Source organism: Mesorhizobium sp. M0340 (assembly GCF_040321535.1).
GTDB lineage: Bacteria > Pseudomonadota > Alphaproteobacteria > Rhizobiales > Rhizobiaceae > Mesorhizobium.
Map to the genome: position 1 here is coordinate 1 of NZ_JAMYRR010000004.1, position 56,599 is coordinate 56,599.

The following is a 56,599-nucleotide window of genomic DNA, read 5'->3' on the forward strand; positions in this document are numbered from 1 at the left end:
CTCGTATGCCGGCTATGAAGGCGAAGTGATGCGTGGCGCCTTCGCCGGGGTACCGCATGGCCAACTCGAAGCGGCCCGCGCTTTCGGCATGAGCCGTTGGAAAATCTTCAGGCGCATATGGCTCCCGCAGGCGATCAGCCGGGCACTGCCGACGCTGGCGGGTGAAACTGTTCTCCAGCTGAAAGCGACACCGCTGGTGGCAACGATAACTATGGTCGACATCTATGCCGTAGCCTCGCGGGTGCGCCAGGATCTATTCATCACCTACGAACCCTTGCTGCTTCTGGCGTTGGTCTATATGTCCATCACCGGTATCCTGGTGTTCGGTTTCCGCAGGCTCGAGGCGCGGATCCCGAGCAAACTAGGCTAAGACTGTTAAAGTCGCGAATTCAGGGCAGCTGCCATGCAACTCAGTCTCGACCAGGCGACAGGGCTGTGCCGGATGGCCGCACTCGGCGCCGGCGCCAACGAAGAGGCGGCGCAGTCGCTGGCTGCCTCGATCGTCGCGGCCGAGGCTGAAGGACTGTCGACCGTCGGACTGTCGCACTTCATCGATTATCTCGAAGCACTGGAAGCCGGCCGTATTGACGGCAACGCCGATCCGGTGATCACCAGGCCGGCGCTCGCGGTCTATCTTTCCGATGCGCGCGGCGGCTTAGCGCATACCGGTTTCGACCGCACGATCGATGACCTCGCCAAGGCGGCGCGGCTGTTCGGCGTCGCCATTTTTTCGCAGAAGAATGCTTATACTTGCGGCGCGCTCGGCTATTTCACGGGACGGCTGGCCGCGCAGGGATTGGTGTCGTTCGCCGCCACCAACGGCCCGGCCGTGCTTGCCGGCTCAGGCTCGGTCAAGCCGGTCTACTGCACCAACCCGATGTCCTTTGCCGCACCCACCACGGACGGGGCGCCGCTGGTCATCGACCAGTCGTCGAGCGCCACCGCCTTCGTCAACATCCGCAAGGCGGCCGAGGACGGCAAGAAGATCCCCGAAGGCTGGGCACTGGACGCCAGCGGCAATCCAACCACGGACCCGGCAGCCGCGATGAAAGGCGCCATGCTTGCCTTCGGCGGCCAGCGCGGCGCCAACATCGCGCTGATGGTCGAGGTGCTGGCTGCGGGCCTGTCGGGCGCCAACTGGTCGCTCGATGCGCCATGGTTCAGCGGCGGGCCGGACAGTCCGGGGACCGGCCTGTTCGTGCTCGCCGTCGAGCCCAAGCTGCTCGATCCGGATTTCGAGAAACGGATGAAGGACCAACTCGACAGGTTGCGGCGGCGCTATGGCGTGCATGTGCCGGGGCGTGCCCGGGCCGAGGCCGCGGAGAAGGCGGCGGCGCGCGGCATAAGCGCGCCGAAAGCCGTGGTGCAGCGCATTTCCGAATTCGCCGCCCGCTATTCGTCCTGAGGAAATTCGTTTGTCGGATGAGCGGCTGAGGAGGCCGGCCGATCCGGCAGCGCGAGCCTACTTCCCGCAATGATGATCGTTGATGACGTTCACCGCGTTCGCGTCCGGTCCTACCCTGTTGTAGGAGCAGGGTTCGGCGGCCGTCGTGAACAGGTGGTTGTCATAGTAGCGCGGGCCACCGAACAGAATGTCGATGATGTCGCCGTTGGCGGGAACGTAGCGTTCGGGTTGCGCTTGGTGGTGATGCCGGTTTGCCGCGAATGCCGGGGCACCAATGCTGCAGCCTGTTGCGAAAGCCAGAGCGAAGATCGCAACGCGTTTTGTCGTCATCGGCAATATCCTCCATTCGGAATCAAACCATACATCTAAAATCGCCTACCGAACAAAGGTTCCTGTTCCTAATGGAGTTGCCGTAAAGCCGGGCCTCGGCGGCGTTTCTGCCATTTCGAACGGATCCGGAAAATCATGCTTCAACAGTGCCGGGCGACCTATGGTCGCCCTTTGCCTTTGGTGCGAAACCGACTATGAAACGGCTTCCATCAAGCCATCTGGATAGCCCGCCGGAGCCAGCCATGACCGAAATCCTTCAGACCCCAAAGCTCGTCGTCGTTTTCGGCGGCTCCGGCTTTGTCGGTCGTCATGTCGTGCGGGCGCTGGCCAAGCGCGGCTACCGCATCCGGGTTGCCTGCCGCCGGCCCGATCTCGCCGGTCATTTGCAACCGCTTGGCAATGTCGGGCAGATCCAGCCGGTGCAGGCCAATGTCCGGGTGCGCTGGTCGGTCGACCGCGCCGTGCAAGGCGCCGACCATGTCGTCAATCTGGTGGCGATCGCACATGAGGCCGGCCGGCAGAAATTTACTGCCGTCCACGAGTTCGGCGCGCGCGCTATTGCCGAAGCGGCGCGCGCCGTCGGCGCCGGCCTCACCCACATCTCGGCTCTGGGAGCGGACCTCCACGCGCAATCGGACTACGCGCGTACCAAGGCGCTCGGCGAAAAGGCCGTTCTTGAGACGGTCCAAGACGCCGTGATCTTGCGGCCATCGATCAATTTCGGGCCGGAGGACGGTTTCTTCAACCGCTTTGCCAACATGGCCCGCTTTTCCCCAGTGCTGCCGCTGATCGGCGGCGGGCAGACGAAATTCCAGCCGGTCTATGTCGGCGACGTCGCCGAGGCGGTGGCGCACTCGGTCGACGGCAAGGTCCAGGGCGGCCGGATCTATGAACTCGGCGGGCCGCAGGTGCTTACCTTCAGGGAGTGCATGCAAGAGCTGCTTGTCATCATCGAACGCAAGCGTTTTTTGCTGCCCGTGCCATGGTGGCTGGCGAACCTCCAGGCATCAATTCTCGGGCTGCTGCCCAATCCATTGTTGACCAAGGACCAGGTCCTGCTGTTGCGCCAGCACAATGTCGTGTCGGATGACGCCGTCAAGGACAACAGGACGCTTGCCGGCCTCGGTATCCAGCCGCGTTCGATCGGAACCATCCTGCCAAGCTATCTCTGGCGCTACCGCGCCGCCGGCCAGTTCCAGCGCAAGTCCGCCGTGTAACACGAACGGACGTCCGGTTGCCTACGGCGCGCGCCTGGTGACCTGCATCGGCAGCCCGCCTTGCGGCTGCGTCGTCAGCTTCTGCACCGGCCAGGGTCGGGTTTGCGCGGTGGTATCGAAACGATAGCGCGAAAGCATGATCGCCAACGCGATGATTGCCTCCTGCATGGCGAAGCTGGCGCCGATGCAGACGCGAGGCCCGGCGCCGAACGGCAAATACTGGAAACGGTCGATCTTTTCGCGATTCCCCGGATGGAAGCGTTCCGGCATGAAAGCGTCCGGCCGGTCCCACAATTTCCGATGGCGGTGGACGACCCACGGCATCACCAGCACCGCGGCACGCCGCGGTATGTAGAGGCCGTTCCAGGTTTCGGGCTCGATCGGTTCGCGGTTGATCGACGGCGCCGGCGGATAGAGCCTGAGCGCCTCGTCGAAGGCGGCGCGTGTCAGCGGCATGGCGTCGAGCCATTTCGTCGGGTCGGGCTCACGCGCCAGCACCGCATCGATCTCGTGCTCGATCTTTTCGCGCTCCCACGGCGCTTCGGCAAGGCAGTAGAGCGTCCAGCCGAGGGCCCTGGCCGTAGTCTCGTGGCCAGCGCCGATGAAGGTGATGATGTTGTCCTCGACCTCGGACCGGGTTAGCCCGCCCGGTCCCTCCGCCCGCAACAGCAGCGTGAGAAAATCCTGCGGCACCGTGTCCGGAGCACGCCTCAACCGCGCCTCGCGCATCTGCACCGTGTCGGTGACGATCTTGCGGAAGTAGGCCATGGTCTTGCGGCCGCGGATGCGGGTCAGGCGCGGCAGCCAGTCGGGCGCACGCAAAAGGTCGAGCGGATCGACCCGACCCATGGTCTCGAACAGGCGGTCGATCTCCTTGGCAAAGCTGCCCGGCTCGCCTGAAATCTCACCGGAAAACAGCGTCTCGGCCAGGATGTCAAAGGTAAGCAGCGTCATGTCGTGAGCGATGTCGAACGTACCGCCGCCCTCGTAGCGCATGACGAACTCCCGCGTGCGCCTCAGCATCGGCTCGGCAAAACCGAAGATATGGCGCGGCGTGAACACCGGCGCCATCGCCTTGCGTGAACGCCTCCACACCTCGCCCTCGGCGGTCAGCAAGCCGTCGCGCAGGATCGGCCGCAGGATCAGCTGGCGAACCGTCGCCATCTTGTAGTTCTTGGCGTTATCGACCAGCACGTGGCGAATGAGACCGGGATCGTTGGCGATGACCAGCGGCCCACCGATACCGGTCACCGAAATCCAGGGCTCGTTATAGGTCGGCTCGCCCCACAGCTCGAGCGGATTGCGGTAGACGATGCGGATCATCTCCAGCGTCGAGGGCGGCGCTGTGCGCGGCTTCGGCGCCGGCGGGACGAAGGGGACGGGCTGACTGTCCATGGCTTACTCCGCTGACACCTCAATGTAGTGGCGGGCAAGGCAGGCGTCCATGTGACTGGACGACAAGGCGAAGCATCCGCTCTCTGGAATGTGACCAGGGCACCGGAAAGTGCCTGCTTGCTGTGTCCGGCTGCGTGTCTTAGGTGGCAGCACCACAGATGTCAGAAACCGGCGGGAGCCTGCCTTGAAGCACCAGTTGAACGTCATCATCGGCAGCACGCGGCCGGGCCGCGCCGGACCGGTTTTCGCAAAGTGGCTGGAGAGCTTTGCGCGCGAACACGGGAAATTCGAGCCGGTGCTCACCGATATCGCCGCCTTCAACCTGCCGGTGTTGGACGAGCCGCATCATCCGAGACTCGGCAAATACGAAAACAGCCACACGAAAGCCTGGTCGAAAGCAATCGACGCCGCCGACGCATTCGTCTTCGTAGCGCCGGAATACAATTATTTCGCCGCTCCGGCGATCGTCAACGCGGTCGACTACCTGCTCAGGGAATGGCGATACAAGCCGGCCGCCATCCTCAGCTATGGCGGTGTCTCCGGCGGCTTGCGAGCGGCGCAGGCGGTCAAACCGTTGCTGACCGCGGTCGGCGTCATGCCGATCCCGGAGGGCGTAGCGCTGCCGATGTACCAGAAGCTGCTCGACGAGACCGGCGCCTTCCTGCCCAGCGAGCAGGTGCTCGGCGGGGCCAGGACCATGCTGGACGAGTTGTTCCGCTGGAGCGAAGCGCTGAAGCCGATGCGGGTCGGCTGACAACGCGAACGGCCGAGCTTGCCGATGCCATAACTTGCTCATGCCATAAAGAGATGGAATGCTCCGGCAAACGACCGGGCCGGGGCGGTTCGATTTGCGTCTTCTGTTTGCCTTGCTGCTGATCCTCTCGACGGCCTCCGCTGCCATGGCGGAGCGGCGCGTTGCGCTGGTCATCGCCGAGAACGACTACCGGCTGATCCGGCCGCTCGCCAATCCCGTCAACGACGGCGAGGTGATGGAAACGGTGCTGAGGAAACTCGGCTTCGAGGTCTTCCTCGAAACCAACCGCGACCTGCGGCGCATGCGCCGGGCGCTCGACGATTTCCGCGAGGATGCCAAAGGCGCCGACGTGGTAGTAGTGTTCTTTTCCGGCCATGGCGTCGAGATCGCCGGCGAGAATCGGCTCCTGCCGGTCGATGCAGACGCGTCGTCGCTCGATGCGCTGGAAAAGACCAGCCTGCCGCTGGAGGAGATCCGCACGACCGTCGCCGCCACCAGCAAGGTCGGACTGATCGTGCTTGATGCCTGCCGCAGCGATCCGTTTGCGGCTACGGGCGGCGAAGGCCGCGGCGCAACGGCGCTGGCAAAAGAGGTCGGCGTCAAGGTCCGGCCGGGTCTTGGCCGCGTCGGGCGGGCAGAAAACATTCTGTTTGCCTTCTCGGCGGCACCCGGCGAGACGGCCGCGGATGGGACCGGCCAGAATTCGCCGTTCACCGCAGCATTGACGAAATATCTCGGCACCGATGGACTCGAGATCCGCTCCGTGCTGACGCTCGTGCAGCAGGAGGTCTACGACCTCTCGCGCGGCAAGCAATTGCCCTATGTCGAGAGCGGCCTGCCGCAGCTGTTCTTTGCCACGACAGCCAAGGAGAAACTGCCCGAGCGCGAACGCTTGTTGCTCGCCATGGCCGAGGTGACGCCTCAGATGCGCGGCGAGGTGGAGAAGATCGCCAGCGACGCCGACATGCCGCTGGCACCGCTCTATGGCGCGTTGATCAGTTCCGATTCCGGCCACCTTTCCGCTGACAGTCTGAACGCCAGGCTGCGTGAGGCAGCCGACGCCTTCGTCAAGGTGCGACGCGAAATGCAGACGCTTGGATCCGACGATCTGCGGGTGGCAGCGTTGCGCCGGCAGGCCGAAGAGCAGCTTTCGCTGGGAGCGTTCGATGCGGCGCGCAAAAAGCTCGCCGAGGCAGCCGAGATCGATAATGTCTCGCGCAACGCTTTGAAGGCCAATTTCGTCAGCCGCACGCTCTCCGAGGCCGCAACGCGCTATCTGTCCGGCGGGGCGGCGCGCGCCGACCTCGACTACGCCACAGCCATCAGGGACTATGAGTCGGTGCTCGCGCTTTATGGCGAAGCCGGACAGGTGGTGCTGTCGCTCGACGATGCCGACCGCTTGATCCGCACGCTGGACGAACTCGGCAAGCTCTATACCACGGTCGGCAATATCGATGCGGCCGGCCGCGCCTTCGAAGCGCTGCAAGCCGATCTCGAACGGCGGTTGCATCATGAAACCGATCTCAACGTGAAGCGCGACTTCGCCGTCAGCCACGTCAAGCTCGGCAATGTGCGGATGGCGCAAGGCAATCTGCCGACAGCGCTGCAGAATTATGAGACCGCCAAGACCATTCTGCAGGGCCTGACCGAGGCAGAACCGGACAATCTGGAGTGGTTCGGCGACCTCGCTATGGCCGACGACAAGATCGGCAACGTACTGGCGACGCAAGGCGATCTGGCCGGCGCCGCAGAGGTCTACCAGGAAAGCCTGTCGATCAAGAAACAGCTCGCCGCCGGAGAGCCCGACCGTGCCGAACTGCAGCGCGACCTGACCATCACCTACGATGAGATCGGTCACCTTGCCCATGTCGCAGGCCAACTGGACAACGCACAGGCGGCCTATGAAGAGAGCCTGAAGGTGCGGCTGGCGCTGGCGGCGGACAAACCGGGAGACGCCGACCGGCAGCGTGACGTCTCGGTCAGCCACGATACGATAGGCGACCTGCTGCGCGAACGCGGCGACGCCGCCGGGGCGCTGGCGGCTTACAGGGAAGGCCTCGCGATCGTCAAGCAACTGGCGAAACGCGATCCGGACGACACCGAGCTGAAACGCGACCTGTCGGTCGGCAACGCCAAGATCGGCAATGCGCTGAGCGACCAGCAGAATTGGCCGGCGGCACTTTCGGCTTATCGTGAGGCACTTTCGCAGGCCAGCGCGCTCGCCGTCGGCGACCCGAACAACACCGAATGGCAGCGCGACCTATCCGTCTGCCTCGAGAAGGTCGCCGGCGTCCTGGCGATACAGCGCGACCACAAAGGCGCGCTGAAAGCCTATCTGGACAGCTACGCGATTGCGCAGCGGCTGGCCAGGCTCGATCCCGCCAATTCCGACTGGCAGCGTGACTTGTCGATAACGCTGTCCGAAGTCGCCACCCTGCGCCTAAAGCAGCGCGACGTCAGCGGAGCCCGGCAAGCCTATCAGGACAGCCTGGCCATTCGCGAGAAACTTGCCCGGTCCGATCCGGACAACGCCACCTGGCAGCGCGACCTGGTGGTCGCCTATATCGACTACGCGCAAGTCGCTAAGGATCCGAAAGCCGTGCTTTCCAAGGCGCTCGACATGACGCTCGAGCTCGACCGAAGCGGACGGTTGGCGCCGCGATACAAATTCATGATCAAGTTCCTGCGTGAGCGGCTGGCCAGGATCGAAGCCAAGCGCCAGTAGCCGGCCGACGCGACCGTCATTCCGTCCGGAAATGCCTGCAAACCTTGGAAAAACCGCCTTTTGCGCCTATATCTACGACATTAGAAATGCGCGATTCGAAGCCGATTTTTCGCGCTCTGCACACGGCATCAATCAGACAGGTTTTCATGAGCGAACAGACCGACATCGCCAACGGCGTTGAAGCCGAATACGGCGCCGATTCCATCAAGGTTTTGAAGGGCTTGGATGCCGTTCGCAAGCGGCCGGGCATGTATATTGGCGATACCGACGACGGCTCGGGCCTGCACCACATGGTCTATGAAGTCGTCGACAACGCCATCGACGAAGCCCTGGCCGGCCATGCCGACCTGGTGACGGTGACGCTCAATCCGGACGGATCGGTGACGGTCATCGACAATGGCCGCGGCATTCCGACCGATATCCACACCGGCGAAGGCATTTCGGCGGCCGAAGTGATCATGACGCAGCTGCATGCAGGCGGCAAATTCGACCAGAACTCCTACAAGGTGTCGGGCGGCCTGCACGGTGTCGGCGTGTCGGTCGTCAACGCACTGTCGGCCTGGCTGAAACTGAAGATCCGCCGCAACGGCCAGATCTACGAGATGAGCTTCACGCATGGCAATGCCGACGCGCCGCTGCGCGTCACCGGCAGTTATGAACAAGACAAGGTCCCCGGCACCTATGAAGGCCGCAGCGGCAGCGAAATCACGTTTTTGCCGTCGTCCGAAACCTTCACCATGGTCGAATTCGACTACGGTACGCTGGAGCATCGGCTGCGCGAACTCGCCTTCCTGAACTCCGGTGTGCGCATCGTTTTGACCGATGCCCGCCATGCCGACATCGTGCGCCATGAATTGCACTACGATGGCGGCCTCGAAGAGTTCGTCCGATATCTCGACCGGACGAAAAAGCCGTTGCTCGACAAGCCGATATCGATCCGCGCCGAGCGCGACGGCATCACGGTCGAAGTCGCCATGTGGTGGAACGACAGCTACCACGAGAACGTGCTGGCCTTCACCAATAACATCCCGCAACGCGACGGCGGCACGCATCTGGCAGGCTTTCGCGGTGCGCTGACACGCCAGATAACCGGCTATGGCGACTCTTCGGGCCTGACCAAGAAGGAAAAGGTGGCGCTGATCGGCGACGATTGCCGTGAAGGGCTGACGGCGGTGCTGTCAGTCAAGGTTCCCGACCCGAAATTCTCCTCGCAGACCAAGGACAAGCTGGTGTCGTCCGAGGTCCGTCCGGTGGTCGAAGGGCTGGTCAACGAAGCGCTCGGCACCTGGCTGGAGGAGCACCCGACCGAGGGCAAGGCGGTCATCGAGAAGGTCATCCAGGCCGCTGCCGCGCGTGAAGCCGCGCGCAAGGCACGCGACATCACCCGCAAGAGTTCGCTCGGCGTCACCTCGTTGCCCGGCAAGCTGGCCGATTGCCAGGAGCGCGATCCGGAAAAATCCGAGATCTTCATCGTCGAGGGCGACAGCGCCGGCGGGTCGGCCAAGGGCGGCCGTTCGCGCCAGAACCAGGCCATTCTTCCGCTGCGCGGCAAGATCCTCAATGTCGAGCGCGCGCGCTTCGACCGCATGCTCGGCTCCGACATGATCGGCACGCTGATCACTGCGCTCGGCACCTCGATCGGCAAGGACGAGTTCAATGCCGACAAGCTGCGCTACCACAAGATCATCCTGATGACCGACGCCGATGTCGACGGCGCCCACATCCGCACCTTGCTGCTGACCTTCTTCTTCCGCCAGATGCCGGAACTGATCGAACGTGGTCATCTCTACATCGCGCAGCCGCCGCTCTACAAGGTGACGCGCGGGAAGAGCTCGCAATACATCAAGGACGAAGCCGCCTTCGAGGAATTCCTGATCGGCTCCGGGCTGGAAGAAGCGTCGCTTGCGCTCAGCACGGGCGAGGTGCGGGCTGGGCAGGACCTGCGCAGTGCCATCGACGACGCCCTAGCTGTCCGCCAGCTCATCAACGGATTGCACACGCGCTATAACAGAGGCGTGGTCGAGCAGGCAGCGATTGCCGGCGCGCTCAACCCGGAGATCTTCACCGACCTCCGCCGCGCCAATGAGACGGCCGAGCGTGTTGCCCGCCGTCTCGACATTATCGCCGAGGATACCGAGCGCGGCTGGATCGGCCGCATGTCGACCTCGAACGAGGGCATTGGCGGCTATGTCTTCGAGCGAACGGTGCGCAGCGTCAAGGAGTTCGCACATCTCGACCTGGCGCTGATCAATTCCGCCGACGCACGCCAGCTCGACCGCTATGCGCCGCGTCTGGCGGAGATCTATGGCGAGCCGCCGGTGCTGCGCCGCAAGGATGTCTCGGAAACCATTTCGGGGCCGCTGGCACTGCTCAGTGCCGTGTTTGCCACCGGCCGCAAGGGCCTGACCATGCAGCGCTACAAGGGCCTTGGCGAAATGAACGCCGAGCAGCTCTGGGAAACGACGCTTGACCCGAATGTGCGCTCGCTCTTGCAGGTCAAGGTCAATGACGCAACGGATGCGGACAGCTTGTTTTCGCGGCTGATGGGCGACGAGGTCGAGCCCAGGCGCGAATTCATCCAGGAAAACGCGCTGTCGGTCGCCAATCTGGACATCTGAGCCACGATCTCAGATACCCAGCCAGAAGGCAATGAAGTGCATTGGTGCGCCTTGGCGCACCGATGCCGATTGTTGCAAGCAACAGAGATCACCAGGACCGCCGGAACGGAAAGGCTTTCAAGGCATTGTAGTTGATCACAATCGCCGCAGGAGGCATCCATGGGACGTGGCATTTTGCTCTGGCTTCTCGGAGTCCCGATTCCGATCATTATTCTGATCATGCTGTTTGCAAGATAGGGGGCTTCGATGCCGTCCACCCTAACGACTGCCGACGTTTCCGCACCGACGGAATCCGCTACCCCCGCTGTCAGCTGGGGGCCAATCGTCGCCGGCGCCTTTGCTGCGTCGACGCTTACCTTCATCTTGATGCTGCTCGGCTCCGGGCTTGGGCTGAGCATGGTGTCGCCATGGTCCGGCTCGGGTGCGTCAGTCACCACTTTCGCAGTTTCCACTGCCGTCTGGCTGATCGTCGTGCAGTGGCTGTCGTCGGCCCTGGGCGGCTACCTCGCCGGACGCCTGCGCACCAAATGGGTCGGCATCCACACCGATGAAGTCTTCTTCCGCGATACCGCTCACGGTTTCCTGGCTTGGGCGCTGGCGACGCTGCTGGTCGCCGGCGTGCTCGGCACGGCGCTTTCGGCCGCGATAGGTAGCGGTGTACAGGCTGCTTCGACTGTGGCATCGGGCGCGGCAATGGGCGCTTCGGCAGGTGCTGCTGCAAACGCTGGTGGCGCCTCGACTAACGACGCGACATCGTATTTCGTCGATACGCTGTTCCGCCCGGCCGATCCGGCAAGGCTCGCTGCCGCCAATCCGGAGAGCGACGCCGCGGCAACGGCGCAGGCATCGCGCATTCTGATCGCGAGTGCCGCAGCAGGCGAAATATCGGCCGACGACAAGACCTATCTGTCGCGGCTCGTGGCCGCCCGCACAGGCCTGTCCGAAGCGGATGCCACCGCTCGCGTCGATGCAGTAATCGCCAGAGCGCAGGAGGCCAAGGTCAAGGCCCAGCAGGCGGCCGACACCGCCAGAAAGGCAGGCGCCACCTTCTCGCTGATTGGCGCGCTGTCGCTGGTCATCGGGGCCTTCATTGCCAGCGCGGCCGCAGCACTTGGCGGCAGGCAGCGCGACGACGAGGAAGCGATTTTCCTGACCAATCGTTGATCGGTGACTAGGCGAACTCGGTCCGCTTCGGGAAGATTACGCCCGAAGGGGACCTTGCTTTGAAGTGCCGCCGCGGCATTGTCGTGCTCACCGCCTACAGCTCAGCTTCCAGTTTGCGGCCGAGATCGACCGCATCGCGCAGCACGGCAAGGTGCGAGCGCGGCCGTGCGCCGACCGGCGCATTGACTTCGACGCCGCTCGCCGTCAGCGACCAATAGAGCCTGTGCGTGAAGACGCGGCCAAGCGAGCCGCGCAGCTCGATCTGGATGTTTTCCACGCCGGGACCGAAGTTTTCCGTCATCCGCCCTGAGATCGGGTCGCCGGTCAGCCAGCCATTGCCCCTGTCAAAAATATTGGTCCAGCGCGTTGCGGCAAACACCGCGCCATGATGCACCGCCCGCTGCGGCTTGCCGGAATGGCTGCGCCCTTCCTGGTAGAGCATGGTCCCGCCCGCCGCCCTGTCGGCGATCGGCGGGCATGCCGAAAACAGGCGCTCGGCGATGCCGCGCCTGAATTCGGCGAGGTTGTAGGTCACCAGGAACTCGCTGTGGGTTAGCGGACTGCCGAGCGTGACGAAATCGCTGATCTTCCACGGCAGCGGATGATCGGCGTCGCCGACGCGAAGCTGCCGGTAGAGCTCCCATTGGCTGCGCCGGAATGCGGGGAGGTCATCGAGGCTGTCGGGCCAGGCGGAGGCATCGGCGGCCAGCGTCGCTTTGTCGACGGCGTGGATCGCCTTCAGCCGCGCTTTGTCGCGAATGGCTTCCAGCTTTCTAGGCCTGAAATCAGCCCACAAGATCTGCAACAGATCATAGGCGATGATCGACCCGAGGCTGTGCGAGACCAGCACGATGCGATCATAGGCATCGTCCATCATGAGACGCTTCAGCAGCTTGAGGCCACGCTCGCGGACCAGCGCCCGTTTCTCGACCGTTGCCGCTTCGACCCGCACATAGGCGGCGACGTCGCCGAAATAAGGCAAGCCAAACTGGTCCACCGACCAGATGACGAACGACGCCAGAACCGTGACAAGCACACCGGTCGTCCAGGAGATGTAGCCTTGCCAGGTCGACGTTGCGAGCGCCAGCGCCGCGCCGAGGACGACGATGGTGGCCAAAAGCGTGACGACGTAGAGTTTGCGCACATCGCGCGGAATATCGACGGGCTTGCGCCAGAGCAGGGTCGTCACCCAGGCAGCAAGGCGGCTTCGGGTCGTGCCCTGGGTGATGTCGGCCCAGTAAAGCTCGTAGAAATCGGTGCGGCGGCCATCGACATCATAGGGCGTGGTGATCCGGCGGAGTTCGTGCGAATTGGTCCGGCTGTCGGGCGTGATCCAGCTCTGGTTGATCTTCGCACCCATCGGGTCGGCCGGATCGGCGACATGGGCATAGAACGGTGCACGGGCCGGATCGTGGCTCCATACGGCCTGGACAAACTCCCTCAACGTGTCCATGGGCCGCTGCTCGCCCATGCCGTGCACGACCACTACCGCCTGGCTGCGCTTGCGTGGCGCCTTCTCTGCTGCGGTCAGATCGGCGGCCGGCGATGCAGCAGAACCAGGGTCGGGCACCAGCACCTCCACGATGACGCCGTTTGCAAGACGACGGGTCGGCATCGTAGCTTCAGAACCGGTAACAGCCAAGAAAAAGCCCGGCGCGGAGCCGAGCTGTATTCGACGATCGGCAGTGAATTGGCAACGAGGCCTTTTCAGTGATCCATGGCCTTGACGATCTCCTCGGTCATCTTCTTGGCGTCGCCGAGCAGCATCATGGTGCCGTCCTTGTAGAACAGCGTGTTGTCGATGCCGGCATAGCCGGAGCCAAGCGAGCGCTTGACGAACAGGCAAGTGCGCGCCTTGTCGACGTCGAGGATCGGCATGCCGTAGATCGGTGAGGACTTGTCGTCACGAGCCGAGGGATTGGTGACGTCGTTGGCGCCGATGACATAGGCGACGTCGGCCTGCGCGAACTCAGAGTTGATGTCCTCCAACTCGAACACTTCGTCATAAGGCACGTTGGCTTCGGCCAAGAGCACGTTCATGTGGCCGGGCATGCGGCCGGCGACGGGGTGGATGGCGTATTTGACGTCGACGCCGTTGGCCTTGAGCTTGTCGGCCATCTCGCGCAGCGCGTGCTGAGCCTGGGCGACGGCCATGCCGTAGCCCGGCACGATGATGACCTTTTGCGCATTCATCATCAGATAGGCGGCATCCTCGGCCGAGCCCTGCTTGACCGTGCGCTCGATGCCGTCGTTGGCAATGGCTGATGTCTCGCCGCCGAAGCCACCGAGGATGACCGAGATGAAGCTCCGGTTCATGCCTTTGCACATGATGTAGGACAGGATGGCGCCCGATGAACCGACCAGAGCGCCGGTGATGATCAGCGCCAGATTGCCGAGCGTGAAACCGAGTGCGGCGGCGGCCCAGCCGGAATAGGAATTCAGCATCGACACCACCACCGGCATATCGGCGCCGCCGATCGGGATGATGAGAAGGACGCCCAGCACCAGCGAGCCGGCAACGATCAGCCAGAACACCAGCTTGGATTCGGTGGTGACGAGCAGCACGATCAGCACGATCAGCGCAATGCCCAGGGCCGCGTTGATGAAGTGGCGGCCACCGATCATGATCGGCTTGCCCGACATGCGGCCGTCGAGCTTCAAGAAAGCGATGACCGAGCCGGTGAAAGTGATGGCGCCGATGGCAACGCCGAGGCTCATCTCGATCAGCGCCTGGGCATGAATATCGGCGACGGTGCCGATGCCGAAGCTTTCCGGTGCATAGATGGCGGCGGCCGCCACCATGACCGCAGCAAGACCGACCAGCGAGTGAAAGGCGGCGACCAGCTGCGGCATCGAGGTCATGGCGATGCGCCGTGCCGTGACCGCACCGACCGAGCCGCCGATCAGCAGCCCGAGCACGATCAGCGCGAAGCGGCCGGCGGAAGGGGTGGCCAGAGCCAGCGTCGTGGCGATGGCAATGCCCATGCCGACCATGCCGTACATGTTGCCCTGGCGGCTGGTGGTCGGATGCGACAGGCCGCGCAATGCCAGGATGAACAGGATGCCGGAGACCAGATAGAGGAAGGAAGCGAAGTTGGCGTTCATAGCGGCCTACTTTTCCTTCTTCTTGTACATAGCCAGCATGCGCTGGGTGACGAGGAAGCCGCCGAAGATGTTGACCGATACCAGCATCAGAGCAACGAAGCCGAAGCCGGTGGCGATGCCCGAGGCCGAGATGCCTACGGCCAGCAACGCGCCGACTACGATGACGGAGGAAATGGCGTTGGTGACGGCCATCAATGGCGTGTGCAGCGCCGGCGTCACCGACCAGACGACGTAGTAGCCGACGAAGATCGCCAGCACGAAGATGGCGAAGCGGAAGACGAAGGGATCGATGGCACCGCCGGACAGCGCGTGAGCGGCGTCACCCGCCGCTTCGGTGCCGGGCGCGGCGGCCAGGTTCTGAATCGCGAGCCGCACGGCAGCTGTCGCCTGGTCGAGCTGGTCGAGGGCTTTCTGCAGAGTCTGATCCATCACGCGATCCCTCCGGTGGTCTTGGGCTTCCTCGAAGCGGCTGGTCTCTTCGCAGCCGGCTTCGCCGAAGCCTCGGCAACCATCGTCCTCGCAGGAATGGCCGGTGGTTCGACATGTTGGCCCTTTGGTGGCTCCTGTTCAGCCCTGACGAACGCGGGATGCACGACCTTGCCGGCATCGGTCAGCATGGTTGCCTTGACCAGCTCGTCGTCGCGGTTGATGGCAAGCGTCTTCGTCGCCTTATCGACCAGCGTCTCAAGGAAGGCATAGAGGTTCCTGGCATAGAGAAGCGAGGCCGAGGCGGCGACGCGACCGGGAACGTTGAGATGGCCGACGATCTTTACCCCGTTGGCGGTGGTCACCACCTTCCCGGGCACGGCGCCCTCGACATTGCCGCCGCGCTCGACCGCGAGGTCGACGATCACGGAGCCGGGTTTCATCGAGGCGACCATCGCCGCCGAAACCAGCTTCGGCGCTGGCCGGCCGGGGATGAGCGCCGTGGTGATGACGATGTCCTGCTTGGCGATGTGCTCGGCGGTCAGCGCCGCCTGCTTGGCCTGGTACTCCTTCGACATTTCCTTGGCGTAGCCGCCAGCCGTCTCAGCCGCCTTGAACTCCTCGTCCTCGACGGCCAGGAATTTTGCGCCGAGCGAGGCGACCTGCTCCTTGGCGGCCGGGCGCACGTCGGTGGCGGTGACCACGGCGCCGAGGCGGCGCGCGGTGGCGATGGCCTGCAGACCGGCGACGCCGACGCCCATGACGAACGCCTTCGCAGCCGGCACCGTGCCAGCCGCCGTCATCATCATCGGCAGCGCCCGGTCATATTCGGCAGCCGCATCGATCACCGCCTGGTAGCCGGCGAGGTTGGCCTGGCTGGATAGGACGTCCATCGATTGCGCCCGGGTGATGCGCGGCATGAACTCCATGGAGAAGGCAGTAACACCGGCCCTGGCGAGGGCTGCGACGGCAGCATCGTTGCCGTAGGGATCCATGATCGCGATGACAGCGGCGCCGGACTTGTAGCCCTTCAGCTCGACGTCCATGGGGCGGCGCACCTTTAGCACCACGTCGGCCTTGGCAGCATCGCCGGCTTTGCCGATCGCGGCGCCCGCCTTGGCAAACTCCTCGTCGGGAATGCGCGACGCTGTGCCGGCGCCGGTTTCCACGATTACGTCGAAACCCAGCGCTGCCAGCCGCTTCACCGTATCGGGCGAGGCCGCGACGCGAGGCTCGTTTGCATCGAGCTCACGAGGGATGAAAACCGTCTGTCCCACCGCACGATCCTTTCGGCCGGAACCCTGTTACCGCAAGACACCGACCGTCCGCGGCGGCGCCTTCGACAAAGGTTGGAGGAGTTATCGGAGAATAAAAGCGCCGATGGCCAGGATCAGCACGAACAGGATAGTCGCCGAGAAGAAGCCGCCCACAAAGAAGCCGAACGCCATGGCAAGAAGCACGGCGGCGCAAAATAGCGACCCATATTTGGCCAGCATCACAAAGCCGGCATAGGTGCGGTCGTGCTCGGCATAGTCCATCTTCGCGCCCAGTTCGACAGGACCGGTCGGCGTGTGTTCAGCCATTGGAATACCCCTTCGAAGACATCTTTCAGGCACATAGCGAAAAGCCGCGTTAAGGGCAATGGCGCTATTGCCGCATCGCCGCAGCCAACAATCTCAAGCAAAACTTGAAATCGCTGCGCGGAGCGCGGCGATACCAATCACAATGAATGGCAGGTCCGCTATTGCCGATGTCGTTAGCCGGCGAGATGCGGGAACAGACCGAGCAGGCCGACAACGATCAGATAAAGGGCGACGATATAATTGAGCAGCCGCGGCATCACCAGGATCAGCACGCCTGCAATCAGCGAGATAAGCGGGGTAAGGGCGAGCGTGGAAATGGTCATATCGGTTCCTTTGATCGGATCGCTATCGAAGCGGTGCGTGATGGATGTCGGCCATGCCGACCTACCACCAGCACCTTTGCCCAGAACGCCAAAGCGATCGGAAGGCTCCATGGGCTCGTTCAGGCGGCTTCGCGAAAATACTTGGCGGTGGGCAGGATGGTCAGCGGCGCGAGTTCGCCGGCGCCGGGCTTATCGAACAACATGCGTTGCTCCATCGGCGTCGAACGGAAGAACGGAAAGCGCGATAGCGACCGCTCGCGGATGGCGCCGACGTCGGCGCGGTAGAGCACGACCTTGTTATAGACGCCAGGGTAGGCACGAGGCTCACTGATCTTCTCGGCATAGTAGATCCGCTTGTAGAAGCCGGCGTGATCTTCGCGAATGGTCGAAAGACAATAGGGCGCGTTGAAGTGAAAACATGCCATGCCGGCTAGCCGCAGCGTGAGATAAGGTATCTGCGGATAGACGCGCGACCATTCCGGGTCGGAGGCGAACCGACTGGGGCAGATGAAGCTCATGCCCTCCCCCAGCATCGGCATTACGATGTCACCAAAAGCCTTGGTGGAAGGCGACCTTGGCGTCGACAGCGTGACGTGATGAATACGCAGCGTGCTGACGAGTTCCTGGTCGATGTAGACACCGAACCGGAAGACGTTAGGCACCTCGTCGAGTTCGTCGTGAATGGTGTGGTTCTCGTTGTCGGGAACCATATCGTTGGAACGGTACGACTTGTAGCGTAGGCGATAGATGTCTTCGAGATCCTCGCCCTTGTCGCAACGGCGGTATTCCGTCCGCTCCAGCATCGCCGAAATATTCCTGGCGAAGCTGGACATGGTCTCGGACGCATCTTTCCCACCAGCGCCCGCCGCATGGCCGAGCGAACTCAACTGGGCACACATGAACTCTATTCCCCGCGATTACCGCCACCAGCCGACACTACGGACGGGTCAGGAGATGTAAAGCTGAAAATAAGCAGGAGGTCGTTTACCGTTCGTTAAGGTTAATAATTAATAGAATTATACTAAAATATGCAGTTTTTCAGCGTGAAGTCAGCGTCGCGTCGCCTTTCTTGCCGTCTTAATATCCTTGGCGAAAGGCCAAACCGTGCTCGACATGGTCTCGATGCCGGACGCGCTGAGCGCAGATCCGAACAGAAAGCCCTGGACCAGGTCCGGCTTGACCTGCAATGCCAGGATCTTGAGCTGTTCGAAGGTCTCGACACCTTCGACGGTGACTGAAAGTCCCAGCGGTCGCGACAGGTTGACGATGCCCTTGAGCAATTCGAGCGACCGGCTGTTCTGGGTGACGTCGATCAGGAACGAGCGATCGATCTTGATTTTGTCGAGTGGTAGTTTGTGGAGATAGCTGAGGCTCGAATAGCCGGTACCGAAATCGTCGAGCGCAATGCGCACGCCGAGCCGCTTCAACTCCTCGATATATTGGCGTGTCAGCGACTTGTCGTCGAGCAGCGCCGTCTCGGTGACCTCGATCTCGAGGCGGCCGGCCGGCAGACCGGAACCGGCAAGCGCCTCGCGAACCTTCTGGATGACGTCGCGGTTGCGAAAATCCTTGGCCGAGAGATTGACCGAGACGCTGGTCTGGGCCGGCCATTTGGCGCATTCCGTGCAGGCCGCATGCAGGACGAAGGTGCTGATGTCGGAAATAATCCCCATTTCCTCCGCCAGCGGAATAAAGATACCGGGGGAAATCGGCCCGAGATCGGGATGATCCCAGCGGCACAGCGCTTCGCAACTGGCGATACGCATCGTGCTCATCGCCACGATCGGCTGATAGACCACCCGCAATTCGTTGTTTTCCACGGCGCTGCGCAGGTCCGCCTTCATCAGCTGACGGCTGCGGAAGGCAGCATCCATCGAAGCCTCGAACAGCCGCCAACCGTTCTTGCCAAGCTCCTTGGCCTTGTAGAGTGCAAGGTCGGCCTTGACGATCATGGCGTCGACGTCGGTATCCTTGACCCGCGACAGCACCGCGCCGCCGCTGGCCTGGATGCGTAATCCGTGGCCGGCGACATCGACCTCGCCCTGCAGGTCGACGAAGATCTCGTCGATCTGGCCGGTGAGGTGGCTCTCATCCTCGATGCGCTCGAAGAAGATCATGAACTCGTCGCCGCCAAAGCGGCTGACGGTGATGCCTGGCCCGGCGACCGCGGCCAGCCGCTCAGCAACGGCGTAGATCAAACCGTCGCCGACCGGATGGCCGAGCGTATCATTGACGCTCTTGAAATCGTCGAGGTCAAGCACGGCAAGCCCGCAGAGACGGTCTGGATCGCCCGAGGCCATGGCTTCCACCACCAACTCATGGAAATAGGCGCGGTTGGGCAGACCGGTGAGACTGTCGTAACGCGCCATGAAGCGGATCTTGTCTTCCGCCTCGACGCGGGCGGTCACATCCTCGAAAGTGACGACGCCCAGTTCCTGGCTGCCCTCGCGCGCCGAAAATTCATAGTGCTGGCCGTTGGCGAGCGAGACCAGGACCTTTCGGTCGCGGCCCTCGCGCAACGCACGCGTCAGCTGGGCTTCGATGTAGCGGCAATCCTTCGGCGCCAGCATGCCGCCGGCAACCCCACGCATCAGCAGACCGTGGATAGAGCGGCCGAGCAGCGCATCGGCCGATTTGAGCGACATCAGGTTCGCGGCTTCGGCATTTGCCACCGCCACCCGGCCGTCGGGACCGAGCATGACAAGGCCATGCGACATGGTGTTGAGCGCACGGTTGAAACGTTGCGCAATGCGATTCGCCTTTTTTTCTTCCGAGACAGCGGCGAAAAGTACATCGCGGACAGTGTTGGCGAATTTGCGGATCGCAAACAGGAACGGCGCGGACAGGAGTCCGAGAAGGATGTGGTAAATGTCGCCACGCAGAAGGAACCCCAACGAGATTGGCCACGTCAAGGCAAGCGTCAGGATGGTGACCATGCGCGGGGAGCCATAGTTGCGCCCGGCAATCGAGGTGGCCGTGGCCAGCGTCAGGCAGACGGAGGCGATCTCAGCGAAATTGTCGCGCGCAAAATAGATGCCAAGCAGGCAGAACGCGCCAAGCGTGAGCCCGTGCAAGGACCCGTAGAGGATATAGTCGTTCTCGCGCTTGTGCGCCTCTTCCCAGGTCGTCGGCGGGGGCAAACTGTTGTATTTCCGGAAGTTTCTCATCCGGAAGATGCCTACAAGAACCATCATGATAGCGACAAGCAGATAAAGCGGGTCGCCGCTTTTCCACCAGACAAGGCCAATCAGGAAGCTCTGCGCGACAATGCCGATCGAAAGCGTCACGCCGTCGCGAAACAGCGTTTCCACGAACGGAATGTAAACGTCGACCGGAATCTCGTTTTTTCGTCTCAGATTCACGCCTGGATCCCAACCCTGGGGAACCCAGCAGTGTCACATTGGCCTTAAGAAAGGTTTAGAGCGGCGTTTCGAGCCCTGCCGGCATCCATTGGTGACGCCGCGGAAGCAGGGAAACTACAGTTCAGGTAAACAAGGGGTGTCAGAGCGCGGAATCATTCGGCGGCTTGAAGTTGCGGCCGCAGCGGCGCCCTCGAGAGGCGGTCGAGCAGGCGCTGGCGTTCGCCGGCGGCTTTTTCGGCACTGGCCTGCTTGACGTGGCCAAAGCCGCGGATGAGCGCCGGTACCGAAACAAGCGCGGCAGCGGCCTCGATCTTGCCCGGCGCCAGCGCGCCGGCGACAAGCTCCAGGTCGGCTTCATAGAGGGCAAGAAGCTGCCGCTCCATACGCCTCTCGGCGCTGTAGCCGAACAGGTCGAAAGCGGTGCCGCGCAGCCCCCTCATCGCCGCCAGCAGGCGGAACCCGTTCATCATCCACGGGCCAAAGCTCGATTTCTTCGGCTTCCCGTCACTGCCGCGCCTGCCCATGATCGGCGGTGCGAGATGGAATTCAAGCTTGCCATAGCTCTGGAACTGCTTTGCGAGCTCTGCGGCAAAGGAGCCGTCCGTATAAAGCCGCGCCACCTCGTATTCGTCCTTGATCGCCATCAGCTTGAACAGGTTCTTCGCGGCAGCTTCGGTCACCACGGTCGAGCCGGGCACAGCATCGGTTTCGGCCTTGCGCAGCGCCGCCAGTCTGTCGGCATAGCGCCTGCCATAGGCGGCGTTCTGATAGGCGGTCAGGAAGGCGACGCGGCGGGCAATGATCTCGTCCAGCGTCTCGGCAATGGCGGCAGGCTGCGTGGCCTTGCCCGGCTGGGCGAGAGGGCCGCGCACGAAATCCGGCTGGTGGGCAGCGCGGCGGCCCCAGCGAAATGCCGCGACATTCATCGCCACCGCCTCGCCGTTGAGTTCGATCGCCTTCTCGACCGCCTCCGCCGACAGCGGCAGGCCGCCATGCTGGAAGGCGAAGCCGAGCATGAACATGTTCGCGCCAAGCGAGCTGCCGAACAGCGCGGTGGCGGTGCGGGTGGCGTCGAAGAAATGCGTCTTGTCGTCGCCTGCGGCCGTTCTTATCGCTTTCTTCAGCCGCTCGACGGGCAGCGAGAAATCGGCCGAACGGGCGAACTCGCCCGGCATGATCTCGGCGGTGTTGGCGAGGAAGATGGTATGGCCTTCGCGCACCGCGGCCAGCACCTTCTTGGCACCCGAAACGACGAGATCGCAGCCAAGCACGAGGTCGGCTTTGCCGGCCGATACCCGAATGGCGTGGATGTCGTCCGGCGTGCGGGCGATGCGGACATGGGTGAACACGGAGCCGCCCTTCTGGGCGAGGCCGGCCATGTCGATCATGCCGCAGCCCTTGCCTTCCAGATGTGCGGCCATGCCTAGCACCGCGCCTATGGTGACGACGCCAGTGCCGCCGACACCGTCGATGATCGCCGCCCAGCCTTGTTCACCGAGCGCAAATTGCGCCGGCGCCGGCACACCCGCGAGCGGGTCGGCCGCGCCGGCTATGCCTTCGGCTTTCCTGATTTTGGCGCCGTGGACGGTGACGAAGGACGGGCAGAAACCGTTGACGCAAGAGAAGTCCTTGTTGCAGCTCGACTGGTCGATCTTGCGCTTGCGGCCGAATTCCGTCTCGACCGGCTGGATCGAGACGCAATTCGACTGCACGCCGCAATCGCCGCAGCCTTCGCAGACCAGCTCGTTGATGAAGATACGCTTGTCGGGATCGGGGAAGGTGCCGCGCTTGCGCCGACGACGCTTCTCGGCAGCGCAAGTCTGGTCGTAGAGCAGCACCGAGACGCCTTTGACCGAGCGCAACTCGCGCTGGATGAGATCGAGGTCGTCGCGGTGATGGATAGTGGCGCCGGCGGGAAATTCCACCTTGCCGGTATATTTGTCCGGCTCGTCGGTAACGATGGCGATGCGCTGGACGCCCTCGGCGCGCACCTGCCTGGCGATCATGTCCACCGTCAGGCCGCCTTCGTGCGGCTGCCCGCCGGTCATCGCGACGGCGTCATTGTAGAGGATCTTGTAGGTGATGTTGGCGTCGGTCGACAGCGCGAAGCGGATCGCCAGCACGCCCGAGTGGTTGTAGGTACCATCGCCCAGATTCTGGAAGATGTGCTCGCGCTTCGAGAACGGCGCCTGGCCGACCCACTGCGCGCCCTCGCCGCCCATGGCAGTGAAGCCTACCGTATTGCGGTCCATCCATAACGCCATGAAATGACAGCCGATTCCGGCGGCGGCGAGCGAGCCGTCCGGCACCTTGGTCGAGGAATTGTGTGGGCAGCCGGAGCAGAAGAACGGCGTGCGCGAGGCGATGTCTGACGTGTCGGCCAGCATCGCCTGGAACTGTCGCAACTTCGCCACCCGCGCGGCGATTTCCTCCGACGGGCCGATCGTTCGCAAAATCCTCTCGCCGAGCGCGATGGCAATGTCGTTGGGGTCGAGCGCGCCCTTGGCCGGGAACAGCCAGTCGCCACGCTCGTCCTTCTTGCCGATGATGACCGGCTGCGTCGCGGTGCCGTAAAGGTTCTCGCGCAGTTGCACCTCGATGAGCGAGCGTTTCTCCTCGACGACGACGATGGTATCGAGGCCGCGAGCAAAGTCGGCGATGTGCTGCAGGTCGAGCGGCCACGGGCAGCCGACCTTGAACAGCCTGATGCCGATACGATTGGCGGCCGCTTCGTCGATGCCGATATCCTCCAGCGCCTGGCGAACGTCGAGATAACTCTTGCCGATGGTGACGATGCCAAGCCTGGCGCTGCTGCCGCCCGAATAGACGATCCGGTTCAGCCCATTGGCGTGGATGAAGGCGGAAGCTGCGGCGCGCTTGTATTCATGCAACCGCTCCTCCTGGCCGAGCATGTCGATCTCGTTACGGATGTTGAGGCCGCCGGGCGGCATGTCGAAGTCCGGGACGACGATATCTAGCCGGTCGAGCGCAGCATCGACCGAGGCCGTCGATTCGATGTTGTCCTTGACGCATTTGATCGCCGCCCAGGTGCCGGCAAAACGCGACATGGCAAAGCCGTAGAGGCCGTAGTCGATGATCTCCTGGACGCCGGCAGGATTGAGGATCGGCACCATGGTGTCGACGAACAGGAACTCGGTGGCGTGCGCGTTGGTCGAGGATTCGGCCATGTGGTCGTCACCCATCAGGGCTAACACGCCGCCATGTTTCGACGACCCGGCGAGATTGGCGTGGCGGAACACGTCGCCGGAGCGGTCGACACCCGGACCCTTGCCGTACCAGACCGAAAAAACGCCGTCATGGGTACCCTCGCCCAGCAATTCCGCCTGCTGCGAGCCCCAGCACGCGGTGGCGGCGAGCTCCTCGTTGAGACCGGGCTGGAAGACGATGTCCGACTGCGCGAGCTGGTTTCTGGCCTTCCACAGCTGCATGTCGAGGCCGCCGAGCGGCGAGCCACGATAGCCGGAGACGAAACCGGCGGTGTTCAGGCCAGCCCGGCGGTCGCGCTCGCGCTGCATCAGAAGCATGCGGATGACTGCCTGGGCGCCCGACAGGAAGATGCGCTCCTTTGCCAGGTCGAACTTGTCGTCGAGCGCGACGTTGTGCAGCGTCATCAGGCGTTTCCTGTGCGGAGACCGTGCCAGGAGGTGCACGGCCAACGTCGGAGTCGAGTGCCTACAGTCTTTCTTCCCTTGCCGGGGAGGTCAAACAAAATCGAAGGTGCCAGGCGGTCCGCAACAAACGATCGGTGCGCGGCGGTGTGGCGCCACGAAACGCCTGCCGGGGAGGATGGCCGAGCACGAAAACTCCGGCGGCGGTCGGTGCCGCTGGTGATGCATCATGCAGCCTTTGGGCAACTGGGCTTCGGTTCACCGGGCAGCTTGCCGTCGACATGGCCGGCCAAGTCCTTGTTGAGCTCGTAGACTGGCCCGACCACCAGGGGCCGGTCGGGCAGGACCGACTGGTCGAGCGAGGACGTCAGAGTGGTCTCGAAACTCTGCAGCAACTGGCCGCTGGAATCCTCGATTCGGATCGACACCGCATAGGGCTTGTCCTTGACAACGCAGGTGAGCGGCGGGCTGGTGAGCGTCACATGCGGCAGCTTCGGCCATATTTTCTGGGTGACGATGATCGGATCACCACCGGCCGGGTTCTGGAAGGAGACCACGGCGACCTGCCCCTCACCCACCGGCCGCAGCGGATTGAGGGTGATGACATAGGTGGCGATACCCAGCCGGTAGTTGAACTCGAACAGCTTCCCGGAAATGGCGAACAGCTGGTCCTTGCCGGAATCACGGCAGGCGCCGAGCGCGACCGCCGCGAACAACGCCGCGACGACAATCATCGCGCGCGAATATTTCTTAGACATTGGTGACCTCCCTGGCCGCGGTCCGGCGTCGATAGTATCGGTTTGCCTTCTGGCGGTTGCCGCACACCGCCATGTCGCACCAGAGGCGGCTGGAATTGCGGCTTTTGTCGACAAACAGCCAGCTGCAGTTCGGACATATCCTCAGCCTGGCGATGGTGTCGCTGCGCAGCAGCGACAGCGCCGAGACCGCAAGCGCCACCTCGAAGGCGATCGGCGTTGCCGGATCGCCGAACGGTTTTCCGGGCGTGCCGATTTCGGTGTGGCCATGGGCGAGGCCATCGGCGCAGGCTTCCAGGAATTCAGGCATGTCGGCGGTGTCGATCGCACCTTTCGATACCGCGCCGCGAAACAGCCGATCGGTCGTCTCGCGAATCGACAGCACCACCGGTGCGATCTTTTCAGGCGCCGGCGCTATGAGCCGCCTGCCGCCGAGCTCGGCGGCGCGAAAGCCACTCGCGGCTTCGGCAAAGCGGGCGATCTCGGCCCGATCGTCGAAACGGTCGAAAGTTTCCTCCGGATCGTTCCGCAAAACGACGGTGTTCGCCGTGTCGAGCGCCAGCATGCCACCGGTGAAGCGGTGCGGAGTCCAGGATACTGTCATATCGTGAATCTAACCGATAAATCGCGTTTGACAAGTTAGATTCCGGGTGCAACCCTCGTCAGTGGCGCGATCGCCGTATCCAGAATGTCGTTCGTCCCAAGCCCCGCCCCGATGTGGGGCATGCATCGAGGGTCTTGCATGCTCTATTTCTTCCAGCAGGTTCTGAACGGGCTGCATTCGGGCGCGCTCTACGCATTGCTTGCCTTCGGCTACGTGCTGACCAACGGCATCCTGCACCGCACCAATCTTGCCTATGGCGCGCTGTTCGCCTTTTGCGGGCATACGATGATCCTCACCGCGGCGTTCGGCTATCAGGCGCTGTGGCTGACGCTGTTTGCATCGGTCGCGCTCGGCGTAGCGGCGGCATTCCTTTATGCGGCGCTGCTCAGCCATGTCCTGTCGCGAAGCATCTTCGAACCGCTGGCCGCCCGCTCGCCCAACGCCATCGTGGTGACCACGCTCGGCATATTGCTGGTCTTGTCGGAAGCCAGCCGCATCGCCGCCGATACCCATGACCTATGGTTGCCGCCAATGCTGGCCCAGACCATCGTCTTCGCGCAGAATGCCAGCTTCAAGGCGACGTTGACACTGATTCAGTTGCTCGATTGCGCCGCCGTGCTGGCGGCTATTTCGCTGGCTGCGTGGGGGTTCACACATTCCAGCTTCGGCCGAAGCTGGCGTGCCGTATCCGACGATCCAAAGGCCGCTGCGATGTGCGGCGTCGATGTCCGCGCGGTGTTTCGGCGGGCGGTGCTTTTCGGCGGCCTTTGCGCGGCAATGGCTGGCGTGCTCGCCGCCTTCTACTACGGCAACATCAGCTTCGGCACAGGGTTGGTCTACGGGTTGAAAATCCTGTTCGTGACCGCAGTGGGCGGCTATCTCTCGCCTTTGCGGGCGGCACTGGGCGCCGCCGCTTTCGGCATGGCCGAATCGCTATGGGCCGGCTATTTCCCGCTCGAATGGCGGGACGGGTGGATGTACCTGTTCCTCGTCGCCATGCTTGTGCTGATCGGCTCCGGCCGCGACCAACAGAAGATTGCCTGAGCCGCATCCGACTTTGGTTGGATGAATGAACCACATGTCCCCTTGGACATGCAAAGGACGCGGCAGCATTTTGCCGGCGGCCACCTCACAACTGTGTTTATGCGGGCTGTCCGATGTTGACCCGCCGAACCACGCACTGCATACCGTTGGTCCACAGCGACGCGACGGACAGGGAACCGGCGCGCTTCGACACAAGGGAGGAATGCATGGCAGGGCTTCTCGCTCTTTCCAGAGCCATTGACCGTTTGAACGAATTCATCGGCAAATGGGTTTCGTGGCTGATCCTGCTGGCGATCCTGGTAAGCGCCGCCAACGCCGTGATCCGCAAGGTGTTCGACATGTCCTCGAACGCCTGGCTGGAATTGCAATGGTATCTGTTCGGCGCCGCCTTCATGCTGGCCGCCGCCTACACTCTGAAACAGAACGACCATATCCGCATCGATATCGTCTACGGCATGTTCTCGCGCCGTGTGCAGCACTGGATCGACCTTTTCGGTCACGTCTTCTTCCTGATGCCGTTCGTGACGTTGATGGTCGTCTATTTCGTTCCCTATGTGTCGCTGTCGTATCGCAGCGGCGAGATGTCGAACAATTCCGGCGGGCTGATCATCTGGCCAGCGAAGGCGATTCTGCTGGCCGGCTTTTTTCTGCTCGCGCTGCAGGGCATTTCCGAGATCATCAAGAAGATCGCCATCATGCGCGGTCAGATGGACGATCCCACTCCGTTCATATCGGTGCATGAGCAGGCCGAGCTAGAAGCCAAGGCGCTCGTCGAAGAGGTGCGCTCGTGATCGAGTTCATCGCCCAGAACATGGCGCCGATCATGTTCGCCTCGCTGGTCGTCTTCCTGCTGATCGGCTACCCCGTCGCCTTCTCGCTCGCCGCCAACGGCCTGATGTTCTTCTTCATCGGCGTGCTGCTGTCGCCCTATTCGGGCGGCTCCATCAATCTCGCCTGGCCGTTGCTGCACGCGTTGCCGGATAATTTCTATGGCAGCCGGGTGATGTCGAACGACACGCTGCTGGCGATCCCGTTCTTCACCTTCATGGGCATCGTGCTCGAACGATCCGGCATGGCCGAAGACCTGCTCGACACGATCGGCCAGCTGTTCGGACCGGTCCGTGGTGGCCTTGCCTATGCCGTGATTTTCGTTGGCGCGCTGCTCGCCGCGACGACCGGCGTGGTGGCGGCCTCCGTCATTGCCATGGGTCTGATTTCGCTGCCGATCATGCTGCGCTACGGCTACGACCGGCGGCTGGCATCCGGCGTCATTGCCGCGTCCGGGACCCTCGCCCAGATCATCCCGCCGTCGCTGGTGCTGATCGTCCTGGCCGACCAGCTCGGCCGCTCGGTCGGCGATATGTACAAGGGGGCGCTGATCCCCGGGCTCATTTTGACCGGCATCTACATGCTCTACATCCTGCTCATGTCGATCTTCCGGCCGAAGTCGATGCCGGCCCTGCCGCTGGAGGCCCGCACGCTCGGCCACGGCGTGCTGTCGCTGCTGGCGGCGGTGCTGGCGGCGGTGGTGGTTTCCTATGCGGCGTATCGCTACCTTGCGCCGAACCATGGCGGCAACGCCGATATCCTCGGCGCCACTATTGGCGTCATCTTCATCTATGTCGTGGCGATCGTCGACCAGCGCCTGAAGATCAACCTGATGTCGAGGCTGGCGCAGCAGGTGATCATCGTCCTGATCCCGCCGCTGGCGCTGATCTTCCTGGTGCTGGGCACCATCTTCCTCGGCATCGCCACGCCGACGGAAGGCGGCGCCATGGGCGCCGTCGGCGCGCTGGCAATGGCCGCGATGAAGGGGCGGCTGTCGCTCGACGTGGTCAAGCAGGCGCTGGCCTCGACGACCAGGCTGTCGTCCTTCGTTCTGTTCATCCTGATCGGCGCGCGGGTGTTCTCGCTGACCTTTTACGGGGTCAATGGCCACATCTGGGTCGAGCACCTGTTGACCTCGCTGCCGGGCGGTGAAGTCGGTTTCCTGATTGGCGTCAACATCCTCGTCTTCGTGCTCGCCTTCTTCCTCGACTTTTTCGAGCTTGCCTTCATCATCGTTCCGCTTTTGGCACCGGCGGCCGACAAGCTCGGCATCGACCTGATCTGGTTCGGCGTGCTTTTAGGCGTCAACATGCAGACCTCCTTCATGCATCCGCCCTTCGGCTTCGCGCTGTTTTATCTGCGCTCGGTCGCCGCGCGCGTGCCTTATATCGACCGGCTCACCGGCAAGCAGATCGCGCCGGTCACCACAGGGCAGATCTATTGGGGCGCAGTGCCCTTCGTCTGTATCCAGGTGATCATGATCGGCCTGACCATCGCCTTCCCGCAGATGGTGATGCACTACAAAGGCACCGTCGTCGATCCGGGCACCATAAACTACCAGGTGCCGGAAACGCCTGGCATCGGCTTGTCGCCGCTTGGCACGCCGCCGGCCAACGGCGGCACTGCCCCGGCCTCACCTTCCACACCGGATTTGTCGCAGCCGCCGAGCTTCGACGAAAAGCCGCCCGCGAAGCCGGCGGCACCGGCAATCGATCTGTCGCAACCCCCGAGTTTCAACTGAGGCGAGTTTCAACTGAGGAAGGCCCTGCAGCTATGAAGGCGGTTCGGTTGGAGCGAGTGGGCGGCCTCGCCGTGTGCGAGGTCGAGAAACCGACCGCCGGGCCAGACGAGCTGCTGGTGCGGATCGAGGCGTGCGGCGTCTGCGGCACCGACAGGCATCTTTTCCACGGTGAATTCCCGTGCACGCCGCCGGTGACGCTCGGGCATGAATTCTCCGGCATCGTCGAGGCGATCGGACCTGAGGTATCTGGCTTTTCGGTCGGCGACCGCGTCACCGGCGATCCCAATATTGCCTGCGGGCGCTGTGCGCATTGTCAGGCGGGCCGAGTCAATCTCTGCAGCAATCTGCGTGCCATCGGCATCCATCGCGACGGCGGCTTTGCCGAATATCTTCCCTTGCCGCAGAAACAGGCCTTCGCCTTGCCAGGCGATCTGAAGCCTACGCATGGTGCTTTCTGCGAGCCGCTCGGTTGCTGCCTGCATGGCGTGGACCTTGCCGCGATCAAACCAGGCTCGTCGGTCGCGGTGCTCGGCGGCGGCGTGATCGGCCTGCTCACCGTTCAGCTGGCAAAGCTCGCCGGTGCGACGACCATCATCCTGTCGACGCGTCAGGCCTCGCGGCGGGCTCTTGCTGAGCAACTTGGCGCAACGGCGACGCTCGATCCCAGCGCCTTCGATGTCACCGATGCGATCGTCGGCCGGTCGGGTTTGATGCCGGGCGGCGTCGACGTGGTGTTCGAATGCGCCGGCGTGAAAGACACTGTTGAGCAGGCGATGCGGCTGGCCAAAGCGGGCGGCACAATCGTCGTCGTTGGCGTTATGCCGCAAGGCATGAAAGCGGCCTTCGAACCGTTCGACCTGCTGTTCCGCGAGTTGAAGGTCCTGGGCTCCTTCCTCAATCCCTTTACCCATCGCCGGGCCGCCGATCTTATCGCTTCGGGGGCAATCGAGGTAGACCGGCTGATATCGCGGCAGGTCACGCTTGAAGAGTCAGCTGCAGTGATCGCCAATCCGCCTGCGCCAGGCGAGGTCAAGGTTCTGGTGGTGCCCGGCTGATCGCAAACGGAATGCGCTGCGGCGCCAGCGTCCCGAAGGAACGCCGGCGCCGCAGAGCAGCAAGGTTCAGAGCTTGCTGTTGCGCTGTTGGACCATCATGAAGGTGTCGTAGTTGTACTCGGCCACCTGCGCCCAGAGATAATGCTCCTTGCGGAACGCCTTGATCGAGTCCCAGATCTTTTTGAACGGCGCGTTCGAGGCTTCCATCTCGGCATAAACTTCGTTGGCCTTTTCGAAGCAGGCGGCCATGATCTCCTGGCTGAACGGGCTCAACTTGGCGCCGCCGGCAACCAGCCGCTTCACCGCCGCCGGGTTGAGGTAGTCGTATTTCTGCAGCATGTTGGCATCGGCCGCTTGGGCGGCAGTGTGCACCAGCGACTTGTAAGCCGGCGAAAGTTCGTCGTATTTCGCCTTGTTGAACATCAGATGGACAGTCGGTCCACCTTCCCACCAGCCGGGATAGTAGTAATAGGGCGCAACCTTGTAGAAGCCGAGCTTCTCGTCATCATAAGGGCCAACCCATTCGGCGGCATCGATCGTGCCCTTTTCCAGCGCCGGATAAATGTCGCCACCGGCGATCTGCTGCGGAACCACGCCGAGCCTTTGCACCACTTTGCCGGCAAAACCGCCGATACGCATCTTGAGGCCGGAAAGGTCGGCAACCGTTTTGATCTCTTTGCGGAACCAGCCGCCCATCTGCACGCCGGTATTGCCGCCCGGCAGCCCGAACAGACCCTGCGTCGCCAGGAACTCGTTGAACAGATCGATGCCCCCGCCATGATAGTGCCAGGCGTTGATGCCGCGCGCGTTGAGCGAAAACGGAACCGCCGCTCCCAGCGCCCAGGTCGGGTCCTTGCCCCAGTAATAGTATGCCACAGTATGGCAGGCCTCGACCGTGCCGGCTGTGGTGGCATCGGCGGCCTGCAGGCCGGGAACGAGTTCGCCGGAAGCGAAGACCTGGACCTGGAAGTTGCCGTCGGTCGCCTCCGAAAGCATCTTGGAAAACACTTCGGCACCGCCGTAGATCGTATCGAGCGACTTCGGGAAGGACGACGCCAGCCGCCAGGTTACTTTCGGATTGGACTGGGCGATGGCCGGCGCAGCAAGTGTCGCGGCAGCGGCCGCAGCGCCGAAACCGGTGGTGCCGGCCTTGCGGATGAACGAACGACGATCCATGAAGTTCCTCCCGTTTGGATCAACTGACCGACGTTCGGGACGCTTCGGCGCCCGCATCGGCTTCGAGCCGACAATACACAGGCAAGGAGTCGAGTCCAGCGCGGCAGCCCGGTTTGAGTGGCGCATTTCGGGGAAATTCACGGCGTTGGGCCAGATCTTGCAACTATAGTCTAAGGTCGATTAACTGGCCTACGCGACACGCCGAAACTTGCCATGGAAATGCGCCTTCGGATCGCCTATTTTGCAGGCAGATAATTCGTTGCACCCGATGGGATCCGGACCAAAATGCACCAGCCGCTCGTCGCCATATCGACCGACGTCCGCCAGTTCGACAATTACACCTGGCATGCCGCGCCGCAGCAATATCTTGAAGCGGCGCTTTCAGGGGCAGGCGTGTTCCCGCTGCTGGTACCGTCCTTCGGCGACCGGCTCGACTTCGACGAACTGCTTTCCGCCGTCGACGGCGTCATGATCACCGGTTCGAAGTCCAACGTTCATCCCTCGCTCTACGGCGGTGACGCCAGTGAAGCCAATGGTCCCTACGACCCCGCCCGCGACGCCACCACGCTGCCGCTGATCCGCAGGGCGGTGGAGCGCGGAGTACCGCTGCTCGCGATCTGCCGCGGCATCCAGGAGATGAATGTGGCGCTGGGTGGCACGCTGGCCACTGAAATCCAGGAACGCGCCGGTTCGCTCGATCATCGTGCGCCGGCAAGCGACAATCAGGACGAACGCTTCGCCATCCGCCAGAGCGTGTCGATAAAACCCGGCAGTTGCCTGGCCGGGGTCTTCGGCGCCGGCGACATCATGGTCAATTCGGTGCATCGCCAGGCTGTTGACCGGCTTGGCCCAAAGCTGCAGGTCGAAGCGGTCGCCGCCGACGGCACTGTCGAGGCGGTCTCGGTGCGCGATGCACGGGCTTTCGCCGTCGGCGTCCAGTGGCATCCCGAATACTGGGTCAAATCGGACAGCATCTCGGTAAAGATATTTCGCGCTTTCGGCGATGCGGTGCGGTTGCATGCTGCCGCAAAATCCGCGTCGCGCGCGGCGGCAGAATAGCGCTCGTCAGTTGCCGGCCGACGCCAGGGTCAGCAGCGGCAGCGCCGGCGCGTAGGATTCGTAACCGTCGCCATCGGCGACCGAGAACATGACGATCGGATCGCTGCCGTTGGCGCTGAATGTGACCGTGCCGTCATTCTTCTCTCGCCAGAACTTCGCCTGCTCGACACCGGGCAACACCTGGCGGCAATTCGCGGCGACCGTCAACAGCGACAGACCTTGCGAAATCTCGGCGCCACGGGTGACCGCACAAGACGCCTCGTCACCATGGGCTACCAGCCTGTAGGTGCTGGACGAAGGTGCTGGCTCACTGGCTGCGCGGCTTTGACCGCTACCGGCGTAAAACAGCTGGACGCTGCCTAACAGCGCAGCAATCGCCATCAATGCGGGAAGCGTTTTCATCCTGGTTTCTCCGCGCATTTCAAGCGCGCCGTGTTCGATGTCATCAGGAGGCGCGCTTCATCTTGCTGCCATGTGCTGTCAAGGGGACATACACTAGCCAAGGAGGCAGAATGATTCCGAAGGGTTAAGCTGAAGTTAACAATAGGGCGGTCACGGCCTCGGCTTGACGTTTGCCGTCTCCGGCACCGGCGTCAGCGCCTTGCGCTGCGAAAACCACGAGACCAGATTGTCGACGCACAGGTCCGCCATCGCGCGGCGGGTGTGCTGCGAGGCCGACCCGACATGAGGCAAAAGCGAGGTGTTGGGCGCGGCAAGCAACGCCGCAGGCACGTTCGGCTCGTCGGCAAAAACGTCCAGCCCGGCAGCGGCGATGCTGCCGCTGGCAAGTGCGGCGGCAAGAGCTGGTTCGTCGACCGTGCTGCCCCGGCCGATATTGACGAAGACGCCGTTCGGCCCCAGAGCCGAGAGGATTTCGACATTGACGGCCTTGTCCGTCGAGGCCCCGCCGGGCGCCACCGAGATCAGCGTGTCGACCGCCTCGGCGAGACCTTTCAGCGTCGGGTGATAGTCATAGGACAGGCCTTCGACGCGGCGCCGGTTGTGATAGGCGATGGGCAGTCCGAAAGCATCGAGCCGGCGGGCAATGGCGAGGCCGATGCGGCCCATGCCGAAGATGCCGACATGGCGACCGCGCAAAGTCAGCCGGCTCAGCGGATAGTTGCCGTTGCGCAGCCAACTTCCGTCGCGCAGCCAGGCCTCGGCGCGCGGCAGTTCGCGGATGGTATTGATCAACAGGCCGAGCGCCGTGTCGGCGACCTCTTCGGTCAGCACATCCGGTGTGTTGGTGACCATGATGCCGCGCCGTGCGGCGTGGTGGACATCTACCGAATCATAGCCGACGCCGAAATTGGCGATAATCTCGAGCTTTGGCAGCGCGTCCATCAACGCGGCGCTTATGCCGCCAAAGGCGGCTATGCCGCGCACCGTAAGGCGCATCTCGTCGGTGACCAGGGACGGATCGGCGCGTTCGATCCGGACGCGGCTGAACGCCCCGTCGATGCGGCCGACCGCATGGTCGTTGAACTGGCCCGGCACCAGAATGGTGACAGCTTGCTGGTCGGTTTTTGTCATGCACGTTCCACCGGTTTGCCGGTCGACTGGCGCACATGCAGTTCCGGCTTGATCAGTTCCTGCGACGGCCGCACCGTCTGTCCGTTGAGTTTGTCGAGCAGCGCGCTGGCAGCGCGGCGGCCAACCTCACGCTGGCCGTTCCAGACCGTGGTTAGCGCCGGCGTCGCGATCGCCGCCTCCTCGAGGTCGTCATAACCAGTGACCGAAATGTCGATGCCCGGCACCAGACCAGCGCGGGCAATGCCGTTCATCAGGCCGATGGCGACGAGGTCATTCCAGCAGCAGGCGGCGGTCGGTCTGTCCTTTAGCGCCAGGAACTGCCCGGCAGCCTCGAAGCCGGCCTGCTTGGTGCGCGGGCCGGCGATGCGCCAGGACGGCCTGACCTCAAGCCCCGCCGCCTCCATGGCGTTGACATATCCCTGATAGCGGTCGCGGCCGGTCGACGTCTGATCGGTACCGCCGATCATTGCGATGCGCTTGTGGCCAAGCGAGATCAGATGGTTGGTGGCAAGCCCGGTGCCATAGGCATCGTCGCCGCGAAACACCGGCACGTCGGCACCTTCGACGGTGCGTGCAATCAGCACTGCCGGAAGACCGTTCTCCTCGGCCATGAATATGTCTTCGGGCGGCGTGCCGATGGCCGGCGACATGATGACCCCGTCAGCGCCGAGCTGCAGAAGCGTGTCGATGAAAGTGCGTTGTTTCTCGAGCTGGTCGTAGTGGTTCGACAGGATGAAGGTTTGCCGGCTGCGGTCGAGCTCGCTCTCTATCGAACGCAATATCTCGGCAAAGAACGGGTTCATGATGTCGTGGACGACGACGCCGACTATGCCCGAGCGCGAGGTGCGCAGGCTGGCGGCGCGGCGGTTGTAAATATAGCCGATGGCGCGGGCATGTTCCTTGATGCGGTCGCGGGTGCCGCCGGCGACCAGCGGGCTGTCGCGCAAGGCCAGCGAGACCGTGGCCGTGGACACGCCGAGCGCATCCGCGATGGTCGAAAGCTTGATCTTCTGTGCCAGCGCCCTGCGCTCCCGAAGCAATTTAAACTGTTTAAAGGCCGGCTCTTATGCCATCGATTCCGAGCAAATCAAAGTTTTTTTGCCAGCGCTTCCGCCTCCGCGTCCAGCGTCGCGCGGTTGCGCAAACGAAGCCGGTGCTCACGGTGAACGATGTAGAGGCCGCTGGCGACGATGACTGTGGCACCGACCAGCGTCCAGCGATCGGGAAACTGGTTGAAGACGATCAGGCCGGAGATGATCATCCAGATCATCTGCGAATAGGGATAGGGAGCCAGGGCCGTGGTGGTGGCAAGGCGATAGGCCTGCACAAGAAGCCAATGACCGATGGCGCCGAAGACGCCAAGCATCAGCAATATGAACCAGTGCCAGCCATCCTGCGGCAGCGAAGGCGAAAACGGCAGTGTCGGCAAAAGCAGCACGGCTGGCGCCAGCGCCGAAAACAGGATGAGGCTTTCCGAGGTTTCCGTAGCCGACATGCGGCGCGTCATGATGACGTAGAAACTGTTCGACAGCATCGAGCCGAGCGCAAAGAGATGGCCGACGCCAAAAACGCCGACGCCCGGCCGGGTGATGATGAGGACGCCGACAAAGCCGCTCATGATCGCCAGCCAGCGCCGCCAGCCGGCCCATTCGCCGAGCAACGGACCGGCAAGCGCGGTGATCACCATAGGGCCGAAGAAGTAGATCGAGGTGGTTTCCGCCAGTTGTAGCGTCCGCAGCGCCAGAATGTTGAACATCGTCGATCCGAACAGGAGCAGACCGCGCGTGATGTGCGCCGGCAGGTTGGCGGGACGAAAGCGCAGCGGCTCACGCCATCCGCGCAGAAAAACGCCGACGATCAGCACATGGACCGCGAAGCGGGTCCACGCGACGATCAGCGCCGAGACGCCGGCCAGGACAAGGTACTTGCTGCTGGTGTCGAGGAAGGTGAAAAACACATAGACGGAAAGCATGCACAGGATCGCCGCCGGCGATGTCGCGCTTTCGTCATGTCTTGGGGAAGCATTCAATTTCAGGCCGGACGGGAAGCAAGGCAGTCCTTCACCCATGCGGGAATTGTCGCCTGCGGGCAAGCCAAAAGAGGCTGGCACAACGACAGGCTAAGGTTTTGTTGCTGGTGGCCGACGAGTCAAGCGTGCATGCGGGCACCCTTGGTGATCCTGTCGACGAGTTTCTTTTCGGCGCGAAGCGCGATGCCGACCACCTTGGCATCTTCCGGTGCAAATTCGGCAAAGACGGCACGGTTGGCCAGATCATAACCAGTCGAAAACATTTCCTCGACATAGAGCGATACCGTCACACCACGCTCCAGCGCCCGCCGCTGGATCGCGCCGAGCATCTGGCCGTCCGCCGAAAGCACGATGACCGGCTGGATCGACAGCGGGTTGTAGATATTGCCGGCGCGATCACGGTAGGGGTCACCGATAATGTCGGGAAACTGCGCGACGATGCCGCTGGTCAGAAAGGCGGTGACATTGAGCTTTTGCCAGACGGGAAGATCATCCTTGAGCACGATTGCAAATTTCGTATCGAACATGCGACAGTTTCCAATCTGAAAGGGGGCCAATCCGAGGCTGCGAGAAAAGCGATGCCGCACGGTCTAGACGGGGAAGCCTTTCAGGGTCTTGGACGTTTGTGCGTGGATGCAGCCGAAAACTGCATCGTACCGGCACCCCGTGCTGTCGGCATGGAACGCATCGAGGCCCGGTTCCACGGCAACGCCTTCGATCTCCATCGCCACGACACCTATGCGATCGGGGTGACGCTTTATGGCGTGCAGCGCTTCCGCTATCGCGGCCAAATGCATCGGAGCCTGCCTGGCCAGATCATTATCCTTCATCCCGACGAACTCCACGATGGCGGTGCCGGCACCGAAGACGGCTTGCGATACAGAATGCTCTATTTGGAGCCGTCGCTGATGCTCGATTGTCTCGGCGGCGGATCACTGCCATTCGTCGGGAATGCCGTGGTGACAGACCGCGATCTCCGCGCGACGCTGCTTTCGGCGCTCGGGCCGCTGGATCAGCAACTGGACGAGCTGTTTGTCGTCGATTTCATGACGCAGCTTATGCAAAGCCTGGCCCGGCACGCCGGTCAGCCGGCGAAACCGGTAGCGAAAACGGCGTGGCGCGCCGCCAGCCTGGCGCGCGACTACCTGGAGGAAAATGTCGCGCGGATTGTACGTTCAGACGAATTGGAGGCGATAACCGGATTGGACCGTTATGCCCTGTCGCGGCATTTTCGCGCGACCTTCTCGACCAGCCCGCACCGGTTCCTGTTGATGCGCCGGCTTCAGCGAGCCCGTCGGATGATCGAAGCCGACGAGCCGCTGGCGCAAATCGCAATCGCCGCCGGCTTCAGTGATCAAAGCCATTTCAATCGGCATTTCAAGAAGGCGTTCGGCGTCACACCGGGACGCTGGTCGGCACTGACGCGGCGGCCGTCAGCGGCGAACGCGTGAGCTATTCAAGCATCTTGTCTTCGATATCCAGTTCGTCATCCGGGAGCACCATTTCGCCGTTCGACAGGTTCGCCTCGACGCGGGCAAGCAGCTTGAACAGCGCTTTCTGATCCTTCTTGTCGAGACCCTTCAATGCCTGCTTTTCGGTCTTCTTCACCGACTTCTCGATGGCGTGGATGATTTCGCGGCCGGTGTCGGTGAGGAAAATATGCGCCTGGCGGGCATCGGCGGACGAGGCGCGCTTCTCCAGAAAACCCTGCGCCTGCAGCCGGTTGATGGTCTTGGTGATGGTCGGCGGACGCACGCCGAGGCGGCCGGCAAGGTTGCCGGGCGTCTGCCCATCCTCGCGGTCGAGCGCCAGCATGATCTGGTCCTGGCCGGCATAGAAACCATGCGCCAGAAGCCGGGCGGCGAGCGCCGTGCGCGCCAGCCGCGCCGCCGAATGCAGCCGGCTCATTGTTGCAGTCTTGTCCGCCTTGGCCATGCTCATCCCTCCTCGGCCGAACCGGAGCGGACAGCATAGAAGCAGGCCGCCGGTTGGCAATGACCATCGAAAACATTCCGGCTCGGAAAATAGCTTTGCCGGCAAGCATCGCGGTGTTCGCCGTGGCTAATGCCAGATGTTTATTTCAGTTAGATGACAAACGACTTTCTGGAAGGGCTGGATGGGACATGACGAGGCGTTCTCAACCGGCCTTCACCGCGACCACCATCAAGGCCTGAAAGGCGTCCGCCATTTCCCGCAGCGCTGCCTGCGACAGCAGCCCGGCCTGCCGCGCAATGCCGTCCCGCGCGTTCGATGTATCGCGTTTGCCCGGGCGATCTTTATAGGGCGCGACGGTGGCGAATATCTGCTCGCTGAGGCTGTCGGGGAAGAACATCTGGCCGGTCATTACGGAGCGGTCGTCAGGGAAAATCTTGAAATGGATGTGGGTGGTGCGGCCGCGATACCAGCCGGGATAGATGGTGGCGAAAGAAGCGATGCCGCTTTCATCGGTTCTCTGCCAGCCCCGCAGAAAACTCTGGCCGGACGTGTCGATATCCTGCCCGTCGCCCTGTCCGGGATAACCGGAATAGGCGCCCTGGGCGTCGCAATGCCAGATGTCGACGCGTGCGCCGGGAAGCGGCCGGCAGGCGGCGTCGACGATTTGCAGCCGCACATTGAGGGCGATGCCCTTCTTGCCCTCGGTGATATCGGCGCGTTCGAGCTTCGGGTCGAAATAGAACGGCCCTTCGGTGACCTCGGGCGTGATGGCGCAGACGCCGGCACCGGCTTCGAACAAAGCAAGCCCGGCATAGGGCGAAACCTTCCCGGCCCTTGCACCGGCGGGCAGGAATATGCCGCCAGCGGTAACCGCAACGAGACGGAGCGCCTGCCGACGGCTTAGTGGCAAGGACTTGTCGGACATCTGGCGTGTCTTCAATGCGAACAGCCCTCGTGAATGACCTTTGCCTGTCTAAGCCCACCGCCAACCCGCGCCAATGAAAGTTCGGCAATGTGAGGAAAGTTCGGCAATACCAGCCTCTCTTTGGTCCACCGGTTTGGCTCGTGCAAAAGCCGAGCACACATCCTATATGGAGCCGACAATCCCTATTCGAGGCACAATATGAGCGACGCACAGACGCAGATCCCCGTAACCGTCCTCACCGGCTATCTTGGCGCCGGCAAGACGACACTGCTGAACCGCATCCTTTCGGAAAACCATGGCAAGCGCTACGCGGTCATCGTCAATGAATTCGGCGAGATCGGCATCGACAACGAGCTGATCGTGGAATCCGACGAGGAAATCTACGAGATGAACAATGGCTGCGTCTGCTGCACCGTGCGCGGCGACCTGATCCGCGTCGTCGAAGGCCTGATGCGCCGGCCCGGCCGCTTCGACGCCATCGTCGTCGAGACCACAGGCCTCGCCGATCCCGTGCCGGTAGCACAAACCTTCTTCATGGACGACGACGTGCGTTCCAAGACCAGGCTCGATGCGGTGGTGGCGCTGGTCGACGCCAAGCACCTGCCGCTGCGCCTCAAGGATTCCCGCGAGGCCGAGGACCAGATCGCCTTTGCCGATGTCGTCGTGCTCAACAAGACCGATCTCGTCACCCCCGAAGAGCTGAGCAAGGTTGAGGCAACGATCCGCGCCATCAACCCGGCGGCACGCATCCATCGCACCACGCGCGCCAGCGTGGCGCTGTCCGAGGTGCTGGATCGCGGTGCGTTCGACCTGTCCCGAGCGCTGGAGAACGATCCGCACTTCCTCGAGGCGCATGACGATCACGACCATCATGATCATGATCATGATCATGACCACCACCACCATGATCACGACGGCCATGATCACCACGATCATGACGGCCATCATCATGCGCACCCTTCCGACATCCATGACGTGACCGTGCAGTCGGTGTCGCTGCGCGGTGGCGAGATGGACCCGAAAAAGTTCTTCCCGTGGATCGAGAAGGTCACCCAGATGGAAGGCCCGAACATCCTGCGGCTGAAAGGGATCATCGCGCTGAAAGGCGATGACGAGCGCTATGTCATCCAGGGCGTGCACATGATCATCGAGGGCGACCACCAGCGCGCCTGGAAGGACGGCGAGAAACACGAGAGCCGGCTGGTGTTCATCGGACGCGAACTCGATGCCGAGCGGCTGAAGACAAGCTTCGAGGCCTGCCAGGCCGCTTGATTTAGCTACCTTCTTCCTTTTCCCCCTTGTGGGAGGAGGGGCAGCCGCAACGCTGGCGCTCTCTACTCACGACGATCCGAAGCACGGGTTGAGACGGGCAGCTCAACCCCTTAAGGGTGAGGTAGCAGAAACCTCGGACGGAACTATCTCTCATGCCCACAGTCGCCCCGCTCGATCTCGAAGGCCACTGCCTCGCCGCCGTGTTCCTCGGCGACGTGCCGCACTTTGCGCTGGCTGACGGCACAATCCATCGGCTCGACCACGGCCACAAGACGGTGCAGGCCAATGACGGGATGCTCGCCGCCTTCCATGATGCGGCGAACGACCGGCTGATCACCGGTGGTGAGGACGGCAGGATCTTTGGCGTGACCGCTGGCGGCAATACCGCGGAATTGGCGACCGCAGGCAAAAAATGGATCACCAGCGTCGCCGCCGGGCCGCAAGGCGCTGTTGCCTATGCTTCGGGCAAGATTGCCTATGTGCGCTTTGCCGACGGCAAAACCAGGGAATTCTCGCATCCGCGCTCGGTCGAGGGGCTGGCCTTCTCGCCCAAGGGCATGCGCTTCGGCGTTGCCCGCTACAATGGCGCGACGCTGCATTTCCCGGCCGCCGACGGCAAGCCGGTCGAACTCGAATGGGCCGGTGCCCACACCGGCATCACCTTCTCGCCGGACGGCGGCTTCGTCGTCACCACCATGCAGGAAAACGCGCTGCATGGCTGGAAGCTTGCCGACGGCAAGCACATGCGGATGTCCGGCTACCCCGGCAAGGTCAAAAGCCTGTCGTGGAGCGCCAAGGGCAAATGGCTGGCGAGTTCCGGCGCGCCGGCGGCGATCGTCTGGCCGTTTTCGGGCAAGGACGGGCCGATGGGCAAGGCGCCGCTGGAACTCGGCACGCGCGGCAATGCGATGGTCACCTCCGTCGCCTGTCACCCGAGCCAGGACGTCGTTGCTGTCGGCTATGATGACGGCATGGTGATGGCGGTGCGCTTCGCCGACGCCAGGGAAGTGCTGTTGCGCCGGCCGGGCAAGGGCGCCGTCACCTCGATAATGTGGGACAGGCAAGAGCGCCGCGTCGCCTTTGGCAGCGCCGCGGGTGACTGCGGCGTCATCGATATTTCGGCGTAGCCTGTTACTTACTCGGCTCCGCAAGATACTTTGCCGGTCAATTCATCCGGTTTGCCGTCCTTTTCGGCATCAGCCGTAACATCATAGATTGAGAGCAAGTAGCGGCCGTCATAGACGCCTTCGTCGCTGGCCTTGGTCAGGATCGCCAGTTCGACATAGCCATAGGCGTTTTCGACCTGCCGTTCGTGGTAGACAAGCAGCCGCAGTTCCTTGTTGTCGAGCCAATATTGCGTGAGGTTCTGATCCCCGAACACCGTCTTGCGCAGACTGTCGGCAGCCGGCCTGCCCAGAATTTCGAGCTCGCCGCTAAAATTGAAGGTCGGCCCGCCCATGCCTCTGGTGACCCCGGCACCGACCTGAAATTTGACGGCTGCATCCTCGGCGGAACACCAGATGCCGCCCGACGCCAGAGCCGCACCAACCGACGACAGCAGCGTTGCTGCGCAGACGATCGCCCGCACCATCTTGTCCCCTCCGGCCGAAGTACCATTGGCGCCCGAAGGCGGCTCGCGGTCAAGCGCCTGTTTCCATTTAAATGACCGCTGACCCAACACAGGGCAGCCGCCCGGCCAATTGCGGTGGCGGATGCCGATTGTCTAAACTGCGACTGAGAGGGGCCGCCATGAACGTCATCGACCATGCAAAGACTTCCATCGGCGGCATCGGCCCGGCCCGGATCGCCGAGTTGTACGAGATCGAGGCAGAAGTCTTCCGCCAGGCGCGGCCGAAATCGATGGCCATAATCGGCAATGGCTTGCCCGGCTTCTTCGGCGGCGTGCCGATGCACTGGATGAATGACTGGCCGACGCCTTTCCCGATTCTGGTCGACAGCGCCAGGGGCGCCACGATCACCGACATCGACGGCAACCGACTGGACGATTTCTGTCTTGGCGACACCGGCTCGATGTTCGGCCATTCGCCGCCGCCGGTCGCCCGCGCCATCCGCCGGCAGGCCGGAAGCGGCCTGACCTATATGCTGCCCAGCGAAGACGCACTGGCCATCGGGCCGCTGCTGAAACAGCGGTTCGGCCTGCCTTTCTGGCAGATCGCAACGACGGCGACCGACGCCAACCGCTTTGCGTTACGCGTTGCCCGCGCCGTCACCAGCCGCGAGAAGATTCTGGTCTTCAACGGCTGCTATCACGGCTCGGTCGACGAGACTATGGTGCGGCTCATCGACGGCAGACCGGTCAACCGGCCGGGATTGGCCGGCGAGTTCCGCGACCTGACACGGGCAACTGATGTCGTCGAGTTCAACGATCTGCCGGCGCTCGACGCGGCACTCCGGGGCAACGATGTCGCCTGCGTCATCACCGAGCCGGTGCTGACCAACTCCTGCATGGTGCTGCCCGAAGCCGGCTTTCATGATGGGTTGCGGCGTCTTACTCGTGCGACCAGCACGCTGCTGCTAATCGACGAGACGCATACCATCTCGACCGGTCCCGGCGGCTATACGAGAAAATTCGGGCTGGAGCCTGATCTGTTCGTGCTCGGCAAGCCGATCGCCGGCGGCGTGCCGGCCAGTGTGTGGGGGATAAGCGAGGACGTCGCGACCCGCTATGCCGCCTATAACAGGGTGAAGGAGCCGGGCTATTCGGGCATGGGCACGACACTGTCGGGCAATCCGCTGCAATTCGCGGCGATGCGCGCCACATTGGAAGAGGTGATGACCGACGAGGCCTACGGCCAGATGGATCGTCTGGCGCGGCGGCTCGACGCCGGACTGACCGCCGTCATCGACCGCTACCGGCTGCCCTGGCATGTCTCACGTGTCGGCGCCCGCGTCGAGTTCATCTGCGCGCCGGGCCCGCTGAGGAATGGCGGCGAGGCGGAAGCTGCGCATGCACCGGAGCTCGAAGCGGCAATCCATGTCGCGCTGGTCAATCGCGGCGTGCTGATCGCACCCTTCCACAACATGATGCTGATCTCTCCTGCGACCAGCGCCGCCCAGGTGAACCGGCTGATCACTGCCTTCGGCGCAGTTGCGGCAAAGCTTACGGCGTGAGACAAGCTTGCGGCATGAAACAAGCACCTAAGCAAAGTTTGAACCTGGTCACGACATCCCCTTCGGGATCGACGCCCGCCGAGGCGCAGGCCTTTCTCGACGCCCATCCCGAGATCGAAGCCTTCGATATCGTGCTGACCGACGCCAACGGTGTCGGGCGCGGCAAGATCGTGCGCCGGCACGAACTGATGAGCATCTTCGAGAACGGCCGGCACATGCCGATCTCGATCCTCGGCCTCGATATCACCGGCGAGGATGTGCACGAGACCGGGCTGATCTGGACGACTGGCGACGGCGATCTCCGGGCATGGCCGATCCCTGGCACGCTGGTGCCGCTGTTCGGCACGCAGCCGCCGCGCGGCCAGGTGCTGATGGCGATGTACCATCTCGACGGCCAGCCAATGTCGTCCGACCCGCGGTTGGCGCTCGCCCGCCAGGTAGATATCCTTGCGGCCAAGGGCCTGCATCCGGCCGGCGCCTTCGAGCTCGAATTCTTCCTGCTCGCCAACGAGCGCGATGCCGAAGGCAAGGTGCAGCCGGCGCACGCGGTGCTCGACGGACGCCGCTCGGCCAAGACGGAGGTCTATTCCGTCGATCATCTGCACGGCATGGAGCCGCTGTTTTCCGACATCTATGCTGCAGCCAAGGTGCAAGGCATCCCGGCCGAGACGGTCATTTCCGAATATGCGCCGGGCCAGTACGAATTGACGCTCAACTACCGCAAGGATGTGATGCGGGCGGCTGACGATCTCGTCATGCTCAAGCGTCTGGTGCGGGCGCAGGCGCGCCGTCATGGTGTCACCGCTTGCTTCATGGCCAAGCCGATCGAGAAATATGCCGGCTCGGGCATGCATTTTCATGTCTCGCTGCTGGACGATGCCGGCAAGAATGTCTTTGCCGAAACCGGCGGTGAAAGCTGGTCGCTGCCTCTGCTGCGCGGCCTCGGCGGACTGATCCAGACGATGGCGGAATCGATGCTGGTCTTTGCGCCGCACGCCAACTCGTGGCGGCGCTTCGTCTCGCAATCCTATGCGCCGGTGGCGCCGACCTGGGGCGTCAACAACCGTTCGGTGGCACTGCGTGTGCCGGCCGGCAACGCAAAAAATCGGCGCATCGAGCACCGGCCGTCGGGCGTCGACGCGAATCCTTACCTGGTGGCAGCCACGGTGCTGGCAGGCATCGTCAAAGGCCTTGACGAAGGCCTCGATCCCGGTCCCGAAACCACCGGCAATGGGTACGAATCGGCTGTCACGCGCACGACGATGCCGGTCGACTGGCGTGCCGCGATCGAGGCGGCAAGGGCGTCGAGTTTCCTCAAGGGCGCATTGGGCGAAGATCTGCACCGGACGTTCGTGGCGATCAAGCAATCGGAATATCTGCGCGTCGCGCGCACGGTCAGCGAACTGGATTATCACCTCTATCTGCACGAGGTGTAGGGCATCACATCGTCGGCCATCCGCCGTCGAAGGCCCATGCGGAATAATTTCAGCGGAACCTTCGGCGGGCTTTGCTCATTGCGTGTCTGATTGCAGGAGCGAACAAGGCCGCCTTAGTCATGATCGCCAGGATGCAGACAACCCCGACGCCGGACCATGCCAAGGTGCAGGCAAGAAGCTTGCCTGCAAGCAAGTCTCCGGAAACGACAGAAATCGACGCCAGAACGATTCCTGAACTGCGCGAAACGGCCAAGATCTGCCGCCGCTGTCCGCTATGGCACGACGCCACGCAGACGGTGTTCGGTGAAGGCCCTGATAAAGCCAAGGTGATCTTCGTCGGCGAACAGCCGGGCGACCAGGAGGATCTGGCGGGCAAGCCTTTCGTCGGCCCGGCCGGCAAGGTGTTCGACGCGATCCTGGACGATGCGGGCGTCGATCGGCTGAAAGTCTACGTCACCAACGCCGTCAAGCATTTCAAGTTCGAGCCGCGCGGCAAGCGGCGCATCCACTCGAAGCCCAACGCCGGCGAGGTGCAGGCTTGCCGCTGGTGGCTCGACAAGGAGATCGATCTGATCAAGCCCAATTTGGCGGTAGCGCTCGGCGCAACGGCGGCGCAGGCGCTGCTCGGCAAGGTGGTGCCGATCATGAAGATGCGCGGGGCGGTGGTGAAGCGCGACGATGGCTTGCGTGTCTTCGTCACCATCCACCCGTCCTTCATCCTGCGCATTCGCGAGCCGGCGGATAAGCAGGCAGAACGCGACCGGTTCCTGCAGGATATGAGAGCGGTGAAAAAGCTGATGGCCGCCTGAGCTATTTGATCAATATCGCCCGGAAATCGTTGACGTTTGTGCCGGTCGGACCGGATACGAAAAGGTCATCTACGACATTGAATGCCGTCCAGGCGTTGTTGCCGGCAAGCATGGCCTTGGCATCGACGCCCGCCTTACGCATCCGCGACACCGTCGAGCCGTCGGCGAAGGCGCCGGCATTGTCTTCCGAACCGTCTATGCCGTCGGTGTCGGCGGCCAGTGCGTGCACGCCGACCATGCCGCTGATGCCAATGGCGAAGGCGAGCAGGAATTCCGAGTTGCGGCCGCCTTTGCCTTTTGCGCGCAAGGTCACAGTCGTCTCGCCGCCGGACAGGATCAGAACCGGCTTTGCAAACGGCCGGTTGCGCGTCGCCACTTCGCGCGCGATCGCGGCGTGGACGCCGCCGACCTCACGCGCTTCGCCCTCGATGGAATCGGAGAGAATGACCGCCTGAATGCCTTGGCGCTTCGCTTCGGCCGCTGCGGCTTCCAGCGAGACGCCGGCGGAAGCGATCAGATGCACCTCGTTGCGGATAAAACGCGGGTCGTCCGGTCGTGGCGCATCGGCCGCCGGCGAATTGATATGCGCCATGACCGAAACCGGCAGGTTCATGCCATAGGCAGCGATCGACGCCAATGCGTCCTTACGACTGCCTATATCCGGTACGGTCGGACCAGAAGCGACCAGAGCCGGATCGTCGCCCGGAATGTCAGAAACAACCAGCGAGACCACCTTGGCTGGATATGCGGCGGCCGCCAGCCTGCCGCCCTTGATCGTGGAAAGATGTTTGCGGATGGTGTTCATCGCGGCGATCGGCGCGCCGGAGGCGAGCAGCGCCTCGCTGACGGCGATCTCGTCGGCCAGCGTCAAGCCTTCGGCAGGTGACGGCAGCAGCGCCGAGCCGCCGCCCGAAATGAGCGCCACGACGAGGTCGTCCGCAGTCAGTCCCTGGACTTTTTCGAGCAGCCGCCGGGAAGCTTCGAGCCCTGCGGCATCCGGCACCGGATGCGCCGCCTCGATGATCTCGATGCGCCGGCAGGTCGCGCCATAGCCGTAGCGGGTGACGACCAGCCCTTCGATCGGCCCGTCCCACACTTTCTCGAAAGCCGCCGCCATCTGCGCCGAGCCTTTTCCTGCACCGATGACGACCGTGCGGCCCTTCGGCCTTGCCGGCAGATGATCCTTGATCGTCCTCTGGGGATCGGCGGCGGCAACGGCGGCGTTGAAGATCGAAATGAGAAAGGACTTGGGGTCTACCTCTGTCATTTTGCTTCCGCCGGCAATGCCAGCTCGCGCGCGTCGATGCGGAGATGCTCACACAGCGCATCGACGACCACGCCATGGTCCTCACGCTCCGGCAGGCCGGAGACGGCGATCACGCCGATGACGCCGGCGCCCTTGACAGAGATGGGAAAGCCGCCGCCGGCCAGCACGTAGTCGGCAATATCCAGTCCCTCGCCTGGCTTGAAGCTGCGGTCGGGGCGCTGCTGCTCCAGCACCATGCGGTAGGTGCTTTTCAGGAACCGCCGCACCACGTTGATCTTGCGCCGCGCCCAATCCGGATTGGAAGCGTTCGAGCCGGGCATCGCCGCATAGAACAGCGGCCGGTCGAAGGTTCTGATATCGACGATGATCGGCAGGTTTTCCTTGAGAGCCCGGTCGCGGATCGCCGAGCCGATCTCGAAAGCGACGGCTTCATCGAAGCCCGAAAAGACAAGCGTGGCTTCCTGTTTCTTGATCAGAGCGATGTCGTCCGCAACGGCCATGTCGTTCCCCTGTCAACTTCGCCGCACGCTTTGCCGGATGGCTGCCGCACGGTCAAGCCGGTCGCATGCGACAGCTAAACCGCCATGTCCGTCTTGGCCGCGCGGCCGGCGACATAGACCTCGCGCACGGCGCGGTCGTCGCCGAGCGTCTGCAGCAGAAACAATTCCTCGGCGAGCGTGTCCGCCGTCTCCACCCGCAGCCGCATCGCCGGCGTGGCGCGGGCGTCGAGCACGACGATATCTGCGTCGCTGCCTTCCTCGAGGGTGCCGATCTTTTCCGCAAGCGACAGCGCCTCGGCATTGCCGCGGGTCAATTGCCAGAACGACTGGAACGGATTGAGCTTCTCGCCGTTCAGCGCGATCACCTTGTAGCCCTCGTCCATGGTGCGCAGCATCGAATAGTTGGTGCCACCGCCGACATCGGTGGCGGCGGCGATGCGAAGCGGCTTCTCGCGGCGGCGATAGCGCTGATAATCGAAAAGGCCCGAGCCGAGAAACAGGTTGGAGGTCGGGCAGAACACCGCCACCGAGCCGCTATCGGAAAGTGCGTCCGCCTCGCGTTCCGAGAGATGGATGCAATGGCCGAACAGGCTTCTTCGGCGGAGCAGCCCGTAATGCTCATAGACATCGGTATAGTCGCGCGCCTGCGGATGAAGCTGCTGCGTGAAGGCGATCTCGGCATGGTTTTCCGACAAATGTGTCTGCATGTGCAGATCAGGATATTCGCGGCAGAGCGCGCCCGCCATCTCCAATTGCTCGGGCGACGAGGTGATGGCGAAGCGCGGGGTGATGGCATAGTGCTGGCGCCCCTTGCCGTGCCACTCCTCGATCAGCGCCTTGCTGTCGTCATAACCCGATTGCGGCGTGTCGAGCACGCCTTCCGGCGCGTTGCGGTCCATCATCACCTTGCCGGCGATGTTGAGCATGTTGCGGTCATACGACTCGGCAAAGAACGCTTCGGCAGATTCCTTGTGCACCGAGCAATAGGCTGCGACAGTCGTCGTGCCGTGGCGCAACACTTCATCCAGGAACAGCCTGGCGATACGGCGGCCATGCTGGGCGTTCTGGAATTTGGTCTCTTCCGGAAAGGTGTAGGTGTTCAGCCAGTCGAGCAGCTCGGCGCCGAAGGAAGCGATGACCTGCATCTGCGGAAAATGCGCGTGCGCATCGATGAACCCGGGCAGCAGCAGATGTGGCCTATGGTCGATCTTTTTTGTTCCCTCGCCCGCCTTTCTCTCGACCTCGGCATAGGTGCCAGCGGCAACGATCCTTCCGTCGCGCATCAGCAGGCCGCCATCTTGCTCGTAGCGCCAGGCGGAATGGTCGTCGATAGTTTCTGGCCAGCGCAAAAACGACAGCGTGCGGCCGCGCAGGAGCGTGCTGGTCATGCTATTTCCCCGCGCCTTCGAACCAGGCTACCAGCAGTGCCCGTTCCTTGTCGGTGATCTGGGTGACGTTGGCGGGCGGCATGGCGTGGCTGCGTCCGGCCTGCAGGTAGATCTCGCCGGCGTGCTCGGCGATACCGGCATCGGTATCGAGCATCACGCCCTTGGGCGCGTGGTAAATGCCCTCGTAGGACGGCTCCGCCGCATGGCACATCGAACAGCGGCCAAGCACCGAATCACGCACGGCGGGAAAATGCGCCGAGGCGACGTAAACCTGTGCCGCCGAGGACGTTTTGACCTCGCCGGTCAGCAGCTTCGGTGCCGTCGACAGCCAGATGATGACGACGAACAGGACGGCGGCGGCCAGCCAGGTCCAGGTCGGATTGCCTTTGCGCGCATGCCTGGTGTTGAAATAGTGCCGGATCAGCACGCCGATGATGAACACCAGCGAGGCAATGACCCAGTTGAACTCTGTGCCGAACGCCAGCGGATAATGGTTCGACAGCATCAGGAACAAAACCGGCAGCGTCAGGTAGTTGTTGTGCAGCGAGCGCTGTTTGGCGATCTTGCCGTATTTCGGATCGGGCTTACGGCCGGCGATCAGGTCGGCGACGACGATCTTCTGGTTGGGGATGATGACCATGAAAACGTTGGCCGACATGATCGTCGCGGTGATTGCGCCGAGATGCAGAAAGGCGGCGCGGCCGGTGAACAGGTGGGTCAGCCCCCAGGCGATGAACACCAGCACGCCGTAGAGCACCAGCATCAGGCCGGTGTCGCTGTTGCCAAGCGGTGAACGGCACAAGAGATCGTAAACCACCCAGCCGACGCCGATCGTCGCCAGCGACAGCAAGATGCCTGCAGGCACCGACATGGCAAGCACATTCGGATCGATCAGGAACAGGTCCGCCCCGGCATAGTAGACGATGCACAGCATGGCGAAGCCCGACAGCCAGGTGGCGTAGGATTCCCATTTGAACCAGGTCAGGTGCTCGGGCATTTCGGCCGGCGCCACCAGGTATTTCTGCACGTGGTAGAAGCCGCCGCCATGCACCTGCCATTCCTCGCCGAAGGCTCCGGCAGGCATGCCCGGACGCTGGCGCAGCCCGAGGTCGAGCGCGACGAAATAAAAGGACGATCCAATCCAGGCGATACCGGTGACGACGTGCAGCCAGCGCACGGCGAAACTCAGCCAATCCCAGAATATCGCGAAATCCATCATGAAAACTCGTCCCTGCCGATCGGCTGACTTTACGGGTTGGAGCGCAAACGAAAAGGGCCGAGACGCGCGATGACTTTCAAAAAAAATTGGAAAATACTAGGCTGATCATACGCAGCCACATGAGAGCCACGAAAGCCGCATGGCCTATCTCGATAACATCGCCGTTTTCGTCCGTGTCGTCGAGCTCGGCAATTTGTCGGCGGCTGGGCGCGACATGCGCATTTCGCCGGCGGTCGCTTCCAACCGGATCAAGGAGCTCGAGAAGCATCTTGGCGTCAGGCTGTTCAACCGCACAACGCGGCAATTGATGCCGACCGAGCACGGCACGGTGTTCTACTCCGGCGCCAAGCAGGTGCTGGATGCGGTCACCGAGGCGGAAGCGGCGGTCAGCGCGTTATCCGGCCAGCCGCGCGGCACCATAAAGGTGACAGCGCCGCTCGGCCTCGGGCGGCGGCTGGTAGCATCCGGCATCCCGGATTTCCACGACAGGTATCCCGATATCGAGGTACGACTCCGGCTTTCCGATCACAATGTCGATATCATGAAGGAAGGCATCGACGTTGCCTTCCGGCTGGGCATCATCGAGGATTCCAGCCTCAGGATGCGCGGCATTATGGAATGCGAGCGCGTGCTGGTAGCGGCCCCGCAATATCTGGAAGTGCGCGGCGAGCCGAGCGAGCCGCAGGAATTGATCGGCAAGAAACACGATTGCCTGATGCTGCGCTATTCCGGCGCGCGTGAATATGTCTGGACTCTGCAGACGCCGAACGGCCCGCAAAAGTTCGAGGTGCACGGCCCTTACGATACCGATGATGGCGACGTGCTGACCGGCTGGGCGCTGTCCGGCCGCGGCATCATCAACAAGCCGCGCTTCGAGGTCGAGCCGTTTATCCGCGACCAGCGGCTGAAGGTGATCCTGAGCAACACGCCGCCGACGCCGGTGCAGTTTGCCGCCGTCTACCCACACAAAAAGCTGCAGGATCCGAAGGTGCGGCTGCTGCTCGATTTCATGGCCGAGCGCTGCCAGCGGCTGATCCGGGATATTCTGGCCGGCAAATGATCGCCGGCTGGCCGGTTGCTTTCCGTCCAGCCGACGAGATAATTCCCAAGGAATCTCGCTCAACAGGGAAAAGCGATGGCCGACGGCGCCACAATGTGTCTCGCCGTTTCACTGTCTCCGGAAGCCGCCCCTTCCCATCCGCCCGGCGCCGGCCCGGACTTCAGTCTGCTGGCGCGGTTCGTGCAAGAAGCCGAAGCGGCCGGCCTGGACATGGTGTTGCTCGGCGATTCCGCGCCGGTTGCAGGTGGGCCGAACCGGCAAATGCGCTTCGAAGCGACGACCTTGCTGGCAGCGCTGGCTACGGTGACAAGCAGGATCGGCCTCGTCGCGGCAGCGTCGACGGTCGCCCACCAGCCCTACAATCTCGCGCGTCGTTTCGCCTCGCTCGATATTATCAGCCATGGTCGCGCCGGCTGGAACGCGAGCATGACGCCCGAACCGCGCGAGGCGGCCAATTTCAGCCGGCCGGAAGGCTTTTCCGGCGACGATTTCCGCCTGCGCGCAGAGGAATTCATCGGCATCGTGCAAGGTTTGTGGAAAGGCTGGGACGCAGACGCGCTGCTGTTCGACAAAGTTGCCGGCCGCTTCTTCGATCCCGAGAAGATGCACCTTCTCAACCACAAGGGGGAATATTTTTCCGTGCGCGGGCCGCTCAACGTAGCGCGGTCGCCGCAGGACACGCCGGTGCTGGTCATGTCCGGCCTGTCCGAGCCCGCCATGGATATTGCCGCCCGCACCGCCGATGTCGTCTTGCTGGATGAGCCATCGATCGAGCCGGCGAAGGCTGGCGATCTGAAGCGCCGTGCGCTTACTTTCGGGCGCAGGCCGGAGGCGCTGAAAGTGCTGATGAACGTTACCGGCAGCGCCGAAACAACCGCCGCGCCGGACCTGTTTGCGGACAGGCTCGAAGGGTGCTTTCGCTCGAAAGCCTGCGACGGTTTCAACATCGCCATGCCGTTCACATCGGCGCTCGACGATTTCGTCGGTCTCGTGCTGCCGGAGCTTCGCCGCCGCGGCCTTGTCCGGTCCGGCTACAGCACGACGAAACTGCGCGCCCATCTCGGGCTTGCAGGGGAGGATCGGCAATGAGCGCCGGTCGGGGCCAGATGAAGCTCGGCGCCTTCCTGTGGGCGACAGGCCACCACATCGCCGCCTGGCGCCATCCGCAGGCGCATGTCACGGCCGGCATCGACATCGATCATTACATCCAGCTGGCGCGGACGGCGGAAGCGGCAAAGTTCGACATGATCTTCTGCGAGGACGCCGCCGGCGTGCGCGAGGCCAATGTCAACATCGCCAGCCAAACGTCGCGCTCGATCGGCTTCGAGCCGATCAGCCTGCTTGCGGCGCTCGCGGTGCAGACGGAGCGCATCGGCCTCGTCTCAACGGCGTCGACGAGCTATAACGAGCCTTACGGGCTGGCGCGAACCTTCCTGTCGCTCGACCATCTGAGCGGCGGCCGAACCGGCTGGAACCTTGTCACTTCGGCCAGCCAGATCGAGGCCGCCAATTTCGGCTCGACCGGACTGCGCCCACATGCGGACCGCTACGAACGCGCGCGCGAATTCGCTGCCGTGGTTGCTGGCCTTTGGCAAGGCCAGGGTGGACACGAAGGCAGAAGTTTTTCGGCGCGTGACCCGCTCGATCTGCCGCGCTCGCCACAAGGTGCACCGGTTATGGTCCAGGCGGGAGCGTCGGATGAGGGCCGCGATCTCGCCGCCCGGACCGCCGATGTGGTGTTCACTGCGGCGCAAACATTCGAGGAGGCAAAGGCCTTCTACGACGACCTCAAGGGAGGGCTGGCGGCTCATGGGCGCGAGCCGGAGGACGTCAAGATCATGCCCGGCATCGCGCCGGTCGTCGCGGCAAGCGAAGCGGAAGCCCGGGCAAAACATGATGAACTGCAGGAGCTGATACCGGACGATGTCGGTGTCGCGCTGCTTTCCAGCTATCTCAGCATATCCGATCTCGCGCGCTATCCCATCGACGGACCGCTGCCCGAACTGCCGGCCAGCGAAGGCATGCAGAGCCGGCAGGCGCTCGTCATCGAGCAATCACGCCGCGACAAGCTGTCCATTCGCCAGCTTGCCCGTCATTTCGCCGGCGCGCGCGGCCATTGGCGCGTCGTCGGAACGCCCGCCCAGATCGCCGACGAGCTCGAGGCACGCTTCGAGGGCGGCGCGGCAGACGGTTTCAACGTCATGCCATCCTATTTTCCCGGCCAATTCGATGCCTTTGCCACACTAGTCGTGCCGGAGCTGCAGCGGCGCGGGCTGTTCCGTACGGATTATGAAGGCAGCACGCTGCGCGACCATCTGGGCTTGAAAAGGCCGCCGTAAACGACGAGCGGAACGAAAGTCGGAGATCGCCGTTTGGGATGCTGTGCCGCGCGGCGATGAGGGCGTCTGCGCGCATGTTCGATTGACCTTCCACAAACTTCGCCCTTTTAAAACCAAGCGGACGCAACCGCCACAGGAGCCGATCATGGATGCCATCGCCACCCGCAACGACCTGCAATCCAATGCCAAGAAAGAGTGTATCGATCTTCTCAATGCCCGCCTCGCCGACGCCATCGATCTGGCCTTGATCACCAAGCAGGCGCACTGGAACGTCAAGGGACCGCAATTCATCGCCATCCACGAGATGCTCGACACGTTCCGCGAGGAGATCGACGGCCATGTCGACACCATCGCCGAGCGCGCCGTACAACTCGGCGGGACGGCGCTCGGCACATCGCAAGAGGTGTCGAAGGCGACTATGCTCGAGGCCTATCCGACCGACATCCACAAGACCCGGGATCATCTGGCGGCGCTGATCGACCGCTATGCCGCAACCGCCAAGCGGGCACGCGCGGCGATCGACGAGGCGGCTGGCGCGGGCGATGCCGACACCGCCGACATCTTCACCGCCTATTCACGCTCGCTCGACAAATTGCTGTGGTTCCTTGAGGCGCACACGCAGGAGAAGGAATAGCCAAAACGTCAGCCGGCCATCGCCTTGCGGCGAGGGGCTTTGGACTGAGCGGACGGTGCCGCCGCATGGCCGGCCAACGCCGTCATAATCTCGGCTACGGCGAGTGCGGCGATCACCTGCGGGCGCTTGTCCTTAACGGCATCGCCGCCGATCGGCGAGACGAGGCGGGCAAATTCCGCCTCGCTTCCGTCCGCCGATTTCAGGAACCAGTTCCGGAACGTCGCCTTCTTGGTTCTGGAGCCGATCATGCCGACATAGGCGGCATCCCGGCGTTTCAGAGCCTCGGCAACGATCAGGAAGTCCAGCGCATGGTCATGGGTGAGGACGACGAAGGCCGATCCAGCCGGGGCTTCGCGCACCATCGCCTCAGGCATCGGCGTCAGCTTGGTTTCGACTGCTTCCGGCATGCCTTTGAGCGCCTCGGCTCGCGTCTCGACAACGACGATATGCACCGGCAGCAAGGCCATCGCCGAGGCCAGCGCTTGGCCGACATGGCCGCCGCCGAGGATGTAGACATGCGGTAGCTGCGCTTCCTCGGCTTCCGCCGCCGCAACCAGCTTGGCTTCAAGCGCGGGGTCGACCAGCTGGATCAGCAGCTCGACCCTGCCGCCGCAGCACTGCCCGATCTCCGGGCCGAGCGCGATGTCGAGGGTACCCCTCCCCCTTGAGGGGAGGGTGGCGGCGAAGCCGCCGGGTGGGGTCGCTGCGGCAGTGCTCGACGCACCGGCGGTGCCTTCTGAGACGACCCCCTCTGGCCGCTCCGTGGCCATCTCCCCCTCAACGGGGGAGAAAAGCATCTGCCGCGCTTTGTCGATCGCCATGTATTCGAGCTGGCCGCCGCCGACCGTGCCGAAAGTGGCCGATCCTGAGACGAGCATGAAGGCACCCGTCTCGCGCGGCGTCGAACCTTTTGTTCCGGCCACCTCAACTAAGGCGACCCGGCCGGCGCCGGCAAGAAAGGCTTTCAGGCTCTGCACTTTCGCGTTCGTCATTCGTGTTCCCGATCGGGAAATATAGAGTTTTTCGGCCTGAATTGCACGTTTTCCGGGGTTCAAGCGCCGGTCTTGGTTTCCCGCTTCAGCCGTTCGATCGCCATCAGCACACGCTCCGGCGTGGCCGGCGGGTCGAGGCGTGGGCAGATCTTGTGGCCGGCAACGCTCGCCACTGCGTCCGACAGCGCATGCAGCACCGACATTGCGAGCGGAAAGGGCGGCTCGCCGACCGCCTTGGAGCGGTACACCGTCGGTTCGCCTGCTTGCGCCCAGTCGGCCAAAGTCACATTAAAAATCTTCGGCCGGTCCGACGCGAGCGGGATCTTGTAGGTCGATGGCGCATGGGTGCGCAGCCGCCCCTTGTCGTCCCACCACAGTTCCTCCGTTGTAAGCCAGCCCATGCCCTGGATGAAGCCGCCCTCGATCTGGCCGAGGTCGATGGCGCGGTTCAGCGAGCGGCCGGTTTCGTGCAGGATGTCGGTGCGCTCGACGATATATTCGCCGGTCAGCGTGTCGACAGAGACTTCCGAGCACGCGGCGCCATAGGCGAAATAGTAGAAGGGACGACCCTCGCCCTTGTCGCGGTCCCAATGGATTTTCGGCGTCTTGTAGAAACCCGCCGCCGAAAGCTGGATGCGCGCCATATAGGCCTGCCTGACGAGATCGGCGAAGGCGATTTCCTGGTTGCCGATGCGCACGCGGTTGGGCAGGAACAGCACCTGGTCGCGCGGCACCTGGTATTTCTCGACGGCAAAATTGGTCAACCGGTCCTTGATCTGGCGGGCGGCATTCTGCGCCGCCATGCCGTTGAGATCGGAGCCGGAAGACGCGGCGGTGGCCGAGGTATTCGGCACCTTGCCGGTCGTCGTCGCGGTGATCTTGACCTGATCGAGGTCGATCTGGAACTCTTCCGCCACAACCTGCGCCACCTTGACATAGAGGCCCTGCCCCATCTCGGTCCCGCCGTGGTTCAGATGCACCGAACCGTCGGTATAGACATGCACCAGCGCGCCGGCCTGGTTGTAATGGGTGGCGGTGAACGAGATGCCGAACTTGACCGGCGTCAGCGCCAGTCCGCGCTTGATGAAGCGGCTGTTGGCATTGAAAGCATCGATGGTGCGGCGGCGCCTCGCATAATTGGAACTCGCCTCCAGCTCGGCGACTATGCGGTGGATGATGTTGTCCTCGACCGTCTGGTGGTAGGGCGTGATGTTGCGGTCTGAGGTGCCGTAGAAGTTCTTCTTGCGGATTTCGAGCGGGTCCTTGCCGACGGCAAACGCGACTTCGTCGATGACGCGCTCGGCGCCGACCATGCCTTGCGGGCCGCCGAAGCCGCGAAAGGCGGTGTTCGATACCGTATTGGTGTAAAGCGGCGCCGATTGCGCGTGCACCGCCGGCCAGAAATAGGTGTTGTCGCAATGGAACAGCGCGCGGTCGGTGACCGGGCCGGAGAGGTCGGCCGAGAAGCCGCAGCGCGCCGCGAACATGAAATCTACGCCCAGAATATTGCCCTCGTCGTCGAAGCCGACCTCGTAGTCGACGAGGAAATCGTGGCGTTTGCCGGTGGCTATCATGTCGTCGTCGCGGTCGGGCCGGATTTTCACGGCCCGATGATGTTTCTTCGCGGCGATAGCGGCCAATGCCGCAAACTGATTGCCTTGCGTTTCCTTACCGCCGAAAGCGCCGCCCATCCGGCGGATTTCCACCGTCACGGCGTGGCTCGCAACACCGAGCGCATGGCTGACCATGTGCTGGATTTCGCTCGGGTGCTGGGTCGAGGAATAGATGGTGACGTCGTGGTCCTCGCCAGGGATGGCCACGGCGATATGGC

General features: G+C 63.1%; 50 protein-coding genes (1 of these 50 cut by a window edge). 22 read left to right on the forward strand and 28 right to left on the reverse strand.

Annotated features, from left to right (window positions below; genetic code table 11):
• Positions 1–370 (forward strand): ABC transporter permease subunit (locus tag NKI79_RS06750; protein WP_352800615.1); only part of this gene is annotated, 370 nt, incomplete at its 5' end.
• A 33-nt stretch (positions 371–403) separates the two neighbouring features.
• Entirely contained in the window at positions 404–1,405 is a 1,002-nt protein-coding gene (locus tag NKI79_RS06755) for an Ldh family oxidoreductase (protein WP_352800617.1), read from the forward strand.
• A gap of 57 nt (positions 1,406–1,462) precedes the next feature.
• Here NKI79_RS06755 and NKI79_RS06760 read toward each other — a convergent pair whose 3' ends face one another.
• The gene (locus tag NKI79_RS06760) at positions 1,463–1,735 is read right to left on the reverse strand and encodes a hypothetical protein (protein ID WP_352800619.1); all 273 of its coding nucleotides are present in this window, start codon (positions 1,733–1,735) and stop codon (positions 1,463–1,465) included.
• A gap of 242 nt (positions 1,736–1,977) precedes the next feature.
• On the opposite strand from NKI79_RS06760, the gene NKI79_RS06765 reads away from it, so the two are divergent.
• Positions 1,978–2,952 (forward strand): complex I NDUFA9 subunit family protein, encoded by a 975-nt coding sequence (locus tag NKI79_RS06765; protein WP_352700878.1) that lies wholly within the window; start codon positions 1,978–1,980, stop codon positions 2,950–2,952.
• A gap of 21 nt (positions 2,953–2,973) precedes the next feature.
• Here NKI79_RS06765 and NKI79_RS06770 read toward each other — a convergent pair whose 3' ends face one another.
• Positions 2,974–4,347, reverse strand: a complete 1,374-nt coding sequence (locus NKI79_RS06770; RefSeq protein WP_352480098.1) for a cytochrome P450 — start codon at positions 4,345–4,347, stop codon at positions 2,974–2,976.
• A 184-nt stretch (positions 4,348–4,531) separates the two neighbouring features.
• On the opposite strand from NKI79_RS06770, the gene NKI79_RS06775 reads away from it, so the two are divergent.
• The 4 genes from NKI79_RS06775 (at position 4,532) to NKI79_RS06790 (ending at position 11,608) form a co-directional block, all read left to right on the forward strand.
• Positions 4,532–5,101 carry an NADPH-dependent FMN reductase gene (locus NKI79_RS06775; RefSeq protein WP_352800622.1) on the forward strand — a complete coding sequence of 190 codons (570 nt, stop codon included), beginning with the start codon at positions 4,532–4,534 and terminating at the stop codon, positions 5,099–5,101.
• A gap of 58 nt (positions 5,102–5,159) precedes the next feature.
• A complete protein-coding gene (locus NKI79_RS06780) occupies positions 5,160–7,826 on the forward strand; it encodes a caspase family protein (RefSeq protein WP_352800623.1) in 2,667 nt (888 codons plus the stop codon).
• 146 nt (positions 7,827–7,972) lie between these two features.
• A complete protein-coding gene (gene gyrB, locus NKI79_RS06785; RefSeq protein ID WP_352800625.1) occupies positions 7,973–10,444 on the forward strand; it encodes a DNA topoisomerase (ATP-hydrolyzing) subunit B in 2,472 nt (823 codons plus the stop codon).
• 246 nt (positions 10,445–10,690) lie between these two features.
• Positions 10,691–11,608: a hypothetical protein gene (locus NKI79_RS06790; RefSeq protein ID WP_352650055.1), complete on the forward strand. Its 918-nt coding sequence runs from the start codon at positions 10,691–10,693 to the stop codon at positions 11,606–11,608.
• A 94-nt stretch (positions 11,609–11,702) separates the two neighbouring features.
• Here NKI79_RS06790 and NKI79_RS06795 read toward each other — a convergent pair whose 3' ends face one another.
• The 11 genes from NKI79_RS06795 to NKI79_RS06845 all read right to left on the reverse strand — a co-directional run bounded on the left by NKI79_RS06795 (position 11,703) and on the right by NKI79_RS06845 (position 25,395).
• Positions 11,703–13,223 carry a hypothetical protein gene (locus tag NKI79_RS06795; protein WP_352800627.1) on the reverse strand — a complete coding sequence of 507 codons (1,521 nt, stop codon included), beginning with the start codon at positions 13,221–13,223 and terminating at the stop codon, positions 11,703–11,705.
• 92 nt (positions 13,224–13,315) lie between these two features.
• The gene (locus NKI79_RS06800; RefSeq protein ID WP_352650058.1) at positions 13,316–14,713 is read right to left on the reverse strand and encodes an NAD(P)(+) transhydrogenase (Re/Si-specific) subunit beta; all 1,398 of its coding nucleotides are present in this window, start codon (positions 14,711–14,713) and stop codon (positions 13,316–13,318) included.
• Positions 14,714–14,719: 6 nt separating this feature from the next.
• Entirely contained in the window at positions 14,720–15,142 is a 423-nt protein-coding gene (locus NKI79_RS06805; RefSeq protein ID WP_502909789.1) for an NAD(P) transhydrogenase subunit alpha part 2, read from the reverse strand.
• The gene (locus NKI79_RS06810) at positions 15,142–16,416 is read right to left on the reverse strand and encodes a Re/Si-specific NAD(P)(+) transhydrogenase subunit alpha (protein ID WP_352650059.1); all 1,275 of its coding nucleotides are present in this window, start codon (positions 16,414–16,416) and stop codon (positions 15,142–15,144) included. The genes NKI79_RS06805 and NKI79_RS06810 overlap by 1 nt, the downstream gene beginning before the upstream one ends.
• A gap of 81 nt (positions 16,417–16,497) precedes the next feature.
• Positions 16,498–16,722 (reverse strand): aa3-type cytochrome c oxidase subunit IV, encoded by a 225-nt coding sequence (locus NKI79_RS06815; protein WP_254816044.1) that lies wholly within the window; start codon positions 16,720–16,722, stop codon positions 16,498–16,500.
• A gap of 173 nt (positions 16,723–16,895) precedes the next feature.
• A complete protein-coding gene (locus tag NKI79_RS06820; protein WP_013528205.1) occupies positions 16,896–17,045 on the reverse strand; it encodes a DUF3096 domain-containing protein in 150 nt (49 codons plus the stop codon).
• 119 nt (positions 17,046–17,164) lie between these two features.
• A complete protein-coding gene (locus tag NKI79_RS06825) occupies positions 17,165–17,944 on the reverse strand; it encodes an N-acyl amino acid synthase FeeM domain-containing protein (protein WP_352650061.1) in 780 nt (259 codons plus the stop codon).
• Between the two features lie 150 nt (positions 17,945–18,094).
• Entirely contained in the window at positions 18,095–20,407 is a 2,313-nt protein-coding gene (locus NKI79_RS06830; protein WP_352650062.1) for a putative bifunctional diguanylate cyclase/phosphodiesterase, read from the reverse strand.
• Positions 20,408–20,559: 152 nt separating this feature from the next.
• The gene (locus NKI79_RS06835) at positions 20,560–24,039 is read right to left on the reverse strand and encodes an indolepyruvate ferredoxin oxidoreductase family protein (RefSeq protein WP_352800631.1); all 3,480 of its coding nucleotides are present in this window, start codon (positions 24,037–24,039) and stop codon (positions 20,560–20,562) included.
• Positions 24,040–24,263: 224 nt separating this feature from the next.
• Positions 24,264–24,794 carry a hypothetical protein gene (locus tag NKI79_RS06840; RefSeq protein WP_352800633.1) on the reverse strand — a complete coding sequence of 177 codons (531 nt, stop codon included), beginning with the start codon at positions 24,792–24,794 and terminating at the stop codon, positions 24,264–24,266.
• The gene (locus tag NKI79_RS06845) at positions 24,787–25,395 is read right to left on the reverse strand and encodes a CGNR zinc finger domain-containing protein (protein WP_352650068.1); all 609 of its coding nucleotides are present in this window, start codon (positions 25,393–25,395) and stop codon (positions 24,787–24,789) included. Before NKI79_RS06845 ends, NKI79_RS06840 begins: the two co-directional genes overlap by 8 nt.
• 138 nt (positions 25,396–25,533) lie before the next feature.
• Between NKI79_RS06845 and NKI79_RS06850 the strand changes: the two genes are divergently transcribed.
• The 4 genes from NKI79_RS06850 to NKI79_RS06865 all read left to right on the forward strand — a co-directional run bounded on the left by NKI79_RS06850 (position 25,534) and on the right by NKI79_RS06865 (position 30,063).
• Positions 25,534–26,439, forward strand: coding sequence for a branched-chain amino acid ABC transporter permease (locus tag NKI79_RS06850; RefSeq protein ID WP_352650069.1), 906 nt, complete (start codon positions 25,534–25,536; stop codon positions 26,437–26,439).
• A 206-nt stretch (positions 26,440–26,645) separates the two neighbouring features.
• Positions 26,646–27,230, forward strand: a complete 585-nt coding sequence (locus tag NKI79_RS06855) for a TRAP transporter small permease subunit (RefSeq protein WP_352700890.1) — start codon at positions 26,646–26,648, stop codon at positions 27,228–27,230.
• Positions 27,230–29,008 (forward strand): TRAP transporter large permease, encoded by a 1,779-nt coding sequence (locus NKI79_RS06860; RefSeq protein WP_352801065.1) that lies wholly within the window; start codon positions 27,230–27,232, stop codon positions 29,006–29,008. Before NKI79_RS06855 ends, NKI79_RS06860 begins: the two co-directional genes overlap by 1 nt.
• Positions 29,009–29,040: 32 nt before the next feature.
• Positions 29,041–30,063: a zinc-dependent alcohol dehydrogenase family protein gene (locus tag NKI79_RS06865; RefSeq protein WP_352480084.1), complete on the forward strand. Its 1,023-nt coding sequence runs from the start codon at positions 29,041–29,043 to the stop codon at positions 30,061–30,063.
• A 66-nt stretch (positions 30,064–30,129) separates the two neighbouring features.
• Here NKI79_RS06865 and NKI79_RS06870 read toward each other — a convergent pair whose 3' ends face one another.
• Complete coding sequence (locus tag NKI79_RS06870; RefSeq protein WP_352469878.1) at positions 30,130–31,239, reverse strand: TRAP transporter substrate-binding protein; 1,110 nt, start codon at positions 31,237–31,239, stop codon at positions 30,130–30,132.
• A 285-nt stretch (positions 31,240–31,524) separates the two neighbouring features.
• Between NKI79_RS06870 and NKI79_RS06875 the strand changes: the two genes are divergently transcribed.
• Positions 31,525–32,298, forward strand: a complete 774-nt coding sequence (locus NKI79_RS06875) for a gamma-glutamyl-gamma-aminobutyrate hydrolase family protein (protein WP_352800635.1) — start codon at positions 31,525–31,527, stop codon at positions 32,296–32,298.
• A 6-nt stretch (positions 32,299–32,304) separates the two neighbouring features.
• Here NKI79_RS06875 and NKI79_RS06880 read toward each other — a convergent pair whose 3' ends face one another.
• The 5 genes from NKI79_RS06880 to NKI79_RS06900 form a co-directional block, all read right to left on the reverse strand.
• Positions 32,305–32,700, reverse strand: coding sequence for a hypothetical protein (locus NKI79_RS06880; protein WP_352800637.1), 396 nt, complete (start codon positions 32,698–32,700; stop codon positions 32,305–32,307).
• 150 nt (positions 32,701–32,850) lie between these two features.
• Complete coding sequence (locus NKI79_RS06885; protein WP_352800639.1) at positions 32,851–33,831, reverse strand: 2-hydroxyacid dehydrogenase; 981 nt, start codon at positions 33,829–33,831, stop codon at positions 32,851–32,853.
• The gene (locus NKI79_RS06890; protein WP_254816382.1) at positions 33,828–34,850 is read right to left on the reverse strand and encodes a LacI family DNA-binding transcriptional regulator; all 1,023 of its coding nucleotides are present in this window, start codon (positions 34,848–34,850) and stop codon (positions 33,828–33,830) included. Before NKI79_RS06890 ends, NKI79_RS06885 begins: the two co-directional genes overlap by 4 nt.
• Positions 34,851–34,918: 68 nt before the next feature.
• Positions 34,919–35,803 (reverse strand): DMT family transporter, encoded by an 885-nt coding sequence (locus NKI79_RS06895; protein WP_352767319.1) that lies wholly within the window; start codon positions 35,801–35,803, stop codon positions 34,919–34,921.
• A 176-nt stretch (positions 35,804–35,979) separates the two neighbouring features.
• Positions 35,980–36,387, reverse strand: a complete 408-nt coding sequence (locus NKI79_RS06900) for a DUF2000 family protein (RefSeq protein ID WP_352800641.1) — start codon at positions 36,385–36,387, stop codon at positions 35,980–35,982.
• 51 nt (positions 36,388–36,438) lie between these two features.
• Between NKI79_RS06900 and NKI79_RS06905 the strand changes: the two genes are divergently transcribed.
• The gene (locus NKI79_RS06905) at positions 36,439–37,311 is read left to right on the forward strand and encodes an AraC family transcriptional regulator (RefSeq protein WP_352800643.1); all 873 of its coding nucleotides are present in this window, start codon (positions 36,439–36,441) and stop codon (positions 37,309–37,311) included.
• A gap of 1 nt (position 37,312) precedes the next feature.
• On the opposite strand, the gene NKI79_RS06910 is transcribed toward NKI79_RS06905, so the two are convergent.
• On the reverse strand, positions 37,313–37,795 hold the full coding sequence (locus NKI79_RS06910; protein WP_254816029.1) for a MarR family winged helix-turn-helix transcriptional regulator: 483 nt from the start codon (positions 37,793–37,795) through the stop codon (positions 37,313–37,315).
• 202 nt (positions 37,796–37,997) lie between these two features.
• Positions 37,998–38,720 (reverse strand): intradiol ring-cleavage dioxygenase, encoded by a 723-nt coding sequence (locus NKI79_RS06915; RefSeq protein WP_352800645.1) that lies wholly within the window; start codon positions 38,718–38,720, stop codon positions 37,998–38,000.
• Between the two features lie 198 nt (positions 38,721–38,918).
• Between NKI79_RS06915 and NKI79_RS06920 the strand changes: the two genes are divergently transcribed.
• Together NKI79_RS06920 and NKI79_RS06925 are read left to right on the forward strand one after the other, a co-directional pair.
• Positions 38,919–39,992: a CobW family GTP-binding protein gene (locus NKI79_RS06920; RefSeq protein ID WP_352480077.1), complete on the forward strand. Its 1,074-nt coding sequence runs from the start codon at positions 38,919–38,921 to the stop codon at positions 39,990–39,992.
• A gap of 152 nt (positions 39,993–40,144) precedes the next feature.
• On the forward strand, positions 40,145–41,119 hold the full coding sequence (locus NKI79_RS06925; RefSeq protein WP_352800647.1) for a WD40 repeat domain-containing protein: 975 nt from the start codon (positions 40,145–40,147) through the stop codon (positions 41,117–41,119).
• An 8-nt stretch (positions 41,120–41,127) separates the two neighbouring features.
• Here the strand turns inward: NKI79_RS06925 and NKI79_RS06930 are convergent, their stop codons facing one another.
• Positions 41,128–41,583, reverse strand: a complete 456-nt coding sequence (locus tag NKI79_RS06930) for a hypothetical protein (RefSeq protein ID WP_302893581.1) — start codon at positions 41,581–41,583, stop codon at positions 41,128–41,130.
• A 158-nt stretch (positions 41,584–41,741) separates the two neighbouring features.
• Here NKI79_RS06930 and NKI79_RS06935 point away from each other — a divergent pair, with 158 nt between their 5' ends.
• The 3 genes from NKI79_RS06935 (at position 41,742) to NKI79_RS06945 (ending at position 45,369) form a co-directional block, all read left to right on the forward strand.
• Positions 41,742–43,124: an aspartate aminotransferase family protein gene (locus NKI79_RS06935; RefSeq protein WP_352800650.1), complete on the forward strand. Its 1,383-nt coding sequence runs from the start codon at positions 41,742–41,744 to the stop codon at positions 43,122–43,124.
• Between the two features lie 14 nt (positions 43,125–43,138).
• Positions 43,139–44,560, forward strand: a complete 1,422-nt coding sequence (locus NKI79_RS06940; RefSeq protein ID WP_352800654.1) for a glutamine synthetase family protein — start codon at positions 43,139–43,141, stop codon at positions 44,558–44,560.
• A gap of 71 nt (positions 44,561–44,631) precedes the next feature.
• A complete protein-coding gene (locus tag NKI79_RS06945; RefSeq protein ID WP_502909791.1) occupies positions 44,632–45,369 on the forward strand; it encodes a UdgX family uracil-DNA binding protein in 738 nt (245 codons plus the stop codon).
• 1 nt (position 45,370) lies between these two features.
• On the opposite strand, the gene NKI79_RS06950 is transcribed toward NKI79_RS06945, so the two are convergent.
• The 4 genes from NKI79_RS06950 to NKI79_RS06965 all read right to left on the reverse strand — a co-directional run bounded on the left by NKI79_RS06950 (position 45,371) and on the right by NKI79_RS06965 (position 49,743).
• Positions 45,371–46,636, reverse strand: a complete 1,266-nt coding sequence (locus tag NKI79_RS06950) for a glycerate kinase type-2 family protein (RefSeq protein ID WP_352800657.1) — start codon at positions 46,634–46,636, stop codon at positions 45,371–45,373.
• A complete protein-coding gene (locus NKI79_RS06955; protein ID WP_352800659.1) occupies positions 46,633–47,136 on the reverse strand; it encodes a heme-degrading domain-containing protein in 504 nt (167 codons plus the stop codon). Before NKI79_RS06955 ends, NKI79_RS06950 begins: the two co-directional genes overlap by 4 nt.
• Before the next feature lie 74 nt (positions 47,137–47,210).
• On the reverse strand, positions 47,211–48,524 hold the full coding sequence (guaD, locus tag NKI79_RS06960; RefSeq protein ID WP_352800661.1) for a guanine deaminase: 1,314 nt from the start codon (positions 48,522–48,524) through the stop codon (positions 47,211–47,213).
• Position 48,525: 1 nt separating this feature from the next.
• Positions 48,526–49,743 carry a urate hydroxylase PuuD gene (locus tag NKI79_RS06965; RefSeq protein WP_352800663.1) on the reverse strand — a complete coding sequence of 406 codons (1,218 nt, stop codon included), beginning with the start codon at positions 49,741–49,743 and terminating at the stop codon, positions 48,526–48,528.
• Between the two features lie 139 nt (positions 49,744–49,882).
• Here NKI79_RS06965 and NKI79_RS06970 point away from each other — a divergent pair, with 139 nt between their 5' ends.
• The 4 genes from NKI79_RS06970 to dps all read left to right on the forward strand — a co-directional run bounded on the left by NKI79_RS06970 (position 49,883) and on the right by dps (position 53,776).
• A complete protein-coding gene (locus NKI79_RS06970) occupies positions 49,883–50,803 on the forward strand; it encodes a LysR family transcriptional regulator (protein WP_352800665.1) in 921 nt (306 codons plus the stop codon).
• Positions 50,804–50,878: 75 nt separating this feature from the next.
• Complete coding sequence (locus tag NKI79_RS06975) at positions 50,879–51,892, forward strand: LLM class flavin-dependent oxidoreductase (RefSeq protein ID WP_352800667.1); 1,014 nt, start codon at positions 50,879–50,881, stop codon at positions 51,890–51,892.
• The gene (locus NKI79_RS06980) at positions 51,889–53,142 is read left to right on the forward strand and encodes an LLM class flavin-dependent oxidoreductase (protein ID WP_352800669.1); all 1,254 of its coding nucleotides are present in this window, start codon (positions 51,889–51,891) and stop codon (positions 53,140–53,142) included. Before NKI79_RS06975 ends, NKI79_RS06980 begins: the two co-directional genes overlap by 4 nt.
• Before the next feature lie 145 nt (positions 53,143–53,287).
• Positions 53,288–53,776, forward strand: a complete 489-nt coding sequence (gene dps, locus NKI79_RS06985; protein WP_023676226.1) for a DNA starvation/stationary phase protection protein Dps — start codon at positions 53,288–53,290, stop codon at positions 53,774–53,776.
• Between the two features lie 8 nt (positions 53,777–53,784).
• Here the strand turns inward: dps and xdhC are convergent, their stop codons facing one another.
• Together xdhC and xdhB are read right to left on the reverse strand one after the other, a co-directional pair.
• Positions 53,785–54,768: a xanthine dehydrogenase accessory protein XdhC gene (gene xdhC / locus NKI79_RS06990; RefSeq protein WP_352800671.1), complete on the reverse strand. Its 984-nt coding sequence runs from the start codon at positions 54,766–54,768 to the stop codon at positions 53,785–53,787.
• Positions 54,769–54,827: 59 nt separating this feature from the next.
• Positions 54,828–56,599 carry the 3' portion of a xanthine dehydrogenase molybdopterin binding subunit gene (gene xdhB / locus NKI79_RS06995; RefSeq protein ID WP_352801069.1) on the reverse strand. It continues 580 nt past the right edge of the window, so 1,772 of the gene's 2,352 nt are visible here — the last part of the coding sequence; the start codon falls outside the window, past its right edge; its stop codon occupies positions 54,828–54,830.

What these genes read in the sequence shown, in the direction of transcription:
- NKI79_RS06755 (WP_352800617.1), top strand. Translation starts at nt 404, where the DNA reads ATGCAACTCAGTCTCGACCAGGCGACAGGGCTGTGCCGGATGGCCGCA.
- NKI79_RS06760 (WP_352800619.1), bottom strand. Translation starts at nt 1,735, where the DNA reads ATGACGACAAAACGCGTTGCGATCTTCGCTCTGGCTTTCGCAACAGGC.
- NKI79_RS06765 (WP_352700878.1), top strand. Translation starts at nt 1,978, where the DNA reads ATGACCGAAATCCTTCAGACCCCAAAGCTCGTCGTCGTTTTCGGCGGC.
- NKI79_RS06770 (WP_352480098.1), bottom strand. Translation starts at nt 4,347, where the DNA reads ATGGACAGTCAGCCCGTCCCCTTCGTCCCGCCGGCGCCGAAGCCGCGC.
- NKI79_RS06780 (WP_352800623.1), top strand. Translation starts at nt 5,160, where the DNA reads ATGCTCCGGCAAACGACCGGGCCGGGGCGGTTCGATTTGCGTCTTCTG.
- gyrB (WP_352800625.1), top strand. Translation starts at nt 7,973, where the DNA reads ATGAGCGAACAGACCGACATCGCCAACGGCGTTGAAGCCGAATACGGC.
- NKI79_RS06790 (WP_352650055.1), top strand. Translation starts at nt 10,691, where the DNA reads ATGCCGTCCACCCTAACGACTGCCGACGTTTCCGCACCGACGGAATCC.
- NKI79_RS06795 (WP_352800627.1), bottom strand. Translation starts at nt 13,223, where the DNA reads ATGCCGACCCGTCGTCTTGCAAACGGCGTCATCGTGGAGGTGCTGGTG.
- NKI79_RS06800 (WP_352650058.1), bottom strand. Translation starts at nt 14,713, where the DNA reads ATGAACGCCAACTTCGCTTCCTTCCTCTATCTGGTCTCCGGCATCCTG.
- NKI79_RS06805 (WP_502909789.1), bottom strand. Translation starts at nt 15,142, where the DNA reads ATGGATCAGACTCTGCAGAAAGCCCTCGACCAGCTCGACCAGGCGACA.
- NKI79_RS06815 (WP_254816044.1), bottom strand. Translation starts at nt 16,722, where the DNA reads ATGGCTGAACACACGCCGACCGGTCCTGTCGAACTGGGCGCGAAGATG.
- NKI79_RS06820 (WP_013528205.1), bottom strand. Translation starts at nt 17,045, where the DNA reads ATGACCATTTCCACGCTCGCCCTTACCCCGCTTATCTCGCTGATTGCA.
- NKI79_RS06825 (WP_352650061.1), bottom strand. Translation starts at nt 17,944, where the DNA reads ATGTGTGCCCAGTTGAGTTCGCTCGGCCATGCGGCGGGCGCTGGTGGG.
- NKI79_RS06835 (WP_352800631.1), bottom strand. Translation starts at nt 24,039, where the DNA reads ATGACGCTGCACAACGTCGCGCTCGACGACAAGTTCGACCTGGCAAAG.
- NKI79_RS06840 (WP_352800633.1), bottom strand. Translation starts at nt 24,794, where the DNA reads ATGTCTAAGAAATATTCGCGCGCGATGATTGTCGTCGCGGCGTTGTTC.
- NKI79_RS06845 (WP_352650068.1), bottom strand. Translation starts at nt 25,395, where the DNA reads ATGACAGTATCCTGGACTCCGCACCGCTTCACCGGTGGCATGCTGGCG.
- NKI79_RS06850 (WP_352650069.1), top strand. Translation starts at nt 25,534, where the DNA reads ATGCTCTATTTCTTCCAGCAGGTTCTGAACGGGCTGCATTCGGGCGCG.
- NKI79_RS06855 (WP_352700890.1), top strand. Translation starts at nt 26,646, where the DNA reads ATGGCAGGGCTTCTCGCTCTTTCCAGAGCCATTGACCGTTTGAACGAA.
- NKI79_RS06865 (WP_352480084.1), top strand. Translation starts at nt 29,041, where the DNA reads ATGAAGGCGGTTCGGTTGGAGCGAGTGGGCGGCCTCGCCGTGTGCGAG.
- NKI79_RS06870 (WP_352469878.1), bottom strand. Translation starts at nt 31,239, where the DNA reads ATGGATCGTCGTTCGTTCATCCGCAAGGCCGGCACCACCGGTTTCGGC.
- NKI79_RS06875 (WP_352800635.1), top strand. Translation starts at nt 31,525, where the DNA reads ATGCACCAGCCGCTCGTCGCCATATCGACCGACGTCCGCCAGTTCGAC.
- NKI79_RS06880 (WP_352800637.1), bottom strand. Translation starts at nt 32,700, where the DNA reads ATGAAAACGCTTCCCGCATTGATGGCGATTGCTGCGCTGTTAGGCAGC.
- NKI79_RS06885 (WP_352800639.1), bottom strand. Translation starts at nt 33,831, where the DNA reads ATGACAAAAACCGACCAGCAAGCTGTCACCATTCTGGTGCCGGGCCAG.
- NKI79_RS06895 (WP_352767319.1), bottom strand. Translation starts at nt 35,803, where the DNA reads ATGCTTTCCGTCTATGTGTTTTTCACCTTCCTCGACACCAGCAGCAAG.
- NKI79_RS06900 (WP_352800641.1), bottom strand. Translation starts at nt 36,387, where the DNA reads ATGTTCGATACGAAATTTGCAATCGTGCTCAAGGATGATCTTCCCGTC.
- NKI79_RS06905 (WP_352800643.1), top strand. Translation starts at nt 36,439, where the DNA reads ATGCCGCACGGTCTAGACGGGGAAGCCTTTCAGGGTCTTGGACGTTTG.
- NKI79_RS06910 (WP_254816029.1), bottom strand. Translation starts at nt 37,795, where the DNA reads ATGGCCAAGGCGGACAAGACTGCAACAATGAGCCGGCTGCATTCGGCG.
- NKI79_RS06915 (WP_352800645.1), bottom strand. Translation starts at nt 38,720, where the DNA reads ATGTCCGACAAGTCCTTGCCACTAAGCCGTCGGCAGGCGCTCCGTCTC.
- NKI79_RS06920 (WP_352480077.1), top strand. Translation starts at nt 38,919, where the DNA reads ATGAGCGACGCACAGACGCAGATCCCCGTAACCGTCCTCACCGGCTAT.
- NKI79_RS06925 (WP_352800647.1), top strand. Translation starts at nt 40,145, where the DNA reads ATGCCCACAGTCGCCCCGCTCGATCTCGAAGGCCACTGCCTCGCCGCC.
- NKI79_RS06930 (WP_302893581.1), bottom strand. Translation starts at nt 41,583, where the DNA reads ATGGTGCGGGCGATCGTCTGCGCAGCAACGCTGCTGTCGTCGGTTGGT.
- NKI79_RS06935 (WP_352800650.1), top strand. Translation starts at nt 41,742, where the DNA reads ATGAACGTCATCGACCATGCAAAGACTTCCATCGGCGGCATCGGCCCG.
- NKI79_RS06940 (WP_352800654.1), top strand. Translation starts at nt 43,139, where the DNA reads ATGAAACAAGCACCTAAGCAAAGTTTGAACCTGGTCACGACATCCCCT.
- NKI79_RS06950 (WP_352800657.1), bottom strand. Translation starts at nt 46,636, where the DNA reads ATGACAGAGGTAGACCCCAAGTCCTTTCTCATTTCGATCTTCAACGCC.
- NKI79_RS06955 (WP_352800659.1), bottom strand. Translation starts at nt 47,136, where the DNA reads ATGGCCGTTGCGGACGACATCGCTCTGATCAAGAAACAGGAAGCCACG.
- guaD (WP_352800661.1), bottom strand. Translation starts at nt 48,524, where the DNA reads ATGACCAGCACGCTCCTGCGCGGCCGCACGCTGTCGTTTTTGCGCTGG.
- NKI79_RS06965 (WP_352800663.1), bottom strand. Translation starts at nt 49,743, where the DNA reads ATGATGGATTTCGCGATATTCTGGGATTGGCTGAGTTTCGCCGTGCGC.
- NKI79_RS06970 (WP_352800665.1), top strand. Translation starts at nt 49,883, where the DNA reads ATGGCCTATCTCGATAACATCGCCGTTTTCGTCCGTGTCGTCGAGCTC.
- NKI79_RS06975 (WP_352800667.1), top strand. Translation starts at nt 50,879, where the DNA reads ATGGCCGACGGCGCCACAATGTGTCTCGCCGTTTCACTGTCTCCGGAA.
- NKI79_RS06980 (WP_352800669.1), top strand. Translation starts at nt 51,889, where the DNA reads ATGAGCGCCGGTCGGGGCCAGATGAAGCTCGGCGCCTTCCTGTGGGCG.
- dps (WP_023676226.1), top strand. Translation starts at nt 53,288, where the DNA reads ATGGATGCCATCGCCACCCGCAACGACCTGCAATCCAATGCCAAGAAA.
- xdhC (WP_352800671.1), bottom strand. Translation starts at nt 54,768, where the DNA reads ATGACGAACGCGAAAGTGCAGAGCCTGAAAGCCTTTCTTGCCGGCGCC.